Below are 56,393 nucleotides of genomic sequence, written 5' to 3' on the forward strand. Positions count from 1 at the left end.
CTCATCAGCGGCTGTCTCTTCTTCGCGCAAGCGCTCATCAGCGGCTGTCTCTTCTTCGCGCAAGCGCTCATCAGCGGCTGTCTCTTCTTCGCGCAAGCGCTCATCAGCGGTACTCACTCAGCCGGGGCCACAGTCCCAACGCCACCGCCAGCGCCGCGGCCACACTGAGCAGCGCGGCGCCCACCGTCGCACCGGACAGCACCCGGCGGGCATTGGCGATGTCATTGCGCAACTGGCTGCGGCTCTGTTCGATGCCCTTGGACAACACGTCGTCGAGCTTGTCGAAGGCCGACGTGGAATCGTCCTCGCCGGTGCCCAGCGCCACCTGCGTCGCCGCCTGGTAGTTGCCTACCGCGATGTATGCGTTGATCCGGTCATCGGCCGTGCGCCATTTGGTGAGCAGATCTTCGGCACCCGTCAGATCGCTCTTGTCGATGCGGGTGTCACGGGCCAGATATTGGGCGAGCTGCTGCTGCATTGCCTCGATGCGTTGGTAGTAGGACTGCTTACGCAGGTTTTCGTCGCCACGCCGGATCAGCGCCAGTGTCTCGTCGGCCCGGGCCTGCTGGGCGGTGATGGCCAGGTTGGTCACGGTCTTGAGGGATTCGGCGGCCGTGTCCTTGGCGCTGCGGCTGTCCGACGTGGAGATCACCAGCGCCGTCGTGACCCAGATCAGCATGATCAGCACCGCCATCCCGCCGGCCACGAAACCGATGTTGACCCGGCGCCGGGTGCGTCGCGCCAGCCAGCGGTTGGCGAACGCGCCGAACATCAACGTCGCCAGCACCACCAACATCACCGCGGCCGGGATTCGGGTGGAGGCGGTGGTCTCGGCGTCCACCCGGGCCGAGGTCTCCTCGTAAAGGCGTTGCGCGTCGGGCAGGATCTGCGACTGCATCAGCGCCGAGGCTTCCGACAGGTACGAGGAACCCACCGGGTTGCCGGCCCGGTTGTTGGTCCGCGCGGTCTCCACCAGGCCGGTGTAGACCGCCAGCCGGGCGTTGATCCGGCCGAGCAATTGCACCAGCGATTCGTCGGTCAGCCCGCTCGACGCACGGGTGACCGCCACGGACGCATCGGTGATGGCTTGCTCGTAGCGCTGCCGGACGTCGCGGGGCTCGGCGCCGGCGATGAAGGCCGTGGCCGCGGCGGCGTCGGCGACCGACAGTGTGGTGTAGAGCTGGCCCGCCGCGAACGCCAGGGGCTCGGTGTGATCGAGCACGGTGGTCAGCGCCTGCTGGCGGTCGTTGATCGTGGTGGAGGTGGCGAACGCACTGGCGATCACAAGTGCCGACAACACCAGCCCGATGGTCAGGATACGGCCCGGAGTGGTCCATAGAAACCACCACCGCGGGTGGGCAGGCGTGGTCGGCGACCGGGACGCGAGCGGTTCGGTCGAGGGATGTGCCAACTCCACAGTCACCTGCGCACGGACCTCATTTATTTCGGTGCTTACGGCTGTTCCCACACTATAAAAAAATTCTAAGAGCGCCCACTTAGGCTCGCGGAGAAATTGAGGTCCACCGAAACACACGACGTTCCCTAAGCTGTACGCGTGCGTGGCGACGGTGACGGCTGGGTGTTCTCCGACAACGGCGCCCGGTATTGGGGGCGTCACGGTGCCGCCGGGTTACTTTTGCGCGCGCCGTGGCCGGGTGGATCTGCCGCTGTACTGCTGCAACACCGCGCACCGTGGAGTCATCAGGGCGGAACCTGGGCCTTGCCCGGAGGTGCCCGTGACAGTCACGAGACCGCCGAGCAGGCCGCGGTGCGGGAAGCCAACGAGGAAGCCGGCGTGACGGCCGAGCAGCTCACCGTGCGGACCACAGTGGTGACGGCCGAGGTGGCCGGTATCGGTGGCACGCACTGGAGCTACACCACCGTGATCGCCGACGTGCCCGAACCGCTGGAGACCATCCCTAATCGGGAGAGCTCGGAATTGCGTTGGGTGGCCGAGGACGAAGTCGCGGCACTGCCGCTGCATCCCGGGTTCGCCGCCAGCTGGGAGCAGCTGCGGACGGTGACGGCCTCGCTACCGCTTGAGGTCAACCCGCCGCGCTGACAGCCGCTTTCAATTCCTCGGCTGCCGCACGCGGGTCTTCGGCTGCGGTGATCGCGCGGACCACCACGATGCGCCGGGCCCCGGCCGCGAGCACCTCGGGCAGCCGCTGCTGATCGATCCCGCCGATCGCGAACCATGGCTTGGCCGGATTGAGAGCCGCCGTCGAGCGCACCAGGTCCAGTCCCGGCGCGGTCCGGCCCGGCTTGGTGGGAGTCGGCCAGCACGGGCCGACGCAGAAGTAGTCCACCTGCTCATCGATGGCGGCCGCGGCTTGCGCGGCGTCATGGGTGGAGCGGCCGATCACCGGACGGTGCCCGATGATGCCCCGCGCGACGTCCAGCGGCAGATCGTCCTGGCCCAGGTGCAGCACGTCGGCCCCGGCCGCCAGCGCGATATCGGCGCGGTCGTTGACCGCCAGCAGTGCGCCGTGGCGGCGTGCCGCGTCGGCCAGGATCTCCAGCGCCTCGAGTTCGTGGCGGGCCTCCAGCGGGCCGAACTGTTTCTCGCCGGCCGAACCCTTGTCGCGCAGCTGGATCAGGTCCACCCCGCCGGCCAGCGCCGCATCGGCGAATTCGGCCAGGTCACCGCGCTCCCGGCGGGCGTCGGTGCACAGGTAGAGGGAGGCGCGCTGCAATCGGTCGGCGGGTGATTCCACACCGCGACGGTAGCCGGTAGCGCCCGAGTACCCTGGACTGGCAATCAATACGGGAGTCCCGGGGACGCGGGGCTGAGAGTGGGCACACGGACCGGCCCTGACCGTCACACCTGATCCGGGTCATGCCGGCGTAGGGAGCGGAGTATGGCAGCAGGAGGAGCCAGGACACTCGCCGTCATCGGCGGCGGTGTGATCGGTCTGTCGGTCGCACGCCGGGCTGCACTCGACGGTTGGACCGTCCGGCTGCACTGCAGCACCGAGCGCGGGGCCTCGTGGGTGGCCGGCGGCATGCTCGCCCCGCACAGCGAAGGCTGGCCGGGTGAAGAGCAGATGCTGCAGATCGGTCTGGAATCGCTGAAGCTGTGGCACTCGGGATTCCTCGACGGGCTGGCGCCCGAGGTGGTCACCGCGCGGGAGTCGCTGGTGGTCGCGGTCGACCGGGCCGATGTGTCCGATCTGCACACCGTGGCCGAATGGTTGTCGGCCCAGGGGCAGCCGGTCGAGGTGACGACGGCCGCGCGGGACGTGGAACCGCTACTGGCACAGGGCATCCGGCACGGGTTCCGGGCCACCACCGAACTTGCGGTGGACAATCGAGCCGTCGTCGACGGGCTGGCCGCACACTGCGAGCGGCTGGCGGTGCGGTGGGCCGGGCCCGTCGAGAACCTGGACGACGTCGAGGGGGACGTCCGGGTGATCGCCAATGGGATCGACTCCCCGAAGCTCCTGCCCGGGCTGCCGGTGCGGCCGGTGAAGGGGGAGGTGCTGCGGCTGCGGTGGCGCAAGGGCTGTATGCCGGTGCCGCAGCGGGTGATCCGGGCTCGCGTGCACGGCCGGCCCGTGTACCTGGTGCCGCGCCCCGACGGCGTGGTGGTCGGTGCGACCCAGTACGAGCATGGTCGCGACACCGCGCCGGTGGTCAGCGGCGTGCGCGACCTTCTCGAGGACGCCTGCGCGGTGGTGCCCGCGCTCGGCGAGTACGAGCTGGCCGAGACCGCGGCGGGGCTGCGGCCGATGACACCGGACGGGTTGCCGATCGTCGAACGGGTCGACGAGCGCACGCTGGTGGCCGTCGGGCACGGCCGGAACGGATTTCTGTTGGCGCCGTGGACCGCTGAGCGGATCGCGGCTGAACTCGAGATGAGTGTGGGAGCGAAATGATCACCATCACGGTCAACAACGAGACCCTTGAGGTGGACGAGCAGACCACCATCGAAGGGTTGCTGGAAACCCGGGGCTTCCCGGACAAGGGCATAGCTGTCGCGCTCGACTGGACGGTTTTGCCGCGGGCGGAATGGGACCGGACACTGGCCGACGGCGCCCGGGTGGAGGTTGTGACGGCGGTGCAGGGTGGCTGACTCCGCGCAGGCGGCGGGCAGGAGCGCAGCGACCGGGGAATCAAAACTCAGCATCGGCGGCCGGGAGTTCGGCTCCCGGCTGATCATGGGTACCGGCGGCGCGCCGAATCTGGCTGTGCTGGAAGAGGCCCTGGTCGCCTCGGGGACAGAGTTGACGACCGTGGCCATGCGACGGGTGGACGCCGCGGGGGGAACCGGTGTGCTGGACCTGCTCAACCGGCTGGGCATCGCGGCGCTGCCCAACACCGCGGGTTGTCGCGGCGCGGCCGAGGCGGTGCTCACGGCGCAGTTGGCCCGTGAGGCGCTTGGCACCGACCTGGTCAAGCTCGAAGTCATCGCCGACGAACGCACACTGCTTCCCGACGCCATCGAATTGGTCAAGGCCGCAGAACAATTGGTAGACGACGGGTTCATCGTCCTGCCCTACACCAACGACGACCCGGTGCTGGCCCGCCGGCTGGAGGACACCGGGTGTGCCGCGGTGATGCCGCTCGGCTCGCCGATCGGCACCGGCCTGGGCATCTCCAACCCGCACAACATCGAGATGATCGTCGAGCAGGCGGGGGTGCCGGTGGTGCTGGACGCGGGCATCGGCACGGCATCGGATGCGGCGCTGGCGATGGAATTGGGTTGTGACGCCGTGCTGTTGGCCACGGCCGTCACCCGGGCTTCCGATCCGCCGACCATGGCCGCGGCGATGTCGGCCGCCGTCACCGCCGGATATCTGGCGCGTCAGGCGGGCCGTATCCCGAAGCGTTTCTGGGCGCAGGCGTCGAGCCCCGCGTTGTAACTCGGCGTTGACTCTGCGGTGATGGCATTGTCTACTCGCACTTTTGCGCCGTGGACGCAGAGTCAACAGGAGGGATCGCTGTGAGCCGCTATGTGGCCCTGGGCAGTTCGATGGCTGCCGGGCCGGGGATCAAGCCATCGGCAGAAGGCGCGCCGTGGCAGGCGGGCCGCTCGGCACGCAATTACCCGCACCTGGTGGCGGCCGAACTCGGGCTCGACCTGGTGGACGTGACCTATTCGGGCGCCACCACCGCGCATGTGCTGCGCGATCGGCAGAACGGTGCGCCGCCGCAGATCGAGGCACTCGACGGATCCGAGGCGCTGGTCACGATCACCATCGGGGGCAACGACGCCGGCTATGTGCCCCAGCTGATGGCCGCTGCGTTGCCGCGTTTCACCCGGTCCCTGCCCCTGGTGGGGCCGCAGCTTCGCGGCCTGCTCGACCCCGACGCGCGGGAAACCGCGTTGACCGATGTGGCCGATCCTCTCGTGACGGTGGGGCGTGAGGTACGCCGGCGAGCGCCGCAGGCCCAGGTGTTGTTCGTGGACTACCTGACCATGCTGCCGCCGGAAGGTGTCGCTGCGCCGCCGTTGTCGCTGACCGATGCGGCGCTGGGGCGGCACGTCGCGGCCACGCTGGAACGGCTCACCGGAGAGGCTGCCGCCGAGACGGGCTGCGGGTGGGTGCGCGCCGCGCAGGCGAGCCTGACGCACCATGCCTGGTCGGCCCAGCCCTGGACCACCCGGCCGGGGCTGCCCTGGCCGTGCCGGCCCGCGCCGCTGCATCCCAACGCCGCAGGCATGCGCGCGGTTGCCGATCTGGTCGTGGCGCAGGCCGGATGTGACGCCTGAATTCGTGCCTTCGGGGCTGATGGCGGCGTGTAACAATCTTCTCGACGCTTCTCAATGGAGATGACCGCCGCTTCTGGCTTGGATAGAGGGAGGTGCCATGGCCCTCGGGTTGAATGGTGACGAGCTTCGGAAGAAGTCTGCCCAACTGTCGAAATTCGCAGCCGATCGCGCCCAGCACGAGCGCCGGGTGGCTGAGATCGCGGGTGAGCTCACCGCGACCTGGACGGGAACGTCGGGGTCGGCTGTCCAGACCGCACTCTCGAACTACCTCACCCAGGCGTCCGATGTCCGACGGGAAGAGGTCGACATGTCGCACCTCCTCAGCGAAGCGATTGCGGCGTATGAGGGGACCGACAGTGATGCTGCCGGCTCGCTGGCCCAGTCCATGAACATTTGAGACAGAAGGTTTGCGGATGAGCACCGATATCACCGTCCAGTTCGAGCGATCGCGGCAACTGGCCGCCGAGCTGGATGCCGAGGCCGCCAAGGTCAAGCAGATCCTGGAAGAAGAGACCGCGCTGATGGCCGACATCGGGGGGATGTGGAGCGGCACGGCGTCGGAACAGTTCAATCAGCAGTATCGCGAGTGGAACAAGGAAGCCGACGAAGAGGCGCAGGCGCTGGACCAGCTGTGTGCCGCGGTTCACGCCGGCATCGACACCCTCAACACCACCGAGTCCGATGTGGCGGGAATGTTCACCTGATCTGAACCTGAGCAGTCAGAACGACACCGCCTGCAATGATGGCGGTGATGATCGAACTGACCGGGCTGACAAAGCTCTACGGCACCCACCGCGCTGTCGACGATCTGACGTGCACCGTCGAACCAGGCGTCGTCACCGGCTTCCTCGGACCCAACGGCGCGGGCAAGACCACCACGATGCGGCTGATTCTCGGGCTGGACCATCCCAGTGCCGGGACCGCGACCATCGATGGCAAGCACTACCGGGAACTGCGTGACCCGCTGCGCACGGTCGGCGCCCTGCTCGACGCGCGGCAGGCCCATCCGAACCGCACGGCCCGCAACCACCTGCGCTGGATCGCCGCGGCCAACCGGATTCCGGCGACCCGGGTGGACGAGGTGCTCGAGACGGTCGGGCTGACGGCGGCAGGAGACCGCAACGCCGGGGCGCTGTCGTTGGGCATGAGCCAGCGGTTGGGGATCGCCGCCGCGCTGCTGGGCGACCCGCCGGTGCTGCTGTTCGACGAACCGGTCAACGGCCTGGATCCTGAGGGCATCCACTGGGTGCGCACCCTGATGCGCGAGCTGGCCGCCGAGGGGCGCACCGTGTTCGTGTCCAGCCACCTGCTGGCCGAGATGTCCAACACCGCAGACCGCTTGGTGGTGATCGGCCAGGGCAAGTTGATCGCCTCGACCACCGTGAGCGAGTTCGTCAGCGGCACATCCGCCGACACCGTGCGGGTTCGCAGCCCTCAGCTGGAGATGCTGCGCGAGGTTCTCACCGGCGCCGGGTTCGAGGTGGAGGCCGCCGCCGACGGTGATGCGCTGGCAGTGCACGGCGCGGCCATCGAGGTGATCGGCGACCTGGCCGCGCGCAACGCGATCGCCCTGCACGAGCTGAGCCAGCGGCAGGCCTCGCTGGAGGAGGCGTATCTGAAACTGACCGATGATGCCGTCGACTACCGGGCTGGTGTTGTGATGAGCGCTCGCGCGAAGAACCGAGAAGCACGATGAGCGCGCTGGCCGCGCTCGACGCCGAGCGCATCAAGCTGTCCACGACCCGCTCCCCACTGTGGTCGGTGGTCGGTGTCGCGGTGCTGAGTCTGGGGTTGGCCGCCATGCAGGGCATGACGGTGAACCACTACACCGGGCTGCCCCCGTCCAAGGCGGCACTGGGTGTCGCGGTGTTCGGGGTTCCGGTCCTGATGGTGCTGTCCTCGATGACGATGACCGGGGAGTACCGCAGCGGACTGATCCGCACCACGTTGCTGGCCACCCCGAACCGCACGCAGGTGCTCACCGCGAAAGCGGTGGTGTGCGCGGCGTTCTCCTCGGTGTGTGCGGTGATCATGGTGCTGGCCTCGGTACTGGTGGCCCGGATGGTCGCCGACCCGGTGGTGGGTACGCAGCTGTCCATGGCCAACCCGGCGACCTGGCGGGTGGCCGGCGGGTTCGCGTTGTACGCCGCGCTTGCCGCGGTGCTCGGGGTGGCAGTCGGGGCGCTGGTGCGATTCGCGGCCGGTGCGGTGGCGGTCCTGCTGCTGTGGCCGTTGGTGGCCGAGCCCCTGCTCGGCAACATGCCCAACACCGGCCCCAAAATCGGGCCGTGGCTGCCGTTCGCCAACATGTTTTCGTTCCTGCACGTGGAGTGGCTGTTCCCGACGTACTTCACGACGTGGGGCGAGCTGGGCTCGCTGTTCTACTTCATGGGGTGGGTGGCGGTGGCGTTTGTCGCCGCGGCGGTGGTACTGAACAGGCGGGACGCCTGACCCGGAATTACTCCGGGTCAGGCGCCTCACCGCGGGTAACCGCATCGGTGCTTCCCGTGTCGCTACCGAGGGCCAGCACCACCTTCGACCCGTACGGCACGCGCTGGACCAGCTGCAGCTGCGCCAGGGCCGGGTGAGCGTCCAGCAGCTTGCCGGCGTTGGCCAGCGCGCGCAGCGCTGCGGTCTCGGCACGGGCCGCTTCGAGCTTCGCCGCGCCGTTAGCCTTGGCCGTCACCAGCTGCATCGCCGCGGCACGGATCTCGGCCGGGATGATCACATCCTTGACGAACGCCTCGATCACCTCGACCCCGGTGCGGGCACCGGCCGCCCGCGCCGCCGCAGCGATCGCCCCGGCGTCGATGCGGTTGCCGCGCTGCATCACCTCGTCGGCGGTCACCGCGGCAACGAGGTCCCGCAGGGCGATCTGCGCGGCCAGGTACACCGCGGCCATCGGATCGGCCGCGGCCTCCACGTAGGCGACGGCGTCGCTCACCTTGAACTGCAGTGCGACGGTGATCCGCAGCGTCACCGCATCCGAGGTCAGCACCTCCTGCGGAGCCAGCGTGAGCACCTGCTCACGCATCTCGACACGCACCACCGAGGCCGCCACATCAATGCGGTGGCGCCCCGGTTGCAGGACACGACCCAGCGTGCCGTCGCGGTATTCCAGTGCGCACTGGCCTGCGGAAACGGTGATTCGGTTGAACGTGAAGATACCCATGTCGTGTCCTCCTTCCGGTGTATGTGTCTGCGCGGCAAAGGGATACCGCCGCCGGACGTGATCGGTGACGGGGCGTCGCACCCCCGTACCGGCGGGTGCGGGCCACAAGGTCGCTGATCGCGTGGGACCCGGCGGCGGTATCGGGGATTTGTAGGAGAGGATTCGAACCTCAGGCCCTTTACCTGTGCCATGACGCCGCCGGCAACACGCAGAAACGTTGCGGTACTCCGCTCGGCCTGCTTCCCTGTCGGCGTCGGGGAACACGATGCCACCACAGCAAATCGCCAGGCAACCGATTTATCGGTCTGGCAGTTCGGGACAGCAGCTACCGTGGGTGCAATGCGACGTACTTCGACGGGGGCAGTTCTCGGCGCGCTGGCGCTGACCATGGGGCTCGCCGGCTGTGATGCAAAGACCGAACTGCAGACCGACGGGCAGGCGTCCCGGGAGTCGTCATCGTCGGCGGTGGTGTTCGCCGACCAGTTGCGTGCGCAGGTGTCGTCCGACGCGATGATGGGGCATCTGGGCAAGCTTCAGGAGATTGCCAACGCGCACGATGGCAACCGCGCGCTGGGCACCGCGGGATACGACGCGAGCGTGGACTACGTCGCCGGCGCGCTGCGCGACAAGGGATTTGACGTGGAGACGCCGGAGTTCGAGGTGAAGCTCCCGTTCGCCGAGGACCCGCAGGTGACCGTCGGTGGCCAGCCCGTCACCGCCAAGCCGCTGGAGTTCACCATCGGCACGGCCCAGGAAGGGGTGTCCGCACCGCTGGTGCCTGCCAAGGTGGAGGACACGCCGGGATGCGAGGCCGCCGACTACGACGGTCTACCCGTTGCCGGTGCGGTCGTGCTGGTCGACCGTGGCTCGTGCCCGTTCGCCGACAAGCAGGCCGCGGCCGCCGAGCGCGGCGCCGTCGCGATGATCGTCGTCAACACCAACAACGAGGAGAAGATGGGCGGCACGCTGGGCCGCAACACCGACGTGAAGATCCCGGTCGTCAGCGTGACCAAGGACGAAGGCGCCCGGTTGCGCAACGCGCCCGGCCCCACCACGATCAAGCTCGTGGCCGGGGTGCGCGTCGAGCACACCCGCAACATCATCGCCCAGACCAAGACGGGATCGACCTCCGACGTGGTCATGGTCGGGGCGCATCTCGACAGCGTGCCGGAGGGCCCCGGGATCAACGACAACGGTTCCGGCGTGGCCGCCGTACTGGAAACCGCTCTGCAGTTGGGCGATTCGCCCGAGGTGGCCAATGCCGTGCGGTTCGGCTTCTGGGGAGCCGAGGAGGAAGGTTTGCTCGGCTCGACCAACTACGTCCAGTCCCTCGACACCGAAGCGCTCAAGGACATTGCCATGTACCTGAACTTCGACATGCTCGGCTCACCTAACGCGGGCTACTTCACCTACGACGGTGACCAGTCCGCACCGCTGGACGAGCAGGGCCGTCCGCGTGTTCCCGAGGGCTCGGCGGGTATCGAGCGCACGCTGTCGACTTACCTGAAAGAGGCGGGAAAGACGCCGCGCGACACCAGTTTTGACGGCCGGTCGGACTACGACGGGTTCACCATGGCCGGGGTTCCTGCAGGTGGGTTGTTCTCGGGTGCCGAGGACAAGATGAACGCCGAGGAGGCGAAACTGTGGGCCGGTGAGGCGGATAAACCGTTCGACCCGAACTATCACAAGAGCACCGATACCCTTGACCACGTGAACCGGGATGCTCTGCAGATACATGGTGAGGGAGTCGCATTTGCTGTCGGGCTGTATGCCCAAGATCAGCGGGGCCGCAACGGTTTACCGGTCCGCGCAGACCGCACGCGCCACCAGATCACCGCGCAGTGAGGGCGCGTCGACTCGCTGCTCTACTGCTCGGTGCCGCGCTTGCGGGTTGCTCGGCCCAGTCGGTGCCGACGCCGGTCGAGCCCCAGGACCTGGCGGGCAAGATCACCGTCGACGCCATGTTCACCCATCTGCGCAAGTTGCAGGAGATCGCCGACAGTCATGACGGCAACCGGGCGGTCGGCAGCTCCGGATACGACGCGAGCGTCGACTACGTGGCACAGCTGCTGCGGGACAAGGGTTTCGACGTGCAGACACCCGAGTTCGAGCGGATGGGTTCGATGCGCGGGGGTAAGCCGGAGCTGAGCGTGTCCGGGCGCAGCTACCCGGTGGACCAGGCGTCGATGCTGGTGATGACGGAACCGGGCGGGCTCACTGCGCCTACGTTGCACCCGGTCAAACCCTCGGGATGTACGGCAGCCGACTACGGCTCGGTCAACATCAAGGGCGCCATTGCGGTCGTGGACGACACCGGCTGTTCTGTTGTGGTCAAACAGAACACCGCGTTGGACAAGGGTGCGGTGGGATTGCTGGTGGTCAACCGTGGGCGCCAGCCCGCTCCGGGTGGGTTGTTCAGCACTGGCTACTACCGGCACCTCACCGTGCCGGTCGGCGTCATCGACGAAACCGCAGATGCGGCACTGCTGGGCACCAGCGCCCCGGTTCGACTGACCCTCGACGGCAAAGCCGACATGGTCAAGTCTCGCAACGTGACCGCGCAGACGAAGACCGGTTCGGCGTCGGACGTGGTGCTCGTCGGCGCACACCTGGACAGTGTGGGTGGCGGCCCCGGTATCAACGACAACGGGTCCGGCGTGGCAGCCGTGCTGGAAACCGCGCTGCAGCTGGGTAGTTCGCCGGCGGCGACCAATGCGGTGCGGTTCGCGTTCTGGGGTGCCGAGGAGATGGGGCTGGAAGGGTCGACGCAGTACGTGCGCAACCTGCCGCTGGACCAACTTGACGACCTCGCGCTATACCTGAACTTCGACATGGTCGGCTCGCCCAACGCGGGGTTCTTCACCTACGACGGCGACCAGTCCGGCCAGGCCACCGATCCCAAGCCGATTCCCGAGGGCTCGGCCGGGATCGAACGGACCATGGCGGGATATCTCAACCTTGCCGGGGTGCGGCCCGCGGACATGCCGATCGGCATCAACTCCGACTACCATCCGCTGCTGCAGGCCGGGGTGCCGATCGGTGGCACGACGACCGGATCGTCGCAGCGCAAGACCGAGGTGCAGGCCCGGTTGTGGGGTGGGCGAGCCGGGGTGGCCTTCGATCCGAACTATCACACGCGCCGAGACACCATCGACAACGTCGATGCACGCGCGCTGGGGATCATGGGATCGGCGATCGCATTCACCGTCGGCACGTACGCCCGGTCCATCGAGGGCCCCAATGGTGTACCCGCGCGTGACAAGCGTCATCGCGGTTGATCCGTGAGCTGATTCACAGGCAGGTCGTTTGAACCGCAGCGGGTAGGCCCCCGTTGTACGGGTATGGGAATTAACGTCGCGAGAATGCCCAGCCACAGCACCATTGCCGGTGTCCACGCTGTACTGCCCCCGCACCGATATACCCAGGACGAGGTCACCAGCGCGCTGCTGGACATTCCCGGATATGCCGAATCCGAGGACGTGGTGCGCGCGCTGCACAAGAGCGCGAAAGTGAACAGCAGGTATCTGGTCCTGCCACTCGAGGAATACGCCCGGCTCGATGATTTCGGTGAGAGCAACAGCTTGTTCATCGAACACGCAACCGAACTGGGCTGCGCCGCACTGTCCGGCGCGCTCGACGATGCGGGTTTGCGCCCGCAGGATGTGGACCTGATCGTCACCACCACTGTCACCGGCGCCGTGGTCCCTTCACTGGACGCCAGGATCGCCGGGCGCCTCGGCCTGCGGCCGGATGTGCGCCGCATCCCGATCTTCGGGCTGGGTTGTGTGGCCGGCGCCGCAGGCATCGCCCGGCTCAACGACTATCTGCGCGGTGCGCCCGACAAGGTGGCGGTCCTGGTGTCGGTGGAATTGTGTTCGCTGACGCGCAAACACAATCCCTCCATGCCGACGCTGGTGGCCGGCGCGCTGTTCGGTGACGGTGCTGCCGCGGTGGTCGCGGTCGGCGAGGAACGGGCCAGGAAGCTGAACCCGACCGGGCCCGATGTGCTGGATTCCCGTAGCCATCTCTACCCGGATTCGTTGCACGCCATGGGCTGGGACATCGGTTCCGACGGTTTCGAGATCGTGCTCAGTGCGGAGGTGCCGAGCTTCGTGGGCCGTTACCTCGGAGACGATGTCGCCGGGTTCCTCGGGGACCACGGCCTTTCCGTCGACGACGTATCCGCCTGGGTGAGTCATCCGGGTGGACCGAAGGTGATCGAGGCGATCATCGAAACCCTCGGATTACCTGAGGATGCACTGGATCTCACCTGGCAGTCTCTCGCCGACGTCGGCAATCTGTCGTCGTCCTCGGTGCTGCACGTCCTGCGCGACACCATCCGCAAACGGCCGGAGTCGGATACGCCCGGGGTGATGATGGCCATGGGCCCGGGTTTCTGCTCCGAACTCGTCCTGCTGCGCTGGCGCTGATGACGGCCAAGAGATTCACCGCGCTGATCGTCCTCGTCGCCGCCGAGCGGGTACTCGAGCTGGTCGTGTCGAAACGCAACCTGAAGTGGAGTATCGCCCAGGGTGGCAAGGAATTCGGGGCCGGGCACTATCCGGTGATGGTAGCGCTGCACAGCGCCCTGCTGGTGGGCGCGGTGGCGGAGGCCCGCAGGCGTAGGTCGTCGCCCATATTCGGCCGGATCATGGTGGGGGTCGTACTCGCCGCTCAGGCGCTGCGCTGGTGGTGTATCACCACGCTGGGCAGGCAGTGGAACACCAGGGTCGTGGTCGTACCCCGCGCCACGCGCGTCGTCGACGGTCCGTACCGGTTGATTCCGCACCCGAACTATGTCGCGGTCGTCACGGAAGGAGTCGCGTTGCCGTTGGCCGGCGGAGCGTGGCTCACCGCTCTGGTGTTCACCGTGGCCAACGCTGCGCTGTTGCGAACCCGCATCCGGGTGGAAAACGAAGCGTTGCAAGGCTTGACGTGATTGATCTGCTCGTCGCAGGTGGCGGCCCGGCCGGGCTGGCCACAGCGGTGCACGCGGCGCGCGCCGGGCTGGAGACCGTGGTGGTGGAACGCCGGCAGGGCCCGATCGACAAGGCCTGCGGCGAGGGACTGATGCCGCACTCGGTCCGGCAGTTGCAGCGCCTGGGCGCTGAGGTAGACGGACGGGCCTTTCGGGGCATCCGTTACCTGGACGGGCGGCGCACCGCCGAGGCCAGGTTCCGCGACGGATCCGGCTACGGCGTGCGTCGCACGGTGCTGCACGCCGCACTGTCGGACGCGGCGTCGACAGCTGGGGTCCGGGTGGTCCACGGTGAGGTGGGTGCGGTCACCCAGGACTCGAACTCGGTGAGCGCAGCCGGTTTTCGAGCCCGCTACCTGGCTGCCGCTGACGGTCTGCACTCGCCGATCCGCCGCTCGCTGGGGCTCAGCGGTGGGGAAGGCAGGCGGCGGCGCTGGGGGATTCGGCGTCACGTCCAGATTGCCCCGTGGTCGGATTGCGTCGAAGTGTACTGGGGACCCGACGCCGAGGCGTATGTGACCCCCGTCGGCGAGAACTGCGTCGGGATCGCGATCCTGACGTCCGAGCGCGGCGGCTTCGAGCAGCACCTGGCGGCGTTTCCGATGCTGGTCGAGCGGATCAACGGCCTTGAGCACGGCCAGGATCGGGCCGCCGGGCCATTGCGGCAGAAGGTTCGCAACCGCAGTGCGGGGCGGGTGTTGCTGGTCGGGGACGCGGCGGGCTACGTCGACGCGCTGACCGGGGAGGGGATGGGCCTGGCGTTCGGCGCCGCCGAACTCCTGGTGGGTTGTGTGCGGGCCGATCGGCCCGGTGACTACGACCGGCAGTGGCGCGTGCTGACCCGCCGCTACCGGTTGCTCACCGCAGCCCTGCTGCACGGCAGCGGTTTCGGTCCGGTGCGGGCCTGCATCACCCCGGCGTCGGCGGCGCTACCGTCGGTGTTCGCCCGGGTGGTCAACGCGCTCGGTGAGTAGGTTGTGCCAAGTTGCCGAGGTACTCCAGCAGTCGCATGCCGTGGAACACCAGCAGCGCGGCGATGGATCCCAGCGCGATCCCGGTGAAGGTCAGTGAGCCGAGTTGCCAAGTGAAGTCGGCGATCCCGATGATCAGTGGGATCGCCGCGGTCATCTGGTTGACCGGTTTGGAGAAGTCCACGTGATTGGTCAGCCAGATCCGCACGCCCAGGATGCCGACCAGACCGTAGAGCACGATCGTCGCCCCGCCCAGCACGCCCGGCGGGATGGCCGAGATCGCCGCTCCGACCTTGGGGCACAACGACAATGCGATCGCCACCGCCGCTGCGACCCAGTAGGCGGCGGTCGAGTAGACCCGGGTGGCCGCCATCACGCCGATGTTCTCGGCGTAGGTGGTGGTGGCCGAACCGCCGCCGGCGCCGGCCAGTACGGTGGCCACCCCGTCGGCGGCCAGCGCACGGCCGATCATCGGATCGAGGTCGGTGCCGGTCATCTGGCCCACCGATTTGACGTGCCCGATGTTCTCGGCGACCAATGCGATCACCGCGGGCAGGAACAGCGGCAGTACCGCCAGGCTGAACTCCGGCGTGTGGAACTCGGGCAACCCGATCCACGGCGCCGCCGCGATCGCCGCGGTGTCCACGTCGCCGAGGACCAGCGCCAGCAGGTACCCGATCACGACGGCGCCGAAGATCGCCAGCCTGCCGATCAGCCCCTTGAAGAAAGCCAGCGTGGCGACCAGCAACACCAACGTCACCAACCCGACCAGCGGGCCCTTCTCGAAATTCGCCTTGGCCGCCGGGGCCAGGTTGAAGCCGATCAGCGCGACGATCGCGCCGGTCACCACCGGCGGCAAGGTCAGGTCGATCCACCGGGTTCCGATCAGGTGCACCACTGCGCCGATGAGGATCAGCAGCACCCCGACGGCGATCAAACCGCCCAGCGCGCTGCCGGTTCCGTGCGCTGCCACGGCGGCGGTGACCGGGGCGATCACCGAGAAACTCGACCCCAGATAGCTCGGCAACCGGTTGCCGGTGATGAGCAGAAACAGGATGGTCCCGACCCCGGAGAACAGCAGGGTGGTGGCCGGCGGAAAGCCGGTGAGCACCGGCACCAGAAACGTGGCACCGAACATGGCCACCACATGCTGGGCACCGATACCGATGGTGCTGGCCCAATCGAGCCGTTCCCCGGGGTTGACGACGAAGTCGTCGTCGGTGCGGGTCTCGACGTATTTCCAACTCAGCGGAATCACGAGTGTTGACTGAACACCATGAGCGGTCGTCGCGCATCCCAAACGTGGCTCCCGGGACTGGAGCAGTTCACCGGCTACCAGCGGTCCTGGCTGCGTGGTGACGTCCTGGCCGGGGTGACGGTCGCGGCGTACCTGGTGCCGCAGGTGATGGCCTACGCGACGGTGGCCGGCCTGCCGCCGGTCGCGGGGTTGTGGGCCGCCCTGGTCCCCATGGCGGTCTATGCGCTGCTGGGTTCGTCACGGCAACTGTCGGTCGGGCCGGAATCCACCACGGCCCTGATGACGGCCACTGCACTGGCCCCGCTGGCCATCGGCGACCCGGCGCGCTACGCGGCGATGTCAGCGGTGCTGGCACTGCTGGTGGGAGCGATCTGCTTGACGGCCGGTCTGTGTCGGCTCGGGTTCCTGGCCGACCTGCTGTCGCGCCCGGTCCTGATCGGCTACATGACCGGGGTGGCGGTCATCATGATCAGCGGCCAGTTGGGGAAGGTCACCGGTGAGGATGTCACCGGTGACGAGTTCATCGACCAGGTCCGCTCTTTCATCAAGGAACTGCCGTCGCTGCATGTGCCGACGGTGATCTTGTCGGCCACGGTTCTGGCGCTGTTACTGGTGCTGTACCGGCTCTCGCCGCGGTTTCCCGGCCCGCTGGTGGCGGTACTGGCCGCCACGGCGGCGGTGTGGCTGTTCTCCCTGGACGACAAAGGAATCCGAGTGGTCGGTGGTATTCCGGCCGGGTTGCCGAGTCCGGCCCTTCCGCCGGTCCCGTTGACCGAACTGCTGGCCCTGGTGATCCCGGCGGTCGGTATTGCGGTTGTCGCGTTCTCCGACAACGCCCTGACTGCGCGCACCTTCGCCGCGCGCAAGGGTCAGACCATCGACGCCAACGCCGAACTGCGGGCGCTGGGAGTGTGCAACCTGACAGCCGGTGTCACACAGGGCTTTCCGGTCAGCTCCAGCGGTAGCCGTACCGCACTTGGAGACGCTGTGGGCAGCCGCACCCAGTTGTACTCGCTGGTGATGCTGGCCACGGTTCTTGTGGTCATGCTGGCTGGACGTGATCTGCTGGAACACTTCCCGATGGCCGCGCTGGGGGCACTTGTGGTCTACGCCGCGCTGCGCCTGATCGATGTGGCCGAGTTCCGGCGGCTCGCACGCTTCCGGCGCAGCGAGCTGGTCCTCGCCGTGGCCACCACGGTCGCGGTGCTGGGTCTCGGCGTCCTCTACGGGGTGCTGGTGGCTATCGCACTGTCCCTCATGGACGCGTTGCGTCGGATCGCTCGCCCACATGACAGCATCCTCGGCTATGTCCCGGGCATCGCGGGAATGCACGACGTCGATGACTATCCGGAGGCCGTGTCAGTTCCGGGATTGGTCGTCTACCGCTACGACGCCCCGCTGTTCTTCGCCAACGCCGAGGATTTCCGTGAGCGCGCATTGGCGGCAGTAGCGGAGGCCCACGACCCGGTGGAGTGGTTCGTGCTGAACGCGGAAGCGCAGGTGGATCCCGACCTGACCGCTGTCGATGCGTTGGAGCAGTTGCGGCGTGAGCTGACCGCGCAGGGCGTCGTGTTCGCGATGGCCCGGGTCAAGTCGGATCTGCGCGACGACCTGGTGGCGGCGGGCTTCCTCGACCGCGTAGGTGCCGACCGGATTTTCCCCACCCTGCCGACCGCGGTGGAGGCGTTCCGCAACCGTTAGGCGTCCTGCGGTTCGTAGCCGAGCGGCCACTTGTGTCACGCTGTTCGTGAAAGTCCGTGTCTTAACTGGCCACTCGGCGCCGGTCAGCGCCGGCGCACGCCATAAATCACCGCACCGAGCGCCACCACGGCCAGCCCGGTGAGCACCGACGTCAGAGGCAGAGAAAAGGCCAGCACCAGGCAGCCGGCCAGGCCGAGCGCCGGAATGACCCTCCGGCCCAGAGTCCAGGCGGCGGCATTCGCGATCGCGTAGTACAGCAGCACCGCGAACGACGAAAACCCTATCGCCCCACGCAGATCCACCACGGCGGCCATGATGGCCACGACAATGCCGACCAGCACCTCGGCCCGGTGGGGCACAGCGAACCGCGGGTGGACGGCGGCCAATGCGTGCGGCAGGTGATGGTCGCGAGCCATCGCCAGCGTCGTGCGCGACACCCCGAGGATCAGGGCCAGTAGCGAGCCCAGCGCCGCGACCGCAGCTCCGGCCCGCACCACGGGTTGCCACTGCGGGGCGCCTGCCGCGGCCACCGCATCGGCCAGCGGTGCGGGTGCGGATGCCAGGCCCGAACTGCCCAGGACCGACAGCGCCGCGACGGCCACCACCGCGTAGATCACCAGCGCGATACCGAGTGCGATCGGAATCGCGCGCGGGATGGTGCGCGCCGGGTCCCGGACTTCTTCACCCAGCGTGGCGATCCGGGCGTAACCGGCGAATGCGAAGAACAACAGGCCCGCGGCCTGGAGTGCACCGCGGGCGCCGACATCGTCACCGATATCCAGTCGGGAGAGGTCGGTGCTGCCGGAACCCGCGATGATCACCACGACCGCGGCCAGGACCGCCAGCACGCACGCGACGATGATCCGGGTGAGCAAGGCCGACTTCTGGATACCGGTGTAGTTCACGACCGTCAACGCCACGACGGCGGCCACCGCCACGGCATGCGCCCATTGGGGCCAGACGTAGAGTCCGACCGTCAAAGCCATCGCCGCACACGACGCGGTCTTGCCGACGATGAAACTCCACCCGGCCGTGTAACCCCAGAACTCGCCGAGACGTTCGCGCCCGTAGACGTAGGTGCCGCCGGACTGCGGGTAGAGCGCGGCCAACCTAGCCGAGGACGTCGCGTTGCAGTAGGCGACGACGGCGGCGACGGCGAGGCCGATGAGCAGTCCGCTGCCGGCCGCGGCTGCTGCCGGGGCCAGGGCGGCGAAAATGCCCGCACCCACCATGGAGCCCAGGCCGATCACGACAGCGTCGGTGGTCCCGAGCCTGCGCTGCAGCCCGCCGGGCGTGGTCACCCCGCGATAGTAGTGCCGTGACTGCTATCCGGCAGGTCGGCGTGGATGAAAGAAGACACCTTCAGCGCGGACCGTGATGCCGTCCGAGGTGGCGAGGTGGCCGACGGCAAAAGTCTTGACTCCCTCTACCCGGTCGATGTGCGCCTCGGCGCGAACAGGTCCGAGCCGGGTCCCGGCTTCGTAGCGGAGGGTGAGTGTGCCGGTCACCGCAGGCCGCCCCGGCTGGTGCGCGGTTGCGCCGAGGACGTGGTCGAGCAGCAGCGCGCAGATTCCCCCGTGCACGTGGCCGGCGGGCCCTTCGTAGGCTGCGCCGAGCGTCACCTCCGCCCACACTCGGCCGTCGGGTTCATGGTGGACCGCCAACGGTGGAGCCAAGGCATTGCGGAGCCCGATGACGGCGTTCCCCCACGCCAGTGACTGGCCGTCGACTGCCTGTTGGACGCCGAACGAACCAGGGATCAGCGACTGGCTGAGTTCGCCTGCTGCCGCATCGATCTTCGCTTTGGCGGACAGGAGGGTGTCGAGATCGGCTTGACTTCGGATGGTCGCATCGACGAGTCGGCGGACGGAATCGGTGATGGACGCGTAAAGCGCTTCTGGGACATCGGTTTCGCTGTGTATGGACAATCCCTCACTCCGTCGTGGAATCGAGTCGCCGGTCATCGAAGCCACCGTAATCGCCGCGGTAGAACAACAATGGCTGGCCGTCGTGGGCGCTCAACGAGGTGACGTGGGCGACGACGATGGTGTGGTCGCCCGCGCCGTGCTCGTACTCGAGGTCGGCTTCGATGGTGGCCAATGTGCCGTGTAGGCGCGGGGCGCCATTGTTGGCCGGGCTCCATCGGACTCCGGCGAACTTGTCCGCGCTGCTACGTGCGAACTGGGCGCATACCGCTTGCTGATGGTCGGCCAGGATGTTGATACACATCCGGCCGGAAGCTCGGATCAGCGGCCACGTCGAGGAGGATCGTGACGGGCAGAACGACACATAGGGCGGCTCCAGCGACACTGATGTAACCGATTGACAGGTGAAACCCAGCGGTCGCTGCCCGTCGTGGCCGGTGATGACAGCGATGCCGGTGCAGAAGTGGCCGAGCACCGCCCGCATGTCCTGAGGACCGGGTGGTTGGGGTGGGCTGCCCAGTGTCGCAGTGCTGTCGAGTCCCATCGCTGCGTCTCCCTCATCTCGTGTCGTCAACCAGATTCGTCGAGACATGGACCGTGGGCAACGGCGTCTCCCGGTCAGCGGTTCGGCCGGACAAGTGTCGTGACCTCGATTGTTACCCTTGCACCATGGAAGAATCCGAGCAGGCAGCCAAGCCGGCGCTCGCCGCCACCAGCTGGGCGCTGCTCGGGTTGCTGTCGTATGAGCAAGAACTCTCCGGCTACGACATCCGCAAATGGCTCCACTGGAGCATGCGCTATTACTACGGCAGTCCGGCTTACAGCCAGATCTACTCCGATCTGAAGAAGCTCGAAAAGATGGGTTACCTGACCTCGCGGGTGGACGGGACCGGCACGCGAAACCGCCGGCTCTACAAGATCACCGAATCCGGTCTGGATGCCGTCACGCAGTGGGCCAGGAAGACACCGCCGGATCCGCCGTCGTTGAAGCACCCGGCGCTCATGCGGGTGACGATGGGTCACCTGAGTGACCCCGCCACGCTGAAGCAGATGCTGCAGGAGCATCTTGCCTACGTGGATGGGATGCAACGAGATGCCGCCAAGGAGGCCCGTTGGTCCGGAGCCGACCCAGCGTGGGCATATGCCAAGATCGCGTTGGATTGGGCGGATCGCTACTACGCGTCCGAGCGGGAACTCACCCTGCAGCTGATCAAAGATCTCGACGAAGCCGAAGCCAAATTCCCGAAAGTCGGTGAAGGCGCGAAGATACCGTGGCCAGATCCCGCCTACTGGTACGAAATCGAACGGAAAGCCGACGCCGAAGACGCCGACTGACTCTGTCCTTTGGTATTTCGGGCCGGTTATCTTCCGGCAGCGTCGAGTGCGGCGATATAGCCATAGACCAATCCCTGTGCGATGGTCGCCCCGGCACCGGGATAGGTGTGGCCGAAGGCGTTGGCGGCGGTGTTGCCGATCGCATACAGCCCGTCGATGACGGTGCCGTCCTCGCGAAGCACGTGGGCGTGGGCGTCGGCTCGCAGACCGCCGCACGTACCCAGGTCGCTCAGCACCATCTTTACCGCGTAGAACGGGCCTTTGACCAGCGGGCGCAGGTTGGGGTTCGGTGTGACCGTGGGGTCGCCGTAGTAACGGTCGTAGGCGCTGCGGCCGCGTTCGAAGTCGGGATCCTCACCGGCGAACGAGTTCTCGTTGAATCGCCTGACGGTGGCCGAGAAGCTGTCCTGCGGCACCCGCATCTTGGCTGCCAGCTCGGTGAAATTGTCTGCCTTGACCGCGATTCCGGCGTCATACCAGGTCTGTGGGATCGGCATGCGTGGAAACAGTTCGGCGGCAAAGACGTAGCTGTTGCGGTACTGCTGGTCGAAGACGATCCACATGTCTTCGACCGGCGTACCGGCTTTTTCGAGCTCCAGGATGCGTTGCCCGAAGCTCATGTAGTCGGCCGATTCGTTGGCGAACCGATGACCGTCCTGGTCGACGATGAACGATCCGGGCAGCGATCGTTCGGCGAGCATCACCGCTGGGGCGGCGCCCGGCAGTGGGGCGACGGCGGGAAACCACCAGGATTGATCCATCAAAGTGATGTCGGCACCGACATCCTGGCCCAATCGGATGGCGTCGCCGGTGTTGGATTCTGCACCCAGGCTGAGATTGCTTCCCAGAGACTCGGATTGGAACTTGTGGCGCATGTCCATGTGGTGATCGAAGCCGCCGGCCGCGAGCACGACACCGCGCCGCGCGGTGACGGTGAACGTCTTGTCGCCATGCTCGACGACGGCGCCGGTGACTCGGCCTCCGTCGGTGACCAGCTCGGTCAGTGAGGTGTCGAGCCAGATCGGGATGCCGGCACGAATTGCTCCGGCGAACAGGCCCGCGGCCAGCGCCTGGCCGCCGGCGGCGTAGCGCCTGCCGAGCGCGAGCCCGCCGATGCCCTGGGCAAGTCGTTTGGCGATGGTGGGCAGCCCTTTTCGTGGCACCCGGCTCATCAGGTTCAGCCAGCGGTAGTCGGCACCTGTGGTCGGCATCGGAATCTTGACTTCCATGACACCGGGCCGCAGGTCGGCCAGGTATTCGCCGAGCACAGCCGTGTTGAACGGGCGACATTCACAAGTGCGCCCTGCCGCCGATCCACCGGGTGCCTCGGGGTGATAGTCGGAGTACTCCTTGGCCCAGAACAGCTTCATGGGCGTGGTTCGGCGCAACATTTCGACCGTTGCCGGCAGGTTGTCGAGGTATGCGGCGGAACGCTCCGGTGGCGCGGAATCCCCGACGACCGATTCCAGGTACGTGTGTGCCCGAGACACGGGGTCGTTGCCGCCGCAGTCCTCGATCACCGGGCTCGACGGCAACCAGAGCGCACCACCGGATCGGGCCGTCGAGCCGCCGACGTAGGACGACTTCTCGACGACGAGAACGGACAACCCCTGCTCGCGGGCTGCCAGGGCGGCGGCGAGGCCGGTACCGGATCCGACGACGAGAAGGTCTACGTCGGTGGCGGCAACGGGCAGCCCGGCGGGAATGGTCTTGTGGGTGGTGACGGTCACGACCGAAGACGATAGGGCGATAACCGGCAAAGTTGATTCTGGTCTCCTGTTGAGCGGAACACTGACCTTCCCGCCGGTGCGTCATCGCAGTTCAATGGGGCCATGACGACGCACGCAGATACCGACGAAATTCGGTTGATCGAGGCCGGTTCGGTACCCACCAGATTCGCCCGCGGCTGGCACTGCCTGGGGCTGGTCCGCGAATTCGGTGATGGAAAGCCTCACCAGATCAACGCCTTCGGGCAGAAGCTGGTGGTGTTCCGGGGGGAGGACGGCGCCATCAACGTGCTCGACGGGTACTGCCGGCATATGGGCGGGGACCTCTCGCAGGGGACGGTGAAGGGCAACGAGATCGCTTGCCCGTTCCACGATTGGCGCTGGGGCGGCGACGGCCGCTGCAAGATGGTGCCCTACAGCAAGCGCACCCCCCGATTGGCGAGGACCGCGGCCTGGCCCACGATGGAGCAGGACGGCATGCTGTTCGTCTGGAATGACCCCGAGCGCAAGCCGCCGCCGGCGGATATGACTATTCCGCGCATCGAGGGGGCCACCAGCGATGGGTGGACCGAATGGCACTGGTACACGACGGTCGTCAACACAAACTGCCGCGAGATCATCGACAACGTCGTCGACATGGCGCATTTCTTCTACATCCACGGTTCGCTTCCCACGCATTTCAAGAACATTTTCGAAGGCCAAGTCGCGACTCAGTACATGAAGAGTGCAGGCCGGCCGGATATCGGCGATCCCGAGGGGTCCAAGCTGCTCGGCACCACCTCGCTGGCCGCCTACCATGGCCCGTCGTTCATGATCGATGATCTGACCTATCACTACCAGGAGTTCGACCAGCGCACGGTCTTGATCAACTGCCACTACCCGATCGACGCCAATTCTTTTGTGCTGCAGTACGGCATCGTGGTGGAAAAGAATGCTGCCATGCCGGAGGAACTCGCCATGGAGACCGCCATCGCACTCGGCGACTTCGTCAAGATGGGATTCGAGCAGGACGTCGAGATCTGGCGCAACAAGACCCGGATCGACAATCCGCTGCTCGTGGAAGAGGACGGGCCGGTGTACCAGCTGCGGCGCTGGTATGAGCAGTTCTATGTCGATGCGGCGGACGTCGCGCCGGACATGGTGGACCGCTTCGAATTCGAGCTGGACACCACCCGGCCGTATGAGGCTTGGATGAGGGAAGTCGAAGCCAATCTCGCTGCCCGCGCCGCCACCTCCGGGTCCGTGGGGTGAAGATGGCTGTCCGCCCGGACAATCGTCTCGACGACGCGCCGATGACGCCGGTGACGTGCGCGCGCTGTGGCGCCGGTGTCGAGGTGCGCAAGAGCAGCTGGAACCAGACCAGCGTTCAGTGGACCGGTACTGCCCTGGCCCGCTGCGAAGAGCGTTGCACAGCGGCACAGTTGGTCGGCGACGGTGGGCACGGTTTGTTCCTTGCCTGCTCGGCTTTGGGTGTTTCCATAGTCGACGCAGTGAGTTCGGGAGCGTTGAGGGTCGTCGACGAGACGTCGTGAAGCCGGGAGACCGTCGGCTACCCCTTCAGGAGGCCGACGGTACGGGCGATCCGTTCTGACAGTTCCGCCACCGCGATGCGCTGCTGAGCGAATGCTGCGACATTGGACATCCAGACGTCGGAGAGGATTTCGGCAGCGCCGATCTCTCTCGTCGCCGAATTTTCGCCTCCGACGGCACGAACAAAGATCCGAACGGTCTGCCGTCGCACCAGGTCGGCCTGGGTCGCAGCAGCGCCGTCGGCATAGAGGTACGGGCGAATCATGGCTTCGGCAAATTGTGGTGACGAGCAGAGCCTGCCGGTGAGTGCCTGGGAGACCTGCAGCAGACGTTGAAACGGATCCGTGTCGCTGGTGCCGCAACGATACTCAGTTTCGAAATCCCACAGCCATTCGTAAAAACATGCGAGCAGCAGGTCGTCCTTCGATGGGAAGTATTGGTACACAGTGCTGGCCGACATGCCCGCCATCGCGGCGACTGTACGGATCTGGCATGCGTCGTAGCCCTGGAGAGCCAGTGACGTCGCGGCATTGACGATCCGCTCGCGACGCGCCATCCGGCGCGCAGTGAGTTCTGTTGTCCCCGAGTATGATTCGCGAGCCATCAGGCACGTCGTCTCCACATTCAACTCAGATGACCTCACGATGACAACACTAGGTTCGCCTCAGCTGTTTGAGCACCCGTGCTCTCGCTGACCGGGCACTAGCTACCAAAGATTTCCAGCGGACCCACATACGCACGGTTGGCCTTGATGCGCTCGGTGATACGCCAACGACCATCGCTGTCCAGCCGCCAGGTGTCGTGGTAGTCGCCCAGCGTGTAGAAGCGGGTCGACGGGTCGCCGGCCGCATTCAGGTGAACGTCGCGGATGTAGGCCTTGCTCGTGGCGGTGTCGTCGACGACATCGATGATGATGTTTCCCAACAGATGTTGGGTGGGGCCACAATTGTCGAGGAACCCGCGAATCATGTCGACGATCGCGGCAACGCCCACCAGGCGTCCGGTGCCGAAATCTCCTTCGACATCGTCGGCCAGGATCGCGGCCATCGCCGCCCAGTCACGGTTGTCCATGGCGCGGGCGAACAGATTCAGCGCCCGTTCGATGTCTCGCTCATCGCGCAGCACCCTCAGGGCGACTGAATCCATGCCCACATTCCCTCCACTGCTCAGGCGTGCGCGCCGCCGTCGACGCGAATCTCGGTGCCGGTGATGAACGCACCGTCATCAGAGGCGACCATGGCGATGACCGATGCTACTGCGCCTGGGTCCCCGAGGATTTCGCTTTCGGTGCCGTGCAACAGCGGGGTCTGCTTGGCCCAGAGGCCCAGGTCGTATCCGTCCGGCATCTTGTCCAGCGTGCTGTTGGCCAGGGCCGTGGAAACCCCACCCGGCTGGATGTTGACGGCGCGCAGGCCTTGCTTCGAGTACTCCAGTGCCAGTGAGTGGGTGAAGCTGAGGATCCCGCCCTTACTGGCTGCATACGCCGCCATGTAGGGGTGCGCGAACGTCGCAGCGGTGGACGTGAAGTTCACGACGACACCCCGTCCCGATTCCAGCAGCGCCGGGAGCGCCTGACGTGTCATCAGGAAGGTGCCGGTGAGGTTGACCGCCAAGGTGCGGTTCCACTCCTCCAGAGTGGTTTCGTGTGTGTGCGAACAGGTCTGCATCGCAGCCACATTGACCAGAACCTCAAGTCCGCCCAACTCGGCCACCGCCGCCGACACCGCGGCGATGACGTCCGCCTCGCGGGAGATGTCGAGGACGGCCGTGGTGAGCCGCTTGACGGTGCCGGCAGCTTCGGCGGCTGCTGTGGTCGTCGCCAGGCCGTCGGCCGAGATGTCGTAGGCGACGACCGTCGCACCTTCGTCGAGCAGGCGGGCCACCGTGGCCGCGCCGATACCCGACCCCGCGCCGGTGACGATGACACGACGATCTGAGAAACGGTCCATCAGATGTCCCTTCGAGATCAGGAGAGTTGAAAGGCGGAGATCGGAGCCTCGTCCGGGTAGCTGCTGGGGCCACCGAGGTCGTAGGCGGCGTTGAGCGCTCCGATGAACGCCGGGTCATGCAACGGCTCGCCGGGTACGTCGAGCTTGATGCCCTTGACCTTGAGATCGTCGACCATCATCCCGATGGCGCGTTCGGTCGTGATGTCGTCCGAACCGTCCATGTTCTTCTTGAGTTCTTCGTAGTCGGAGAACACCTCGGCAGACCAGTGGACGAGGAACCTCAGCTCGTCGGTGTGGTGGCGGGCAATGACATCTTCGCCGTTCTTCAGCAGCCACTGGTCGCGGTCTGCCGGGTCGCCGGTGAACACGGTGTCGAACGCCAGGCCGGCCGGAACCTGTTGCTCCAATGGGCCGTTGGCTTCCCCGCGGTGCACCATCATCTCGTTCTGCACGACGACGCCGCGGTTGTTGATCGGCGGCAGTACCCGGGCCGGCGGCTTGAGCGGACCCTCGGGCCAGTAGGTGAAGCCCGAACCTTCGTCGAGGGAGAACCAGGTGATCACCTGAGCCATCTTGATCAGGTAGTCGGTGAACAGGCCGGACTTGCCCATCACGCTGCACAACCAGGTGGGGGCGTTCTCGTGGCGCACGCCGCGGAAGCTGGGGGAGTCCAGGTGGCCGGGATCGCGGTTGGCGCACGGTCCGTTGATGTTGAACAGCATCATTTCCGGCTTGGCGTACTCGGCGTTCCAGTAACCCTTGGCCTCCTCGATGAAGCCGGCGTTGTAGAAGCAGTCGTGCAGCTCGGGGTACAGAACGGCGCCGTAGTTGGCCAGGTAACCGCGGAACGTCGGGGTGAGGAACAGGTCCAGCGACGGGGTGAAACCCTCGGGGAAGGCGCCGCTCATGGTGGCCATCAACTCGTCGGCCGAGGCGAAGTGCTGGGCGATGATCAGCTTCCATGGGCCTTGGGTGTGGGCGACGTCGAGCAGTCTGCGCTTCTGGTCTTCGGTGTAGATGTCGGTGAGCTCGCGCGGTGGGGCGGCGGGACGCAGGATGTCGGACAGCTCAAGGCGCCGTTCGTCGGTCAGCATTCTTGTCTCCTAAAGGCTTTCAGCGGTCTCGCTCGTTCGAGTCTGGAGGCACTGCGAAATTTCGAACGTGGAGGTGACCGCTGATCGGGACACGAATTCAAGACGCCACCAGGTACGTAGCGGTCGTTTGCTCAGCTGCGCGCAGGTGCCGTTGCGCGGCAGACCAGTGCCACGAGGGAGTCGATCTCCTCGTGTGTTAGCGCTCGCCCTTCGAAGAGAGAGACGGACACGGCCGGCGCCAGCATCATCTGGAGCACAACGGCGGGGTCCACATCAGGGTTCACTTCGCCGCGGCCGATGGCGCGTCCGATCATCGTGAACCAGTGTGGGAGGTCATTTCGGTACCAACCCATCATCGTGTCGTTCAATGACGGGTATCGATCCGAGATCATCGTGGCCATGATCCCGCGCTCGACGGGATCGGCTGCGAGCGAGGCGAGTTGGGTGATAAGAGCGCGAACGTCGCTCTCCCACGCGCCGGTGTCCGGGGTATCCGTGCGGTGACGGGCGTGGAATGCGAGGGCATCGTTCAACAGCTCTGTGCAGGAGGGCCACCACCGGTATACGGTGCCGCGGTTCACCCCTGAGCGTTCGGCAACCTCGGCGATCGGCAGCTCGACCTTCCCCTCGGTCAACAGTTCCAGGCAAGCGCGCAGCACAGATTCACGGACCCGCTCGCTGCGTCCTCCAGGCCGGACGCGTGGTTTCGCTACTGGATCCTGGACGCCCATGACACCGGTCTACTACGGCAGGTCGGTCGAGAATCATCGCCTCCCACTGAGCGGTCCAACTAGAGGGCCTTAACGCGACATTCTGTTCAAATAACCCCGTCGGTGGGTCGCCGGAACCCCCTCGGAAAGGGACGTACTCCCAAATGCACATCAGCATGGGTCTTCCGACCCTCTTCCCTCACGGGCGTGAGACCGAGCTTGCGTGGTATCGCAAGATCGACGAAGGGCCGTGGGACGGACTTGTCACCTACGAACGGGTGCTCTATCCGAACAGCTGGTCGGTCGTCCCGCAGCTCGCCGCCGCGGCAGCGATGACCGAGCGCGTGCGGCTCTGGACGGACGTCGTTGCGCTCCCGATGCGGGACCCGGTCCTGTTCGCGAAGGACCTGGCGACCATCGATGTCCTGTCTGGTGGGCGCCTGACGCTCGGGGTCGGTATCGGGGCCTGGGACGAGGACTACGTCGCAGTCGGCAGCGCGCTCGACCGGAAGCGTCAACGTATGGACGAGGCCGTAGCGGCGATGCGCAGGGTGTGGGCCCAAGAACCTCCCGTCGAAGGACATCTTCCCGTGGGTCCCGCGCCCGTCCAGGTTGGAGGCATCCCGCTCGTCGCCGGAGTGATCGGTCCCAAGGCGCTCGCCCGAGCCGCGCAGTGGGCTTACGGGGTGAGCGACCCGGCGCATTCACTTCACTTCGATGCCGAAGCGTTGGCTGTGCAGCGTGAACGCGTCATGGAGGCTTGGCGGGCGGCGGGAAGGACGGAACGGCCGCACTTCTCCGCGCCGGTGTGGTTCGCGCTCGGTCCGGACCCGGAGAACCAGCTCGGGGAGCATGTCCAAGATTTCTGGAACCAGGATGTCGACCTCACGGGAGCTGAGTCCTCTTTCCTCACTGCCCCGACCGCGGGGACGTTGAATTGCGGAGCAGCCGGGCTCCTCGCCGCCGTGAACGGCGCGCGCGAAGCGGGTCTCGATGAGCTGCGGCTCGTCCCGACGACCGCCGACCTCGACGAGATCGATCGAGCGCGTGAGGTACTCGGGATCTAGTCTGCCGCTGCCGGCTTGATGTCCGCGGCGGTGAAGTAGGACCTGACCGAGGTGATCTTGCCGTCGGCGTAAGGTCATGGTGTCGATCGGCTCGAGGTGCAACGGGCCGTCGCCGGCATCGAAGGCGATCCTGAACTGGAACGCGGCCTCGTGCCCGCAGACGCGCAGCGACTGAAGCGTGGTCGTCCGTTCGAGGGCGCCCAGAGCCGAAAAGAACTCTCGGATCTCGGTCGATCCCACGCGGGGTGTTGTGCCCACCGGATCTTCGACGCTGGCTCCGTCGGCGAAGAGCTCGAGGATCTGATCGGCGCTGCCCGTTGCTATCAGGTGCAGGTACCGGTGCACCGTCTCGGTGATGGTTGCGGTCAGGTCAGGGGTTTCGGTCATGGGTGAACGTTAGGAGCGGATGACGGGTACCGGAGACTCATGTTCCGTTGAGCGGCACAATGTCTCGACCTCGCGGGCGAACTCGACCACGCCGGCGCCGACCGCTTCGAGCTCCTGGCGGCTGAGCGTCCGGTACGGCTGCGCCGAGACGGTCATGACGACCGTGTCGGTGGCGTCGAAGATCGGAGCTGAGATGGTTGCAAGAGGTGTCGCATCCGGTTCGTCAGTCGGTAGCTGATCGACCACGGTCAGATCGGCCACGGCGGCGGCCAGACGCGTGGACAACGGCCCGGGCGATGAGCCGCTGTCGAGTGCCTTCAGGGCCGTGAACACTTGCAGGAGCGGATCGCTGAGACGCTCGATGCCGTAGCCCCGGACTCGAATCTCTTCTAGCACCTGACTGATTCGCCGGCGAAAGGCCGGGTTGACCGAGCCTGCTGCAGCGATCCAGTCCGCGCGTGCGGACGCCGGTGCCCAGGCGACGAATTCGCGGCCGAAGGGGGCGACGAAGGGAAGCCGCACACCGGCGGGCACGGGTATGCGGGTGCCGGGCGCAGCCGCGGACTCGACGACGACGATGGTGCGGTCGTCGAGTGCGGAGATGCACATCGGCATGCCGAGCGAGACGCACAGGCGCTGAAGTGGCTCACGCAGTGAACGGGACGCCAAGTTGTCGGGTCCGCCGAGTCCCGACAGCGTGGGCCCCAAGGAGAACCTCCCGCTCAGTGGGTCACGCGAGACCCACTGACGAGCGCACAACGTGTGCATGATCGCGTGGCCGGTCGACCGGCTCACGTCCAGCTCACGGCATATTTCGGCCAACGTGAGCGGGTCGGCGGGTCGCTGCAGCAGCAACTCGACGATGTCCACGACCCGGGTGGTCGGGGGTGACAGGTCTTGACCCGTGGGCGCAGACGGGCCTAACTTTCCGTTCATATATTCGGAAAGCATATATCGAATATTCGACATCGATCAACATGGAGGCGTATCGGCCATGCTGGAAACCACAGTCGACGATCTGGTCTCGCCGCGTCTGACGGCAACGCAGCAAGCAGTTCTGGAGCAGGTCGTCGATCTATCCGTTGACCTTTCCCCCGGCGCCTTGATCGATGAGGCGATCGAGCGGGCGGGCGTCAGCGACTTCGGGTCCGATGACTTCCGGCCCCGCCTCGACATGTATGCGGCGGCGATCGACGCAGACGGAGGAAACACGAACCTCAATCGAATCAACCTGCGGCAAAGAATTATTCGCTTGCTGACTCAGCGCCTGCTGCTGACAGATCTGCTGCGCCGGCATCCCGAGATCCACGACATCGAGATCGAGCGTCCCATCATCGTTGTGGGGCTTCCTCGTTCGGGGACGACTCACCTGGTCAATCTCATCGCCGCGGACCACCGCCGGCGAGCGCTGCCCTACTGGGAGTCTCAGGAACCTTTCCCGCTGAGGGGGGAAGGGCCCGGCGTCGACGGGACGGATCCCCGATTTGCCCGCTGCGCCGCGGAACACGAAGGGGCGCAGGTCATGGTCCCCCTGCTCCAGGCGATGCACGACAGGTTTCCCGCGGCCATCGAAGAAGAAGTCGAGCTGTTGGACCTGGACTTCGCCAGCTACGTCCTGGAGTGGCACGCGCGGGTCCCCTCGTGGCGGGACTTCTATTACGGCTTGGATCAGAACGAGCATTACGCGTACCTGCGCACAATCCTCAAGGCACTGACCTTCCTGCGTGGACCACGCACCTGGGTGCTGAAGTCGCCACAACACTGTGAGCAGTTGGGCCCGTTGATCAACACCTTTTCCGATGCCACGGTGGCCTTCACCCACCGAGATCCCGTCGCGGTCATCCAGTCGGCGGTGACCATGCTGGCCTACGGCGATCGCATCCGCCGCCACGACGTGGATCCAGAGTCTCTGGTCGACTACTGGACCGACCGGGTCGAGACGCTGCTGCGCGCCTGTGTGCGCGACCGCGACCTCATCCCCGCGAACCAGAGCCTCGACATCGCCTTCCACGACCTCAACGGAAAGGAGCTGACCATCCTCGAAAAACTCTATGGACACAACGGCACCGACATGACCGGTGAGGCCAAGGCGGCATTCGGCGCGTATCTCGCCGGCAATCCGCGCGGAAAGCATGGCCGAATGCGCTACGAACTCGAACGCCACTTCAGCCGCTCACCCGAGGACATCCGTTCCCGATTCGACTTCTACTTCGAGCGTTTCGACGTCAGGAAGGAACAACGATGAGCGATTTCGAGCCGATCTACCGCAGCCGCCCAGGGGCCGACTCGATTGTCGGTGCGAATGCTCCTGCAGCCCAGGAGGTTGTCCCCGGCATCTGGTGGTCTCCGGGACTGTCGAACTCCTTCCTCATCCCGACCAGTGAGGGCCGGATCGTCGTCAACACCGGCATGGGCTTCGAAGCGCAAGTGCACCGGTCGAATTACGACGCGGTCGATTCGACGCCGATCCGCTACGTCGTCCTGACCCAGGGGCACGTGGACCACGTGGGCGGAATCGACGTACTGAGCGACCCAGGCACGGATGTCATCGCGCATGCCGACTGGGTGACGTGGCGACGAGACAACGAACTGCTGGCACCCTTCCGGGCCGCGAACTCGTCGTTCGCGTGGGTCGAGAAGGTGATGTCTGCCATTGCCTACTCGACGGAGCGCTTCGGCGGTCCACCGCCTCCTCAAGGCGTGCCCACCCCGACGATCACCGTCGAGGACCGACTCGAGTTGACGCTGGGCGATCGGCGCCTGGAACTGCTCGCCACTCCCGGCGGAGAGACAACGGACAGCCTGGTGGTTTGGCTGCCCGACGAAAAGGTGTGCCTGTGTGGCAACGTCTTCGGGGCGCTCTTCGGTCATATTCCGAACCTGGTGACCTTGCGCGGCGACCGCTATCGCGACGCGCTGACGGTCATCGATTCGATCGAGCGTGTCCGGGCACTCGGAGCCGAGGTTCTGCTGACCGGTCACTTCGGCCCCATCACAGGCCGGGAACGGATCGACTGGGAATTGGGCAGGCTTCGTGACGCTGTGGCCTTCATCCACGACGAGACCGTGGCCGGCATGAACCAGGGCAAGGACGTCCGCACCCTGATGCGCGAAGTGCAGTTGCCGCCCGAGCTCGAAGTCGGACAGGGCTACGGCAAGGTGAGCTGGAACGTCCGCGCAATCTGGGAGAACTACGCCGGCTGGTTCCACCACCAATCCACCGCCGAGCTCTATCCCGATGCCGTGGAACCGGTGTCAGCACATCTGGTGGAACTCGCCGGCGCCGACGCGCTGGCTGACCGGGCCAGGGCGCTGCTGGAGGACGGTGACCCGGTCAACTCGATACGGCTCGCCGAGATGGTCACCGCGGTGCAGGACGACCACGCCGGGGCAATCGGCGTTCTGCGCGGCGCACACGAACTCCTGCTCGAAGAGAGCACCAACTTCTGGGAATCCGCCTGGTTGCGAGAAAGGATCAAGGAGCTGTCATGACGAACGACCTGACCTTCGACTTCACCGGGGCCACCGCGCTGATCACCGGTGGCACGAGCGGGATCGGGCATGTCACGGCGCTGCGGTTGCGCGACGCCGGCGCAGCGGTGACCGTCACGGGTACCAAACCCGATCCCTCCCACTATTCGGTAGAACTCGACGGCCTGTCCTATCGGCAGCTCGACGTGACGGATGTGGACGGAACCGGTGAGCTCGCAGCCGAATTCTCGACTCTGGACATCCTCGTCAACAACGCCGGCGCCAACTTCCCGGGTGGCCTGGACGAGTCGACGGCCCCGGGCTTCGAGGCCTCGGTAAACGTCAATCTCCTGGCCCCGTTTCGGCTGACGACAGCGCTGCGCGGCGCCCTCAAGTGCTCAACGGCTGCCGGCGGTGCCAGCGTGGTGATGATGGCGTCGATGGCGGCGATTCGTGCCGTGGCAATGGTGCCCGGTTATGGCGCGGCCAAGGCGGGTGTCCTGTCACTGACCCGCAACCTGGCAGCACAGTGGGCCCCTGACGGAATCCGGGTCAACGCGGTGGCGCCCGGGGTGATCGAGACACCGATGACCGCCCCGATGGACTTTGTCCCCGAGGTGAAGCAGGCACAGGTCGACCACATTCCCCTGGGCCGCTTCGGAATTCCTGCCGAGATCGCCGATGCCATCTTGTTTCTGTGCACCCGCAGTGCGTCGTACTGCACGGGTTCTGCCTTCGTCGTAGACGGCGGCTACAGCGTGCAGTAGCTGCGTGCAGCCTCGACCATTCGTCAACTGACCACCAAACCAGGAGTGCACATGAAGATTTCGATCGTTGACGGCCCAGACCACACCGATGTGGTCGAACGACCGGACCCGACTGTCGGTCCTCGGGACGTCTTGGTGAAGGTACGGGCCTGCGGGATCTGTGGAACCGACGCGTTCTACATCTCGATCGGCGGACTGCCACCGCATCAGGGCGCCATGCCGCTGGGACATGAGCCTGCGGGCGAGATCGTCGCGGTCGGCAGAGAGGTGACCGACCTCGCGGTCGGTGACCACGTCGTTGTCGATCCGATGGCGTCGCCTGACGACATCATCGGAAATGGCGGCGCCCGTGGTGCTCTCGCAGAGTTGCTGCTTGTGCACGACGCCGTCCGGGGCAAGAGCCTGGAAGTCATCCCGGACTACGTGCCGTTCGAGGTCGCTGCACTCAACGAACCCATGGCCGTCGCCCGGCATGCGGTAAACCAAGTTGCGCCTGGTCCGGCTGACAAGGTCGTGGTCTTCGGTGCCGGCCCCATCGGGCTGGGTGCGACGATCGCGTTGAAATCCCGCGGGGTGGGCCATGTCGTCGTGGTCGACGTGCTCCCCGCCCGTCTGGAGAAGGCCCTCAAAGTCGGTGCCGACGCGGTTGTCAACTCCGCTGAGGACGATCTTGCGGCCAGGCTGACCGAGCTTCATGGTTCTGGTGACTCGGTGTGGCCGGGTAAGGCCGGCACCGATGTGTACCTCGACGCCGCGGGTGTTCCGGCCGTGATCGACAGCGCCTTGGCACTGGCAAAGCGTGGCTCCAAGCTGGGAGTGGTTGCGGTACACAAGGAACCGGTAACAGTGGACCTGATCAATGTCATGAGCAACGAGATAACCATTGTCGGTTCGATGGGGTACCCGACCGAGATCTTCGAGGTCACCCGCGACATCGTCGCGGACTGGGAGAAGTACGCGGTGCTCGTCAGCCACACGTTCGGATTCGGCGATGTCGACGAGGCGCTGGGCCTGGCTGCCACTCCGGGCGCCGCCGACAAGATCGTTGTCACCTTCGACTGAGGAGCCGCTCTCAGAACGGCATGGGATGCGCGAACTTGGCCTGCAGCAAGGCACCTACTTCGGCCAGTGCCAACCGCCCGCGCGCGGTGGCGTCGGAGCGCATCAGAAAGCCGTGGTACATACCGGGATAACGCGTGACAGTGGTCTGCACGCCCGCATCGCGCAGGCGCCCGGCGTAGCGTTCACCCCAATCGCGGATCGGATCGCACGCCCCGGTGACGACGATCGCCGCCGGCAGCCCGCTCAGGTCGGTGGCATAGGCCGGAACCTGATACGGGTCCCGCGGAGCCCCGCCACGGTCGACCAATTCGTGCATGTAGACGATGTCTTCATGCCGAAGCAGTGGGGCGTCAGGCATCGAGGTGATGGATGCCGCACCCATGTCGCGATCCAGGCCGGGATACAGCAACACCTGGGCGAAGATTCGTGGACCGCCGTGGTCGCGGGCGGCCAAAGCCACTGCGGCAGCCAGCGATCCGCCGGCGCTGTCGCCGACAACCGCCAGTCGGCCGGCGTCGAGGTTCAGTTCGTCGGCATGAGCGGCAACCCATTCGGTGGCCGCGTAGGCGTCGTCGAATTGCGCTGGTGGCGGCGATTCCGGCGCCAGCCGGTAGTCGACAGCCGCGACAGCAGCGCCGCTGGCCTTCGCCAGTTCGCGGGCGAGCGGCTCGAACGAATGGTTCGAGCCCATCACCAGCCCGCCGCCGTGCAGATACACCAGCACCGGTAGCCCGGGCGCGGGGTTGGGCCGATAGAGGCGTAGCGGTATCGGACCGCCCGGGCCCGTGGCCGTCAGGTCTTCGATGCCCGCCATGGCCGGCATCTCCGGAAGAGGTGCGCCTTCAAGCCCCTCACGGACGGCAGCGAGGCCGCGGGCCCGCATCGGAGCTATCTCGCCGAACGAGGCAACCCGTTCAGCGGCGTCGGGATCAAGTGGTGGATAAGCCATTTCAGTTCTTTGCCGGGTCGAAGCGGCGCTCGGTCCGCAAACGGGGCGCTTCCTGGCCACTCAAGACACGAGCCCGTTCCGCCATGGCAGATCCGACGTAGTCCGGTTGCGTGAGCAGGAAGAACTTGCCCTCGGCAGCCTGGTCGAAGACCACCTCCGCCGCGGCCAGCGGATCCATCGCCTCGGCCTTGATGTCGAGCATCGCGGTGCGTTGTCCTTCGGCCGCACCCGTGTCCCCCGAGTCCACCCCGCCCGCGGATTCGAAGATGCTCGAGACCACGGCACCCGGTAGCACTGCCTGGACGTGTACATGATGGTCATGGCCGGCGGACTGCACTTCCAGATGCAGACATTCGGTCAGCGCGAGTACTGCGTGCTTGCTCATGATGTAGGGCGCCTGCAGCGGAACCACGGCGACACCGCCGATCGAGGACAGGTTCCATACCCAGGCCGGTTCGTCGGTGGCCATCATCTTCGGCAGGAACGCCCTGATTCCGTGGAACACGCCGCTGATGTTGATGTCGACGACGCGTTGCCAGTTGGAAACCGGGGTGTCCCACAGGTATCCGAACTGCTCGATGCCTGCGTTGTTGACCAGCAGCCGCACCGGCCCGATGTCGCGGTAGACCTGATCGGCCAGCGCCTGCACCGCGTCCGCATCCCGCACATCGCAGACCACGTCGGTCGCCGATCCGCCTGCGGCGTCGATTTCTTCGCGGAGGCCCGCGATGGCCTCGGCGTTGACGTCGACCAACACCACCGTCATACCCAACTGGCTGGCATACCGGGCCAGGCCGGCGCCGATTCCGGCGCCGGCTCCCGTGATGACGGCGATGCCGCCACCGAAGATTTCTCGGGCGCTCACGCGGATTGCGCAGCCGCGGCCTTGGCGGTGTGCTCGGCGAGCGGGACCGAGTCCTCGGCGTCGAGCACGACGTTCAGCGAGGTGAAGACCAGACCGTCTTCCGACTGCCGGATGCCGGCGTCGACGACGCCACTGGATACCGCGAACGGAACATTGTTGGTGATCTGGTTGACGAACAGATAGAACCGGACGTTGGTGACCTCGCCGTCGGTTCCCGTGCGGTACACGTTGGTGATGTGATGACGGCACGGGTACGGATTCACGTTGCGGTGCTCGATGAGCCAGGCCAAAGTTTCGGCCTTGCCGTGCAACTCGGCGGCGAGCAGGTCCTCGAACGGGCACGCCCCCGAGTCGGAACGGCTCAGGTACTCCATCTCGTCCCCGATGCGGGGGCCCAATTCTTCGAAGTGGCCCTGGTCGTAGTGGAACCAGAAGCCGGAGATGAATTCCTGGACCTCAGACAGGGTGATCTCGTTGCTCATGTCTGCAGTCAACCTGGGATATGGCGCCGGTAACAGCACCGGTGACCGGTCAGCGGAACGTCAAACAGCTAAGTGCCGGCAATCAACGCCCAGAGCTGTTGTCCGCCTGCCGCAACGGCCGCCGCCGCAACTTGATCGTCCCAGAAGCGCACAGACCCGTATTCCGAGCGCCAGGCCAGGGCGGCGCGGGTGTACTCATGGAGTCGATGCTCGTGCGTCGTGCCGATCGCACCGTGTACCTGGTGCGTGTTGCGGGTCACGACCGAGGCGGCATGCCCGGCGCACGATCGCGCGGTCGCGATCTGGAAATCCAGTTGAGCTGACTGCCAGCCCGTCCCGACGGCAGTGTGCAGCGCAGCCTCGGTGGCGGCCCGCGCCAGCGCCGACTCCGCTGCCGCATCCGAGATCAGGTTCTGAACCGCCTGGAACTTCGCCAGCGGGCGCCCGAACTGCACCCGTGACGCCACGTGTTCGATGGACAGCGCCACCGCACGATCGAGCGCCGCGCACACCTGGATCGCCCGTACCATCGCCGATTTGCGGCCGAGCTCGTCCACCAGGCCGGTGGGCACCGAATGGCCGGTGATTCCGGTGGTGTCGACGGTGATGGTGTCGCGCGGTTCGCCGATCAGGTTGATGCCGACGGCGAGCGACAGTTCCTCGGTGTCGAACTCGGTGAGCCGGTATTCGTCGCCGGCCGGCCAGACTACGACGATCCGTTGCGCGTCAGCCGCCCACGGCACAGGTGTGGTGGATTCGCCGCTGCGCGGCACCGCATACACCGTTCGCACGGCGTCGTCGACGGGTCGGCCTAGGGTCTCCAACAGCCAACAGGCCAGCAAGTCGTGTTCGGCCAGCGGGATGCGGACACCGTGACGGACTGCGGCACTGAGCAACTCGGCAGCCTCGAGCCAACCTGCGCCGCTGCCACCGGATTCCTCGGCGCCGGTCAGGCGGACCAGTCCGAGGGAGTCGAGCCGCTGCCACAGTGCGCGGTCGTACTCGACGCGTTCGCCCGGGCGCCCGGTGGGCGCGGTCTGGCGGTAATCGGAGAAGACACCGTCCATCATGGCCGCCAGGTCGGGGTCCACCGCGGTCAGCGTGCCCAGGGCGAGTTCGGTGGTGCTCATCGCATACCCAATCCCCGCGCGATGACACCGCGCAGTACTTCGTTGGTTCCGCCGCGCAACGTGAAGCCGGGGCGCTGGTCCACTGCGGTGGCGACCAGGTGCGCCCACTCGGCGTCCGTGGCGGCGTCATCTCCGGTCTGCCGGTCTGCGTAGTCGGCGATGTCGCCTTCGACCGTGGTGCCAAGGACCTTGACGACCGCTGCCGGGACATCGGGATTCTCACCGCGCTCCAGGGCGCCGGCCACTGCGGTTGACATGTGATGCAGTCCGGCGACCCGCGCCACCAGGCGGCCCACCTGTCCATCAGGTGATTCGCCGTGCGCGACAAGGTGTTCGACATGCTGCGTGAGCAGTGGGAAGGTCGACAGGAATCGTTCCGGCCCGCTCCGCTCGAAGCTCAGCTCGGAGGTGACCTGGGTCCAGCCGTGGCCGATCTCGCCGAAGACCATGGCATCGGGCACGAACACCTCGTCGAGCACGACCTCGTTGAAGTGATGTCCGCCGTTCATCGAGATGATCGGGCGGACCTGCACGCCCGGGGTGCGCAGGTCGACGATGAACTGGCTCAACCCGGCATGCCGATGCGACGGATCGACCGGTTCTGTGCGGGCCAGCACGATGAAGGCATGAGCGCGGTGCGCTCCCGAGGTCCACACCTTGGTACCGGTTATCGACCACCCGCCGTCGACTCGTGCTGCACGGGTGCGGACGCTCGCCAGATCGGAGCCGGAATCCGGTTCGCTCATCCCGATGCCGAAGAAACATTCACCGCGCACGATGCGAGGTAGGAACTCTGACTTCTGCTCTTCCGTCCCGTATTTCAGGAGCGACGGCACGATCTGGCGGTCGGCGATCCAGTGGGCGGCAACCGGCGCGCCCGCGGCCAGCAGTTCTTCGGTCACCACGAACCGTTCCTGAAACGAGCGGCCGTGACCGCCGTAGCGCAGCGGAACGGTCATGCCCAACCAACCCTGCTTCGCCAGGGTTGCGGTGAAGTTCTCGTCCCACCCACACAACCAGGCATCAACCGAAGGTGTGAATGCCCCGACGGCCAACTGTTCGGCCAGGAAGCCACGGACCTCCCGGCGTAACCGGGCCAGGTGCGCGCCCGTCACGATGTCCGCCACTTCGCGATGCGCTGTTGGTGCTCGGCGTCGTGGTGGGCCAGCGGCTGCATTGCCGCCGCCATGGAGAGCGTCGATTCCAGGGAGCCGGTGATCGATTCCTGCAGCAGGCGCTTGGCCATCCGAAGCGCGCGCGGCGGGTTGACCGCGATCTTGTCGGCGAGTGTGCGAGCCTCGGACAGCAGTTCGTCGTGCGCTACCACTCGGCTGACGAGTCCCCACTCCAACGCCGTTGCGGCGTCGATCCGTTCGCCGGTGAACGTCAGTTCGGCGGCGCGGGCGTAGCCGATGGCGCGAGGGAGGAACCAGGTGCCGCCATCGCCCGGGATGAGGCCGAGCTGCACGAAGCTCTCGGCGAAGGATGCGCGCTCGGAGGCGATCCTGATGTCGCACATCATCGCCAGATCGCACCCGGCGCCGATCGCTGCGCCGTTGACCGCAGCGATGAGAGGGACTTCGAGGCGACCCAGAGCACGTGGGATCCGTTGGATCCCATCGATGTAGGCCCGTCGCTGGTCGATGGCATCCAGACCGAACATGCCCTGACGGTCGGCCATCTCCTTGACGTTGCCGCCGGCCGAGAAGATCTTGCCCGCACCGGTGAGGATGACGGCACCCACGGTGTTGTCGGCGTTGACCGCATCCACCTTGTCCTCGAATGCGGCGATGACGTCCTTGCCGGTGATGGCATTGCCGACCTCAGGCAGGCTGATCGTCCAGATTTGTACCGGTCCGTCGGTGTGGACGTCGAGCGGTGAGGTCACGCATGCTCCTTGAGCTGAAGGGATTTGGTCTGGAGATACTCCTCGAAGCCGAACCGGCCCAGTTCACGGCCGATCCCGGACTTCTTGTACCCGCCGAATGGGGCGGTCGGGTTGTAGGCGCCGCCGTTGATGTCGAGCTGGCCGGTCTGCACCTGGCGGGCGAAGGCGATGGCGTCGTCGTCGGTGGCGGCCCACACTGCACCCGACAATCCATAGGGGGTGCCGTTGGCGATGCGCAGTGCATCGTCGGAGTCGGTGAAGGGCGTCACCGCGAGCACGGGACCGAACACTTCTTCCTGACCGAGTTCGGACTCGGGATCCACGTCGGCGAAAACTGTTGGTGCCACGAAGTACCCGACGTCGCGGATCGGATCCGCGCCTCCGATCAGCAACCGGGCACCGTCGCGCTGGGCGCGCTCGATGAAGCCACGAACGGTGTCGAACTGCGACCGCGACGCCGATGGTCCGATCCGGGTCGCCGGGTCGCGCGGATCACCCACCGTGTATCGGCTCACAGCGGATTCGATCAGGTCCAGGGCCTCGCCATACCGATTCTGCGGCACCAGCATCCTGGTCCAGGCCATGCACGTCTGCCCGCCGTTGAGGAAGGCATTGCCCACGCCGACCTTGACGGCGGTGGCCAGGTCGGCGCCGTCCAGGATCACATTGGCCGACTTGCCGCCGAGCTCGAGGGCGACCTTCTTGATCGACTGGCCTGCCAGTTCTCCGACGCGTGCACCCACACCGGTGGACCCGGTGAACGAGATGAAGTCGACGTCGGGATGCGAGGCGAGACGTTCGCCGATCACCCGACCGGGGCCCGAGACGAGATTGATGGTCCCCGGGGGCAGGCCCGCCTCTTCGCAAGCTTCGACGAAGGCGAACACCGAAAGAGGGGCTTCGTTACTGGGTTTGAGGATTACTGGACACCCCGCGGCGATGGCCGGGAGCACCTTGGCGACCACCTGGTAGAGCGGGTAATTCCACGGCGTGATGGCCCCGACGACGCCGTAGGGCTCTCTCAAAACCAGCGAATTGCCGATGCACTCTTCGAACTCGAAGGTTTCCAGCACATCGGCGAAGCCCTTGGCCACCGCCAGTGGCACCTGCGTCTGCACCGTCTGCGAGATGCGTACGGGGGCACCCATCTCGGCGGTGATGAGATCGGCGAACTCGGGCAATCGCTTCTCCATGGCGGTGATGACCCGCTGCACCCGGTCCCGGCGTTCGGCAACGGTGACGAGCGGGTCGAACGCCTGCCGGGCCGCAGCCACGGCGGTGTCGACATCGGCGGCATCGCCATTGGGCACATGGCCGATGACGGCTTCGGTCGCGGGATCGACGACGTCGATGAACCCGTTCCCGGAGGGGGTGGTCCAGCGACCGTCGATGAACAGTCTGTCGTGTTCGAAAGTGGGCACTGTCATCCTTTTGCTTATGGTGCGATGCTGGCGCGGACGTCGCGCTTGCCGTCAGCTGCGCTGAACGCTTCGTTGATGTCGTCGAGTGAGTACGAGGCCGCGGCGAGTCGCTCGAACGGCAGATGATGTTGATGGTGGTCGAGGAAGGTCAAGGCGCGGGACAAGACTGCCGGGTCATACAGGGAGACCCCGACCATTGTCTTGTTGGTGAAGACGAACCGTGACGGGTCGAACGCGAAGGTCTGGCCGATGTTGATGTTGCCGATCTCGACGTAGCGGCCGAACTGGGCGAGCATCTGGAGTCCCTCGTCGATGGCGGACGGGTGTCCGACAACCTCGACCACCACGTCGGCGCCCTGGCCGTCGGTCAACTTGCGTACTGCTTTGGCACGGTCCTTGGGCGTGGCGACCTCGTTGAGGTCGATCACCGAGTCGGCTCCGAATGCGGTTGCCAGCTCGAGTCTTTCGGACACGCCGTCGATCGCGATGACGTTGGCTGCGCCGCGCGCTTTGGCGACGGCCACCGCGTAGAGACCGAGTGCACCGGCTCCCTGAACCACGACGTGCTCACCGAGCTGCAGGTCGACGCGTTCAAGTCCGTACATGACCTGTGACAGCGCGCAGTTCGCGCCCGCGGCGATGTCGTCGCTAAGGGTATCGGGAACCGTGTAAATCACTGCGCCGGCAGGCAACAGGTAGTAGTCGCCGTATCCGCCGACGAAATAGGGCGGTTCGTCGGCGCGGCCCAACATCGCCATTTTCAGGTTCAGGCAGGCGTTACGGCGCCCCGCCAGGCAGTTACGGCACGTGTGGCAGCAGTAGAAGTACGGGAACACCACTCGCGTGCCTTCGGCCAAGGGTTTGCCGTTGGAGTCGGCGGATACTCCGTCGCCCAGCACTTCGATGGCGCCCACCATCTCGTGACCCAACACGGTCGGTAGCTGTCCACCCAAGCCGCGCGTGGCGAAGGTGCCATGCCAGGCATGTACATCTGAACCACAGATGTTCGTCCGCAGGACCCGGACCAGAATTTCCCCGGGCCCGACGTCAGGCAGGGTGACGGTTTCGATCTGGAATGGCTTGCCGGGCTCGTCGAATCGCGCGATCCGTCCCTTGTACATCTTGTATCCCTTCAGTTGCTTGTGAATTCGAGACCGAAACGCTGCCGCAGATCACGTTTGAGCAGTTTGCCGCTGGGGTTCTTCGGCAGAGAATCGACGAAGAACACCTGTTTGGGAGTCTTGAAACCGGCCAGATGCTCGCGGCAGTGCCGCAGGATGTCTTCTTCGGTCAGGGTGGTGCCGACACGAGTCACCACCGCCGCGACGACCGCTTCGACCCAGACCGGGTGTGCCACGCCGAATACCGCGACCTCTTCGATGCCGTTGTGCCGGTAGAGAATCTCTTCGACCTCGCGGCTGGCGACATTCTCGCCGCCGGTTTTGATCATGTCCTTCTTGCGGTCGACGACGTGTAGCAGGCCGTGCTCGTCGTAGTAGCCCAGGTCGCCGGAATGGAACCAGCCGCCGGCGAAGGCCTGGGCTGTCTTATCTTCGTCGTCGAGGTAGCCCAGCATCAGATGCGGGCTGCGGTGAGCGATTTCGCCGACGGTGCCGGGCGTGACCGGCACGTCGTTGTCATCGAGGATGATCGTTTCGACGTTGACGACAGGTCGGCCGGCCGCCCCCGCGTGGGCGTCCTGCTCGGCTGGCCCCAGGGCTGAGGCCAGTGGGGCCATCTCGGTCTGGCCGTAGAAGTTCCACAGACGCAGATTGGGTAGACGCCTGCGCATCTCGTGCAGGATCTCGGTAGGCATCGGTGAGGCGCCGTAGTAGCCCTTGCGTAGGCTGGACAGGTCGACCTCGTCGAACACGGGACAGCGCAGCAGGCTGATCCACACCGTCGGTGGCGCAAAGTAATTGGTGACGCCGTGGCGCTCGATCGTCCGCAGTACCAGCTCCGGATCCGGCCGAGGCAGGATGATGCTGGTGGCACCCAGGTAGATGTCGGTAGCCAGGAAGTTGTCCAACTGCGCGCAGTGATACAGAGGCAGGGAGTGGATCTCGACGTCGTCGCCGGACATCGAGCCGGCCACGATGGTGCTGATGTACTGCCACATCAAGCTGCGGCTACTGTGCATCACGCCCTTGGGTCGGGATTCGGTGCCGCTGGTGTACATGACCCGCAGCAGCTGATCGTCGTCGATTCGGCAATCGGGAACGTTCGCGGTGGTGGTGAGCCATTCGGCGAAATCAGGCCAGTCGCCCGGACCTGACTGGCCGGAGGTGACGAGTGCTGCCTTCGTGCGAACTGCTGTCCCCACGGCCATGGCCTGTTCGGCCACCGGGATCAGGTCGGCCTCGACGATGAATCCGGCGGCCCGGCTGTGGCCGAGGATGTACGAGATCTCCTCCGGCATCAGCATGAAATTGATCGGAACCAGCACCACGCCGGCGCGGGCGGTGGCGAAGGCCAGCACCGCGTACTGCCAGCAGTTGCGCGACAGCAATGCGAGTCGGTCGCCGGGGAGTAACCCGTTCTCGTGCAATGCGGCGGCGGCGCGATCCACCAGGTGATCGAACTCGGCAAAACTCAGGGCGACGTCGCCGTCGATGATGGCTGTCTTCTCAGGTTGTTTACGCGCCGACCGGCGGGGGATATCTGCGAGGCTGTGGCTACGGGCCCGGGCGATGACGGCGGCAAGGTCGTCGGAATGCATGGTCGGCAGCGTAGGCAGGCCGCCTGCGGCTGCGGTGGTTCGTCTCCCGCTCAGTAGACAGGGAGGGCGCGGCGGGGGCGTCGACCCTTCGATACTCGAAACCATGACCGCTACCACTGAATCCTCGTCACTCGCGGATCGCGCCCCAGACCCTGACGTCCTGCGCGCCCATCTCCTGGAGGCGGACCCTGGTGTCCTGGTCGCGGTGCTGGCGCAGATGACGGGTGATCCGGCGGTCATCGATCGATACGCATCCAAGATCGATCACGTTCCCGATCCGCCCGAGCGGGCCGGAACGACCGATACCCAGACCGCCGCGCTGCTGGCCGACGAAATCGTCGCCGCGCTCGGCCGGCCGCGTCCGGTCGACGCGTTGGCTGTCGATGACCGTGATTTCTTCGTTCGGTTGCTGCCGGTCGCGCTGGGCGGTCCCGTCGACGACGAACACGTGGATCTGCTGCTTGAGCAAGGCGGCTTCCGGCCGTCGCATCCGACGCTGCCGCGCACCACGCCGATTCCCTCGTCCACCACCGTGGCGATCATCGGCGCCGGCATCGCCGGTATCGCGGTCGCGCTGGCCGCTGCCGAAGAGGGCGTGCATTTCGAGATCTTCGACCGAAACGATGAGGTGGGTGGCACCTGGCTGACCACAAGGTATCCGGGCATCGGGGTGGATACGCCTTCGGCGTATTACTCCCTGTCGCGCGAGGTGAACCCGGACTGGTCGAATTACTATCCGCAGGGCGCGGAATATCAGGCCTACCTGGTCTCGTTGGCCGACAAGCACGATCTGCGTCGCCACATCCGCTTCGGCACCGAGGTGGAGGCACTGTGGTGGGACGAGCAGCGTCAGCAGTGGGAGATCCACTCCCGTCGCGCTGACGGAACCCGGAGCATCGACTACGCGACCGTCGTCGTCACCGCGGCCGGCTATCTCAACCGACCACGATTCCCCGACATCGAGGAACGAGACACCTTCGCCGGCACCAGCATTCACTCCGCGCAGTGGGACCCTTCACTGGAGCTGGCAGGCAAGAAGGTAGCCATCATCGGCGCCGGTTGCACAGCCGTGCAGATCGTCGACGCCTGTGTCGACGAGGTCGAACACCTGACGGTGTTCCAGCGGCAGCCGCACTGGGTCGCCCCTCGCCGGCGCCTGTCGGATGAAGTCCCCGAACATCGGCGCTATCTGGGCAAGACGTTGCCCTACTACGCGATGTGGCACCGACTCAAGTCGTACTGGGGAACGGCGGACAACAACTATCCGGTCATTCTGCGGGACTCCGAGTGGTCCGAGACGCACCTGTCGATCTCTCCGGCCAACGATGTGCTGCTCAAGATGTGTCAGGAGTACATCGACCGGACTTTTGGTGCCGGAACCGAATTGGCGCAGAAGGTGACGCCGGATTTCGCTCCTTACGGCAAGCGGATCATCCGCGACCCAGGGGGCTACTACGCCGCGTTGACCCGCGACCACGTCGACGTCGAAGCCAGTGAACCCGCTCGGGTCAATGAAAGCGGCATCGTCACCGCCGACGGCCGTCAGATTGACCTCGACGTCATCATCTACGCCACCGGTTACCACCTGGATTTCCTGTCCACCATCGATATTCGCGGCCGCGACGGCAAGACTCTGGTCCAGGAATGGGGCGACAGCCCGCGTGCCTATCGAGGGGGCGCGGTCGCAGGGTTCCCGAATCTGTTCATCACCTCGGCGCCGAACTACAGCCCCGGTCACGGGGCAGGCGCCAACTTTTCGATGGAAGTGCTGGCGCACTACATCGTGGAGTGCCTGCAACTGATGGCTTTGCGCGGGGCGTCGACGATGGAGGTCACCCAACGTGCATACGACGAGTACGTCGCAGGGATAGACGAGGCGATGCAGCGCACGGTCTGGTGCCATACGCCCAACGCTCACACCTACTACCGCTCAGGGTCGGGCCGGGTTGTGGTGGCCACACCGTTCCGACTGGTGGATATCTGGCAGCAACACCGAGCCCCGATCGAAGAGGATTTCGTCCTCCGATGAGTCAGATGCTTTCCGGAAGAACAGCGTTGGTGACCGGCAGTAGTCGCGGCATCGGGCGTGCAATCGCTCAGAGGTTGGCGGCGGAAGGCGCCACGGTCGCGGTGACCGCACGTGCCTACACCCCCACACCGTCCACGCGGGCTGGGATCACCGAGGCGATCCCGGGAACGATCGAGGAGACCATCGCTCTCATCGAAGACGCTGGAGGTGCGGCCTTCGGAGTGGCTGCCGATCTCGAAGACAGCGCTGCCCGCGACGGCCTGATCCAGGCTGTGGTCGAGCACACCGGAAGGCTCGACATCCTGGTCAACAACGCCGGCTATGCCGACTATTCGGTGATCGAGGACATGCCGGTCGAGACCTTCGACCGCACCGTGGAGCATTATCTGAAGACACCGTTCGCGTTGACGAAAGCCGCTGTGCCGCACATGCGTACCCAGGGCGCCGGGTGGATCGTCAACATCGGTTCGGTGACGGGAGTGGCCCCGGTGCGGCCGTACCGGGACTACAACAAGACGGCGGGTGACGTGATCTATGCGTCGTGCAAGGCCGCACTGCATCGGTTCACCCAGGGGGTGGCCGCCGAACTGCTGGATGCCGACATCGCAGTGAACTGCGTCGGACCGTCGACGGCCGTGCGTACGCCTGGTGCGGCGTCGCTTATTCCGGACAGCTTTCCGACCGAACCAGTCGAGTATCTGGCCGAAACGGTACTGGCGATGTGTCACCTGCCCGCCGCGGAGCGGACCGGTCTGGTGGCGTTCAGCCTGCACTACCCGTGGTCGCAACAACTTCCGGTGCATTCGCTGGACGGTGTCACGGTGTTGCCGCCGCTGCAGCCGCCTGCGACGACGAATCCGAACATCCTGCCGGCAGGGGTGTAGCAGCGGTTCGTTCGGCGCCGATTTTTGTCGGTGGTCGTTGCGATGATGGGGGCATGTCCTCGGTGACAGCTTCTTTGGACGGCTCCCCGGTGTTGCCGGGTGACCGTTTGGAGGTGCTGTTCGAGGAGTTGTCGCAGCTCTGTGGGCAGCGCAACGCCATCGACGGGCGCATCGTCGACATCGTGGCCGAGATCGACCGCGACGAACTGTGCGGGATCACCGGCGCTCGCTCGGTACCGGCCATGGTGGCCTGGAAAACTGGTGTCTCACCGGCCAACGCCGAAACCCTGGTGGCTGTGGCGCGGCGCCGCGAGGAATTCCCCCGCTGCACCGATGCTTTGCGCGAGGGCCGGCTGTCCCTGGATCAGGTCGGGGTGCTGGCCAAGCGTGCCGCGCCCGGTTCGGATACGCACTACATCCAGTTGGCCGAGAACGCCACCGTGCAACAGCTCCGTACCGCGGTCAAACTCGAACCATGCCCCGGACCCGAAGCCAAACCTGAACCGCAGCGGTTCTTCAACAAGGCTGAGGACGACGGGTACACCACGTGGCGGATCCGGCTGCCTCGGGTGGGAGCAGCGAAATTCGACGCCGCGATGCGATCGCACCGCGATGGGTTGATCGCCGACTGGAGACGTGACCACGGCGAGGATGACCGGGACACCGACGGGGATCGCGGCGAGGGTGTTCAGGCGCGGCCGTTCCCTGACAATGTCGACGCGTTCATGAGCCTGGTCGAGGCCGGCTGGGACTCCGACGTGGCCCGCCGCCCGCACGGGCAGCACACCAACGTCATCGTGCATGTGAATGCCGACAAGCCAGTCGCCTCACTGCATCTGGGTCCGCTGCTGACCGATGAGGAGCGCCAATACCTGCTCTGCGATGCAACATGCGAGGTGTGGTTAGAACACCATGGCCAGCCGATAGGCGTGGGCCGTACGACGCGGACAATCAGTCGACGCCTGCGTCGGGCTTTGGAGCACCGCGATCGCCGCTGCGTCGTCCCCGGCTGTGGGGCCACCCGCGGATTACATGCCCATCACGTCCGGCACTGGGAAGACGGCGGCCCCACCGAACTCGACAACCTGGTGCTGGTGTGCCCTTATCATCACCGCCTGCATCACCGGGGCGGCATCACCATCAGCGGTACCGCTCACAAGCTCGTCGTGACCGATGACCGCGGCCGCACACTGCGCGGCGGATCACTGGCCCGCCCGCCAACTTCGCGGCCACCCGACGTCCCGCCCTACCGCGGACCGACCGGGGAACGCGCAGACTGGTGGTGGTACCAACCTTTCCAACCGCAACCGCCACCCACCCTGAACTAGGCAAGTGGCTCAGGAGAGCACGGGGCTGGGAAGGTCGCAGAAGCTGTGGCAGACGCGATCACGGACGATGATGTCGGTGGTCTCGGGATCGAACCAGCGGTCGACCACCGCCCAGTGGATCGGATGCATGAGGTATGGCCCCATCAGTCCGTCGACGTCGGTGAATTCCTGTTCGAAGACGTGGGTCCATTCGCTGGTGCCGATGGCCTGCTCGACCCGGCTGAGTTGCCATGCGGCGATGGTCGGCACATATCGCGGCATCATCAACAGTTCGCTCTCAAAAGCCGCGACGGTCTCGGCATCCACCTCCGCGGGTACCCGCAGTAGGAGTGCGCGGTACACGGTGCCACTGCCGCGGCGGAGCGGTGCTCCCTGGTAGGTCACTCCATTCACGCGCGTGATCGCCGGGTCCGCCAGTGAATCGTCGAAATCGCTCTTCTGCCAGTCATCTTCGTTTGCAAACCGGAGATGGACCAGGATATCGCCACCATTGCGTGAACCCGGCAGTGTCGGCTCTACCAACGCTCTCGACGCTCCGCTGTGTTCGGCTGCATCGCGTAGGGCGCCCAGGATGCGGTCGCGGCCGGACTCGTCGACGTCGAGCAAGCGGGTGACCCCGAGTGTGGCAGCGCCGGCTGATGTGACGGGCAGGGCGGGTGAGACATCGGTGATGGCATCGGCAGCGGATGCCACTTCGCGGCTGCGTTCCACCACCAGATCGGTGATGCTGTCCCACCACCGCGCAACGGCAGGGTCGGGCCGGCCCTGCCAGGTCATCTGCCACCAGGCCTGGGGGCTGGGCAGCGTCCAGGTGGCGGTGACCACGTTGGATCGGTCTTCAAACCAGATGGGCGGGCTGACCACGACGTCGCGCAGCGTCATGCCGCGATCGCGGGCACCCGGGGCATACCCGGCCAAGTAGGCGTCGATGAACTTCTGGGCGCAGCCCGGCCTGGTGACTATCCGATCGATGACGAAAACCTCAGCCATGAACCGAGATTACGATCGGCCGCCTTGACGGCGGCACAGCGTTCCCGGCCATCGGGAAACCACCGTTGACGACAGGGTGTGTCGGCGCGATGGTGTGGCGATGACCGATCCGTTCAGCCCGGCCCAGCTCGGGCCCGTGACGCTGCGCAACCGAGTGATCAAGGCCGCCACGTCGGAAGGCCGCTCACCCAATCGGCTGGTCACCGACGACCTCATCGATTTCCATCGCAGCTTCGCCGAGGGCGGCGTCGGAATGACCACCGTGGCTTACTGCTGTGTGTCTCCCCAGGGTGCGAGCGCACCTGGTCAGATCGTCATGGACACCAAGGCTCTGCCGGGACTGCGCCGGCTCGCCGACGCGGTACACGGTGCGGGGGCGGCTATTTCGGCGCAGCTGGGCCATGCCGGGGTGGTGGCGCAGAAAAAGCTGACCGGTGTCACCGCCGTGGCGCCGAGTAGATTCATCAACCCGACGTCATTTGCCTATTGCCGTGAGATCACCCGCGCCGAGATCGCTCAGGTGATCGACCAGTTCGGCGACGCCGCGCAGGTGGCTGTCGACGCCGGATTCGATGCCGTCGAACTGCATTTCGGGCATCTCTATCTACCCAGCTCGTTTCTGAGTCCGCTGATCAATCGTCGTAAGGACGAGTACGGGGGTGACATCGACAACCGATCGCGGTTGGTGCGCGAGATTGCGGCGCGGGTACGCGAGGTGGTCGGTGATCGGATCGCGGTGATCGCCAAACTCGACATGGACGACGGGCTCCCGGGCAGCATCTGGATCGACGAGGCGTTGCGGACAGCCCAACTTCTCGACACCGATGCCACCCTCGACGCCATCGAACTGACCCAGGGTTCGTCGGTGTACAAGCCGATGTACCTGTTCCGAGGCGACGTCCCGGTCAAGGAGTTCGCGAAGGTGATGCCGCCGGCATTGCGGCCGGCGGTCCGCCTGGTGGGCAAGCAGACGATGGGTGTCTATCCGTATCGAGACCTCTACATGTTGGAGGCCGCCCGGCAGTTCGTGCCGCTCATGCGCAACACCAAACTGATTCTGCTGGGCGGCATCAACGATCGCGAACACCTTGAGACAGGCATGCGGGAAGGATTCGATTTCTTTGCCATGGGCCGGGCGTTGCTGCGTGAACCGGACCGGGTCAACACGATGATCGCCGATCCCGAGTCACGCAGCCGCTGCAACCACAACAACAAGTGCATGGTGACGGTGTTCAGCCGCACCCATTGTGTGCTCGACCCAGACCAACGCTACGGCGCGGTGCTAGGGGTCGAGCAGATCACTTAGCGCCCGGCCGGCCTCTCGCCGGGCCCGGTGGGCGATGTCGAGCATCGGCATCGTCATGAAACCGTGGATGCCCCCGTCGAAGGGGCGCCGGGTCACTGGCACCCCGGCCTCCTCCAACGCGTTGGCATAGGCGATGCCTTCGTCCCGAAGGGGATCATGGCCGGCGAGAACCACGACGGCCGGCGGTAGACCACTGAGGTCACCGGCCAGCGGTGAGGCGTACGGATGGCGTCGATCGGCGACCTGGGGAACATACTGATCCCAGTACCACTGCAGTGCCGGGCGCGGGTTGTAGAAGCCCCGGCCAAACAGCCGGTAGGAGTCGGTATCGAAATCTGCGGCGATCACCGGGTACAGCAGGAGTTGTGCCGCCAGGTCCGGCCCACCACGGTCGCGGGCCATCAGGGTGGTCACCGCGGCGAGGTTGCCTCCGGCGCTGTCGCCGCCCACCACGACGCGTGACGGGTCGGCGCCGAAATCGGCTGCATGATCGACTGCCCATCGGGTGGCGGCGTAGAGGTCCTCGGCGGCGGTCGGCCAGCGGTGCTCGGGGGCCAGCCGGTAGGCGACCGAAACCACCACAGCTGGAATGAGATTGGCAAGGTTGCGGCACAGCCCGTCGTGGCTGTCGAGATCGCAGAACACGAACCCGCCGCCATGCGCGTACACCAGCAGGGGCAGCGGTTCGGAGGCCTCGGGACGGTAGACCCTCACATCGATACGACCGTTGTCGACAGGTACCTGGCGGTCGGTAACGGAAGCCACCTGCTCGGGCTGGGGGTTGGCGACGAACCGGCTGCGGATCGCGGCGCGGGCCTGCGCGCCGGTCATCGTGTGTACCGGGGGGAAGCCTGAATCCAGTGTCTCGATCAATTCCGCGATCTGTGGATCGAGTGTCATGCCGGGACCAGCGTGGCAGAGGTCCGCGGCCCGATGGGGCTACCCACGCGGAGCGGCCGGACAGGTTGCAGGGTGGGGACCACTCGATGAGGCCCATCTTCGGCATTGCGCCAGATACCCATGGCCGTCATCCGCACCGGAGCGGCCAGCCGCTGATCGAATGTCATCCGGCTCATCGGACCACACACCGACACCGCCGCGACGGCGGCGCCGGCCGGACCGATCGGTGCTGCCACACAACCGAATCCGGTGAGCGATTCCTCCCGCTCGAATGCGACGCCGTGGGCGCGGACCTTTGCCAACTCGGCCTCCAGCTGCCGATCCGTGCTGATCGAAAACCGCGTCAACCGCGAGGCCAGATTGACCTCGACCGATGAATTGTCGGCCAGGATGGCCTTGCCCACCGCCGTACAGTGCGCGGGCTGCCGCCCCCCGATACGGGTCGGAATGGCTGCCACCATCTGACCGCCGATCTTCTCCAGGTATACGACGTCGGATCCGTCGAGTACCGCCAGGTGGACGACCAGTCCGGTGGCCCGGTGCAGATCGCGCAGCAACGGAATCGCGGCACGGTGGATGCGGTCTTGGTGCAGCGCGAGTGATCCCAGTTCGACGAGTCGCATGCCCAACTCATAGTCGCGGCCATCACGGCGGAGCCAACGAAGGTGCACCAGGCGCTCGAGGAGTCGGTGGGCCGACGATCGTGGCAGACCGGTCCGGCGCACGATCTCGGCCAACGTCAGTCGGGCAGATCCCTCGAAGGCATCGAGAACCAGGGAAACCCGGTCGATGACAGCACTGGGCGTCTCACCCGGCTTCTCGGCAGCCATTGTCTTCTCAGCAGCCAATGTCTTCTCGACGGCCATTGTCATGAGGACCTCCCATATCGAGCCGCATGCCTGGACGGCATATGACTATTAGTCATATGACTGTTTGTAGCATATCGATGTGGGTGCTGTCACATGAACGACTGAATGCGAGCGGGGTCATGCCAAAACCCCCGCCGCAATGCGGCGGGGGTGAGGCGATATCAAGTTGTAGAAGCGGCAATGACCAGCGGCTATGCCTCTGCCGCGGCCCGGCCGGCGCGCCGACCGTAGAAACTCCCGTCGCCCAGTGACACACCGCTGGCATATCCCCAGGCGGCCAGACCTGCGGTGCAGCGCCCGGCAGCGAACAGACCGGGAATGGGGTCGCCACTGACGTGCAGCACCTCGGCGTCGAGGGTGGTGTGCAGCCCACCGAGGGTGAAACCGCCGGTGCTCTCGCGGAGGTCGATGGCGCCCACCGGGGACTTGATCGGCTTGAGCCACTGCGGCTTCTTGTGCAGCAACGGATCCTCGCCGCGCGACGCGCCCTCGTTGTAGGCATCCACAGTGGCTTGCAGCGAGTTCGGTGGTAGCCCGATCTCGGCCTCCAGGTCGGCGACGGTGTCGGCCACCCAAGTCGGCGGCCGCATCATCAGCTGGGGAGTGAGCGAGGCCATCGCCTCCTCCTGGGCGTCGCCGTCGATGATCAGATAGGCCGTGTTGTTCTGGTGATACAGCGTCAACTGGCCGGCGCGACCGGGATAGGTGTCCTCGGCGACATAACGCTGACCACGTTCGTTCACCAGAATCCCGCGCACCAACTGCTGGGGATCGATGAACAGGGCGACCTCGGTGGCGTCCATGTGCGCCAGATCGGCACCGAGCGCCTGAGCCATCCGGATGGCCTGCCCGTCGTGCTGCTCAATCGAGGCGGCCGGGCGCCCGGCGATGCGCGGGGCATACCTGGCGACCATGGCGTCGTTGTAGGCGAAACTGCCGGTGGCCAGCACAACTCCACGCCGTGCCCGGATGTCCATCACAGTGCCGTAACGCCGGGTCCGAATGCCGACGACGCGGCCGTCGGACTCGACGATCAGCGACTGCACCCGCACGTCATACAGCGACCGTGCCCCGACTGCGGTCGCAGTGTCGACGAGGCCCTTCATCAGCATGAAACCCGCGCTCGACTCGCCCTGCTTCTTGTTCTGCATCTGCGGGACGTGCCCGCGCGGGGCCGGCGTTGCGACGGTGTTGAACGGATACGAGTTCTCCCCACCGCTGTACATGAGCCCCTGGTCGCCCATGGGCTCCCAACCGGGCTCGCCGAAGAACTCTGCTTTGAACGGCACCCCGCAGCCCACGAGCCAGTCGAAGTGCGCGACGCTGCCCTCGCAGTAATCCGCGATGCGCGCGGCATCAGCGCCGGGCCCCATCGCCGCGTTGAGGAATGCTGCCATGTTGTCGACGGAATCTTCGAACCCGCAGGCCTTTTGGATCTCGGTCCCACCGCCGAGGTAGATGAAGCCACCTGCCATCGAGGCGGCTCCGCCCCATGAGCCAGTGCGTTCGAGTACCAGTACGTCCGCGCCCGCGCGTGCCGCCTCGACCGCTGCGGCGGCGCCGGCCACGCCATAACCGGCGATCACCACGTCGGCCTCGTCGGCCCACTCGGTGACCGCGTTGACCGGGATCGGCAGGATGTCGTCGGTTCGTGTCACGGTTGCATGGCCTTCGGTAGATCGGTGACCCACTGGTGTCCCCAGTAGCTGTCAGCGGTGATTTCCTCTGCCGTGTAGTAGGTTTCGTCGACCCGCATGCCCTCGGTGCCGAATTCGATGTCCCAGTCGCCCGGAGCGCGCACGTAGAACGACACCATCTTGTCGTTGGTGTGCCGACCCAGTGTCGACGACAGCTGGAAACCTTCGGCATTGACCCGGTCGAGAGCCTGGCCCACGGCATCGAGGGTGTCGACCTCGACCATGAGGTGGATCAGCCCCGGATCGCGCAGCGTCTGCGCGGGACAGATCGCCAGGCTGTGATGGCGCTCGTTGACGCCCATGAATCGGACCCGCACCGGTCCGAACTCCGGCGGCACCGGAACGCGGAACGCTCCACGAGACCTGAAACCCAGTACCTCGGTGTAGAACTCGAACAAGCCGTTGACATCGAGCGCGGGCAACACCACATGCCCGAGCCCCTGATCGCCGGTGACGAACTTCGCGCCGAACGGCGTGATCACCGGGGAGTGGTCGAGGACCGGGCCGTGAAAAACCTCCAGCGCCGTGCCGGCGGGATCCTCGAACGCAATGGCCTCCTCGACCCGCCGGGCATCTGTCTCTTCGAGTGAGAGCTGCTTGAACGGCACACCGGCGGCATCGAGCGCTGCCTTCACCCGCTCCAGATCGGCGTGGTCGCGCACCTCCCACCCGACGGTGAGGATCTTGTCGACGTCTCTGGGCACGACGATGATGCGGGCGGCGCGCTCATCCATCCGCAGGTACAACGCGGACTCGTCGGGTCCGGCACCGGTGGCGAAGCCGAGCACGTTGAAGGCGAAGTGCCGCCAGCGCTCGATATCGGAGGCGGCGACGGTGACGTAGCCGAGGCTCTTGATCAGTCCCATATGTGCTGTCCTCTCAGATCATCGCTCGCAGGGGACCCTGCGGGTCCACGCCCAACGAACTCAGGGCCGACGCGTGATAGACCGTGCTCGGAACGTGAATCGCGTGGGCCTGGCCGACATGCACATCACGCCAATACCGTTGCAGCGGTTTATCCATCCGCGCGGCATTGCCGCCGCAGCGGGCGAAGATCTCGTCGACCGCCGACACCGCGCGCCACACCGCCCGCACCTGGGTGCGCCGGCCCGCGGCCCGGTCCTCGAACGACACTTCCTTGCCCGAGTCGACGATGTCGTAGATGCGGTCGGCGTTGGCCAGCAGCTCCTGGCGGGCCGCGTTGATGTCGGCGGCCGCCTCACCGATCGCATACATGACGTAGGGGTCGTCCTTGATCGCCACACCGCTGGAGTTGACCCGCTCACGCTGGTAATCGAGCGCGGCGGCCAGGGCGCCCTCGGCGATGCCGATGGTCGCCGAGCTGATGCCGAGAGGGAACATCGTCGACCACGGCATCAGGTACAGCGTTTCGGTCATCCCGGCCTCGCGCTGGGCGGTGCCGTCCATGACCTTCATCGCGTCCATCGTCCGGTACGTCGGTACGAAAGCATCCTTGACGATGACGTCCTTGGAGCCGGTTCCGCGCAGCCCCACGACATTCCACGAGTCCTCCACGATCTCGTAGTCCTTGCGCGGCAGGATCATGTGCAGCATCTGCGGCGGCATCAGGGGTTTGCCTTCAGGGTCGCCGAGCATCGCGCCCAGGAAGATCCAGTCGCAGTGATCGGTGCCCGAGCTGAACTGCCAGCGGCCGTTGAAGATGTAGCCCCCGTCGACGGGCGTGGCCACACCCTGTGGCGCGTAGGGAGACGCGACCCAGGTGTCGACGTCCTCGGCCCAGATCTCGGCAGCGACCTTAGGGTCGGCGTACGCGAGCTGGTACGGGTGCACGCCCACCACGCCGTTGATCCATCCGGCCGAAGGGTCCAGTGCCGCGGTGGCCATCACGGTCTCGGCGAACTCGCGCGGATGGACTTCCAAGCCGCCGTGAGCCTTGGGCTGCAACAGGCGGATGTTTCCCGCCGCCTTCATCATCTTGACGGTCTCGTCGGTGAGCTTGCCGATCTTCTCGGCTTCGGCGCCCTGGTGGCGCAACTGGTCGGCGAGGTCGCGCACCCGGTCGATTACGCGCTCAGTCATGGTTCGGTCCTATCGTCGAGGGCTGTACTGATGGTGTACCGCTTTGACCCGGGCG

General features: G+C 66.0%; 56 protein-coding genes, 1 pseudogene and 1 riboswitch. Of the genes and pseudogenes, 27 read left to right on the forward strand and 30 right to left on the reverse strand.

Translation table 11 applies throughout. The annotated features are described in order from the left end of the window. Window positions 1-103: 103 nt before the first annotated feature. Window positions 104-1,423 (reverse strand): protein kinase G-activating protein GlnX, encoded by a 1,320-nt coding sequence (gene glnX, locus A5779_RS01405; protein ID WP_064878210.1) that lies wholly within the window; start codon window positions 1,421-1,423, stop codon window positions 104-106. A gap of 132 nt (window positions 1,424-1,555) precedes the next feature. On the opposite strand from glnX, the gene A5779_RS01410 reads away from it, so the two are divergent. Next, window positions 1,556-2,062, forward strand: a complete 507-nt coding sequence (locus tag A5779_RS01410) for an NUDIX hydrolase (protein WP_055110634.1) — start codon at window positions 1,556-1,558, stop codon at window positions 2,060-2,062. On the opposite strand, the gene thiE is transcribed toward A5779_RS01410, so the two are convergent. Beyond that, window positions 2,046-2,717: a thiamine phosphate synthase gene (thiE, locus tag A5779_RS01415; protein WP_064878213.1), complete on the reverse strand. Its 672-nt coding sequence runs from the start codon at window positions 2,715-2,717 to the stop codon at window positions 2,046-2,048. The genes A5779_RS01410 and thiE overlap by 17 nt on opposite strands. Before the next feature lie 39 nt (window positions 2,718-2,756). After that, a riboswitch (TPP riboswitch) is annotated at window positions 2,757-2,871 on the forward strand. On the opposite strand from thiE, the gene thiO reads away from it, so the two are divergent. From thiO to A5779_RS01455, 8 genes are all read left to right on the forward strand, one after another. After that, complete coding sequence (gene thiO / locus A5779_RS01420; RefSeq protein ID WP_064878215.1) at window positions 2,862-3,878, forward strand: glycine oxidase ThiO; 1,017 nt, start codon at window positions 2,862-2,864, stop codon at window positions 3,876-3,878. It overlaps the preceding riboswitch by 10 nt. After that, entirely contained in the window at window positions 3,875-4,075 is a 201-nt protein-coding gene (gene thiS, locus A5779_RS01425) for a sulfur carrier protein ThiS (protein ID WP_055110632.1), read from the forward strand. Before thiO ends, thiS begins: the two co-directional genes overlap by 4 nt. Then, window positions 4,068-4,865, forward strand: a complete 798-nt coding sequence (gene thiG / locus A5779_RS01430) for a thiazole synthase (RefSeq protein ID WP_082941474.1) — start codon at window positions 4,068-4,070, stop codon at window positions 4,863-4,865. The genes thiS and thiG overlap by 8 nt, the downstream gene beginning before the upstream one ends. Window positions 4,866-4,945: 80 nt before the next feature. Then, window positions 4,946-5,716 carry an SGNH/GDSL hydrolase family protein gene (locus A5779_RS01435; protein WP_207549010.1) on the forward strand — a complete coding sequence of 257 codons (771 nt, stop codon included), beginning with the start codon at window positions 4,946-4,948 and terminating at the stop codon, window positions 5,714-5,716. 97 nt (window positions 5,717-5,813) lie between these two features. Further along, window positions 5,814-6,113 (forward strand): WXG100 family type VII secretion target, encoded by a 300-nt coding sequence (locus A5779_RS01440; RefSeq protein ID WP_064878217.1) that lies wholly within the window; start codon window positions 5,814-5,816, stop codon window positions 6,111-6,113. A 16-nt stretch (window positions 6,114-6,129) separates the two neighbouring features. Next, on the forward strand, window positions 6,130-6,420 hold the full coding sequence (locus A5779_RS01445; protein WP_064878219.1) for a WXG100 family type VII secretion target: 291 nt from the start codon (window positions 6,130-6,132) through the stop codon (window positions 6,418-6,420). A gap of 47 nt (window positions 6,421-6,467) precedes the next feature. Continuing rightward, window positions 6,468-7,412 carry an ABC transporter ATP-binding protein gene (locus tag A5779_RS01450; protein WP_064878313.1) on the forward strand — a complete coding sequence of 315 codons (945 nt, stop codon included), beginning with the start codon at window positions 6,468-6,470 and terminating at the stop codon, window positions 7,410-7,412. Next, window positions 7,409-8,167, forward strand: coding sequence for an ABC transporter permease (locus A5779_RS01455; protein ID WP_064878221.1), 759 nt, complete (start codon window positions 7,409-7,411; stop codon window positions 8,165-8,167). The genes A5779_RS01450 and A5779_RS01455 overlap by 4 nt, the downstream gene beginning before the upstream one ends. A gap of 7 nt (window positions 8,168-8,174) precedes the next feature. Here A5779_RS01455 and A5779_RS01460 read toward each other — a convergent pair whose 3' ends face one another. Continuing rightward, complete coding sequence (locus A5779_RS01460; protein WP_064878223.1) at window positions 8,175-8,888, reverse strand: slipin family protein; 714 nt, start codon at window positions 8,886-8,888, stop codon at window positions 8,175-8,177. A gap of 339 nt (window positions 8,889-9,227) precedes the next feature. Between A5779_RS01460 and A5779_RS01465 the strand changes: the two genes are divergently transcribed. The 5 genes from A5779_RS01465 (at window position 9,228) to A5779_RS01485 (ending at window position 14,840) form a co-directional block, all read left to right on the forward strand. After that, window positions 9,228-10,733, forward strand: a complete 1,506-nt coding sequence (locus A5779_RS01465) for a M28 family metallopeptidase (protein ID WP_064878225.1) — start codon at window positions 9,228-9,230, stop codon at window positions 10,731-10,733. Then, a complete protein-coding gene (locus tag A5779_RS01470; protein ID WP_064878227.1) occupies window positions 10,730-12,166 on the forward strand; it encodes a M28 family metallopeptidase in 1,437 nt (478 codons plus the stop codon). The genes A5779_RS01465 and A5779_RS01470 overlap by 4 nt, the downstream gene beginning before the upstream one ends. An 84-nt stretch (window positions 12,167-12,250) precedes the next feature. Further along, on the forward strand, window positions 12,251-13,318 hold the full coding sequence (locus A5779_RS01475) for a type III polyketide synthase (RefSeq protein WP_236734614.1): 1,068 nt from the start codon (window positions 12,251-12,253) through the stop codon (window positions 13,316-13,318). Continuing rightward, window positions 13,318-13,827: an isoprenylcysteine carboxyl methyltransferase family protein gene (locus A5779_RS01480; protein WP_064878231.1), complete on the forward strand. Its 510-nt coding sequence runs from the start codon at window positions 13,318-13,320 to the stop codon at window positions 13,825-13,827. The genes A5779_RS01475 and A5779_RS01480 overlap by 1 nt, the downstream gene beginning before the upstream one ends. Beyond that, the gene (locus tag A5779_RS01485; RefSeq protein ID WP_064878233.1) at window positions 13,824-14,840 is read left to right on the forward strand and encodes an NAD(P)/FAD-dependent oxidoreductase; all 1,017 of its coding nucleotides are present in this window, start codon (window positions 13,824-13,826) and stop codon (window positions 14,838-14,840) included. Before A5779_RS01480 ends, A5779_RS01485 begins: the two co-directional genes overlap by 4 nt. On the opposite strand, the gene A5779_RS01490 is transcribed toward A5779_RS01485, so the two are convergent. Further along, on the reverse strand, window positions 14,821-16,095 hold the full coding sequence (locus tag A5779_RS01490) for a uracil-xanthine permease family protein (protein ID WP_064878235.1): 1,275 nt from the start codon (window positions 16,093-16,095) through the stop codon (window positions 14,821-14,823). The two genes, A5779_RS01485 and A5779_RS01490, sit on opposite strands and share 20 nt — an antisense overlap. An 18-nt stretch (window positions 16,096-16,113) precedes the next feature. On the opposite strand from A5779_RS01490, the gene A5779_RS01495 reads away from it, so the two are divergent. Further along, window positions 16,114-17,796 carry a SulP family inorganic anion transporter gene (locus A5779_RS01495; protein ID WP_064878237.1) on the forward strand — a complete coding sequence of 561 codons (1,683 nt, stop codon included), beginning with the start codon at window positions 16,114-16,116 and terminating at the stop codon, window positions 17,794-17,796. A gap of 83 nt (window positions 17,797-17,879) precedes the next feature. Here the strand turns inward: A5779_RS01495 and A5779_RS01500 are convergent, their stop codons facing one another. The 3 genes from A5779_RS01500 to A5779_RS01510 are packed head-to-tail and all read right to left on the reverse strand — an operon-like array spanning window position 17,880 to window position 20,265. Then, window positions 17,880-19,097 (reverse strand): APC family permease, encoded by a 1,218-nt coding sequence (locus A5779_RS01500; RefSeq protein ID WP_064878239.1) that lies wholly within the window; start codon window positions 19,095-19,097, stop codon window positions 17,880-17,882. A gap of 24 nt (window positions 19,098-19,121) precedes the next feature. Continuing rightward, window positions 19,122-19,760 (reverse strand): PaaI family thioesterase, encoded by a 639-nt coding sequence (locus tag A5779_RS01505; protein WP_082941475.1) that lies wholly within the window; start codon window positions 19,758-19,760, stop codon window positions 19,122-19,124. Then, complete coding sequence (locus A5779_RS01510; protein WP_207549011.1) at window positions 19,729-20,265, reverse strand: flavin reductase family protein; 537 nt, start codon at window positions 20,263-20,265, stop codon at window positions 19,729-19,731. Before A5779_RS01510 ends, A5779_RS01505 begins: the two co-directional genes overlap by 32 nt. Before the next feature lie 125 nt (window positions 20,266-20,390). Here A5779_RS01510 and A5779_RS01515 point away from each other — a divergent pair, with 125 nt between their 5' ends. Then, window positions 20,391-21,056 carry a PadR family transcriptional regulator gene (locus A5779_RS01515; RefSeq protein ID WP_064878240.1) on the forward strand — a complete coding sequence of 222 codons (666 nt, stop codon included), beginning with the start codon at window positions 20,391-20,393 and terminating at the stop codon, window positions 21,054-21,056. 26 nt (window positions 21,057-21,082) lie between these two features. On the opposite strand, the gene A5779_RS01520 is transcribed toward A5779_RS01515, so the two are convergent. Continuing rightward, entirely contained in the window at window positions 21,083-22,786 is a 1,704-nt protein-coding gene (locus tag A5779_RS01520) for a 3-ketosteroid-delta-1-dehydrogenase (protein WP_064878242.1), read from the reverse strand. 102 nt (window positions 22,787-22,888) lie between these two features. Between A5779_RS01520 and A5779_RS01525 the strand changes: the two genes are divergently transcribed. Together A5779_RS01525 and A5779_RS01530 are read left to right on the forward strand one after the other, a co-directional pair. Further along, window positions 22,889-24,034: a 3-ketosteroid-9-alpha-monooxygenase, oxygenase component gene (locus A5779_RS01525; RefSeq protein ID WP_064878244.1), complete on the forward strand. Its 1,146-nt coding sequence runs from the start codon at window positions 22,889-22,891 to the stop codon at window positions 24,032-24,034. Between the two features lie 2 nt (window positions 24,035-24,036). Beyond that, entirely contained in the window at window positions 24,037-24,315 is a 279-nt protein-coding gene (locus tag A5779_RS01530) for a hypothetical protein (protein ID WP_064878246.1), read from the forward strand. Between the two features lie 17 nt (window positions 24,316-24,332). On the opposite strand, the gene A5779_RS01535 is transcribed toward A5779_RS01530, so the two are convergent. The 5 genes from A5779_RS01535 to A5779_RS01555 all read right to left on the reverse strand — a co-directional run bounded on the left by A5779_RS01535 (window position 24,333) and on the right by A5779_RS01555 (window position 27,991). Next, entirely contained in the window at window positions 24,333-24,956 is a 624-nt protein-coding gene (locus tag A5779_RS01535) for a TetR/AcrR family transcriptional regulator (protein ID WP_131811547.1), read from the reverse strand. Window positions 24,957-25,015: 59 nt separating this feature from the next. After that, window positions 25,016-25,459 (reverse strand): nuclear transport factor 2 family protein, encoded by a 444-nt coding sequence (locus A5779_RS01540; protein WP_064878319.1) that lies wholly within the window; start codon window positions 25,457-25,459, stop codon window positions 25,016-25,018. Window positions 25,460-25,479: 20 nt separating this feature from the next. After that, window positions 25,480-26,262 (reverse strand): SDR family NAD(P)-dependent oxidoreductase, encoded by a 783-nt coding sequence (locus tag A5779_RS01545; protein WP_064878250.1) that lies wholly within the window; start codon window positions 26,260-26,262, stop codon window positions 25,480-25,482. 17 nt (window positions 26,263-26,279) lie between these two features. Next, complete coding sequence (locus A5779_RS01550; protein WP_064878252.1) at window positions 26,280-27,356, reverse strand: hypothetical protein; 1,077 nt, start codon at window positions 27,354-27,356, stop codon at window positions 26,280-26,282. Window positions 27,357-27,487: 131 nt separating this feature from the next. Next, the gene (locus A5779_RS01555) at window positions 27,488-27,991 is read right to left on the reverse strand and encodes a TetR/AcrR family transcriptional regulator (protein WP_165609729.1); all 504 of its coding nucleotides are present in this window, start codon (window positions 27,989-27,991) and stop codon (window positions 27,488-27,490) included. A 251-nt stretch (window positions 27,992-28,242) separates the two neighbouring features. Between A5779_RS01555 and A5779_RS01560 the strand changes: the two genes are divergently transcribed. Next, entirely contained in the window at window positions 28,243-29,133 is an 891-nt protein-coding gene (locus tag A5779_RS01560) for an LLM class flavin-dependent oxidoreductase (protein ID WP_064878321.1), read from the forward strand. Window positions 29,134-29,259: 126 nt separating this feature from the next. Here the strand turns inward: A5779_RS01560 and A5779_RS32705 are convergent. Next, window positions 29,260-29,520, reverse strand: a pseudogene (locus tag A5779_RS32705) (nuclear transport factor 2 family protein); the annotation flags it as partial. A gap of 9 nt (window positions 29,521-29,529) precedes the next feature. Beyond that, window positions 29,530-30,456: a helix-turn-helix domain-containing protein gene (locus A5779_RS01570; RefSeq protein ID WP_064878258.1), complete on the reverse strand. Its 927-nt coding sequence runs from the start codon at window positions 30,454-30,456 to the stop codon at window positions 29,530-29,532. A 58-nt stretch (window positions 30,457-30,514) separates the two neighbouring features. Here A5779_RS01570 and A5779_RS01575 point away from each other — a divergent pair, with 58 nt between their 5' ends. Genes A5779_RS01575 through A5779_RS01590 form a run of 4 tightly spaced genes read left to right on the forward strand, consistent with a single transcriptional unit; the run spans window position 30,515 to window position 34,820 of the window. Then, entirely contained in the window at window positions 30,515-31,765 is a 1,251-nt protein-coding gene (locus tag A5779_RS01575; RefSeq protein ID WP_064878260.1) for a sulfotransferase family protein, read from the forward strand. Then, complete coding sequence (locus A5779_RS01580; protein ID WP_064878262.1) at window positions 31,762-33,012, forward strand: MBL fold metallo-hydrolase; 1,251 nt, start codon at window positions 31,762-31,764, stop codon at window positions 33,010-33,012. Before A5779_RS01575 ends, A5779_RS01580 begins: the two co-directional genes overlap by 4 nt. After that, window positions 33,009-33,758, forward strand: a complete 750-nt coding sequence (locus tag A5779_RS01585) for an SDR family NAD(P)-dependent oxidoreductase (RefSeq protein WP_064878264.1) — start codon at window positions 33,009-33,011, stop codon at window positions 33,756-33,758. The genes A5779_RS01580 and A5779_RS01585 overlap by 4 nt, the downstream gene beginning before the upstream one ends. A 51-nt stretch (window positions 33,759-33,809) precedes the next feature. Further along, the gene (locus tag A5779_RS01590) at window positions 33,810-34,820 is read left to right on the forward strand and encodes a zinc-dependent alcohol dehydrogenase (RefSeq protein WP_064878266.1); all 1,011 of its coding nucleotides are present in this window, start codon (window positions 33,810-33,812) and stop codon (window positions 34,818-34,820) included. A gap of 10 nt (window positions 34,821-34,830) precedes the next feature. Here the strand turns inward: A5779_RS01590 and A5779_RS01595 are convergent, their stop codons facing one another. The 9 genes from A5779_RS01595 to A5779_RS01635 all read right to left on the reverse strand — a co-directional run bounded on the left by A5779_RS01595 (window position 34,831) and on the right by A5779_RS01635 (window position 44,274). Then, complete coding sequence (locus tag A5779_RS01595; RefSeq protein ID WP_064878268.1) at window positions 34,831-35,769, reverse strand: alpha/beta hydrolase; 939 nt, start codon at window positions 35,767-35,769, stop codon at window positions 34,831-34,833. Between the two features lies 1 nt (window position 35,770). Then, window positions 35,771-36,634, reverse strand: coding sequence for an SDR family oxidoreductase (locus tag A5779_RS01600; protein ID WP_064878270.1), 864 nt, complete (start codon window positions 36,632-36,634; stop codon window positions 35,771-35,773). Beyond that, window positions 36,631-37,116, reverse strand: coding sequence for a hypothetical protein (locus A5779_RS01605; RefSeq protein ID WP_064878272.1), 486 nt, complete (start codon window positions 37,114-37,116; stop codon window positions 36,631-36,633). The genes A5779_RS01600 and A5779_RS01605 overlap by 4 nt, the downstream gene beginning before the upstream one ends. A gap of 68 nt (window positions 37,117-37,184) precedes the next feature. Next, a complete protein-coding gene (locus A5779_RS01610; protein ID WP_236734615.1) occupies window positions 37,185-38,246 on the reverse strand; it encodes an acyl-CoA dehydrogenase family protein in 1,062 nt (353 codons plus the stop codon). Further along, window positions 38,243-39,361 (reverse strand): acyl-CoA dehydrogenase family protein, encoded by a 1,119-nt coding sequence (locus tag A5779_RS01615; protein ID WP_236734616.1) that lies wholly within the window; start codon window positions 39,359-39,361, stop codon window positions 38,243-38,245. The genes A5779_RS01610 and A5779_RS01615 overlap by 4 nt, the downstream gene beginning before the upstream one ends. Next, window positions 39,358-40,134, reverse strand: coding sequence for a crotonase/enoyl-CoA hydratase family protein (locus A5779_RS01620; RefSeq protein ID WP_064878276.1), 777 nt, complete (start codon window positions 40,132-40,134; stop codon window positions 39,358-39,360). Before A5779_RS01620 ends, A5779_RS01615 begins: the two co-directional genes overlap by 4 nt. Further along, entirely contained in the window at window positions 40,131-41,555 is a 1,425-nt protein-coding gene (locus A5779_RS01625) for an aldehyde dehydrogenase family protein (RefSeq protein WP_413784884.1), read from the reverse strand. Before A5779_RS01625 ends, A5779_RS01620 begins: the two co-directional genes overlap by 4 nt. Window positions 41,556-41,569: 14 nt before the next feature. Next, window positions 41,570-42,676: a zinc-binding dehydrogenase gene (locus A5779_RS01630; RefSeq protein WP_064878280.1), complete on the reverse strand. Its 1,107-nt coding sequence runs from the start codon at window positions 42,674-42,676 to the stop codon at window positions 41,570-41,572. A gap of 11 nt (window positions 42,677-42,687) precedes the next feature. After that, complete coding sequence (locus A5779_RS01635; protein ID WP_064878281.1) at window positions 42,688-44,274, reverse strand: acyl-CoA synthetase; 1,587 nt, start codon at window positions 44,272-44,274, stop codon at window positions 42,688-42,690. A gap of 103 nt (window positions 44,275-44,377) precedes the next feature. Here A5779_RS01635 and A5779_RS01640 point away from each other — a divergent pair, with 103 nt between their 5' ends. Genes A5779_RS01640 through A5779_RS01650 form a run of 3 tightly spaced genes read left to right on the forward strand, consistent with a single transcriptional unit; the run spans window position 44,378 to window position 48,515 of the window. Next, window positions 44,378-46,303: a flavin-containing monooxygenase gene (locus A5779_RS01640; RefSeq protein WP_064878282.1), complete on the forward strand. Its 1,926-nt coding sequence runs from the start codon at window positions 44,378-44,380 to the stop codon at window positions 46,301-46,303. Next, complete coding sequence (locus A5779_RS01645) at window positions 46,300-47,187, forward strand: SDR family NAD(P)-dependent oxidoreductase (protein WP_064878283.1); 888 nt, start codon at window positions 46,300-46,302, stop codon at window positions 47,185-47,187. The genes A5779_RS01640 and A5779_RS01645 overlap by 4 nt, the downstream gene beginning before the upstream one ends. Window positions 47,188-47,240: 53 nt before the next feature. Continuing rightward, entirely contained in the window at window positions 47,241-48,515 is a 1,275-nt protein-coding gene (locus tag A5779_RS01650; RefSeq protein ID WP_064878284.1) for an HNH endonuclease signature motif containing protein, read from the forward strand. Window positions 48,516-48,524: 9 nt separating this feature from the next. Here A5779_RS01650 and A5779_RS01655 read toward each other — a convergent pair whose 3' ends face one another. Beyond that, complete coding sequence (locus A5779_RS01655; RefSeq protein WP_082941479.1) at window positions 48,525-49,505, reverse strand: Dabb family protein; 981 nt, start codon at window positions 49,503-49,505, stop codon at window positions 48,525-48,527. Between the two features lie 100 nt (window positions 49,506-49,605). Between A5779_RS01655 and A5779_RS01660 the strand changes: the two genes are divergently transcribed. Continuing rightward, complete coding sequence (locus tag A5779_RS01660) at window positions 49,606-50,811, forward strand: NADH:flavin oxidoreductase (protein ID WP_064878285.1); 1,206 nt, start codon at window positions 49,606-49,608, stop codon at window positions 50,809-50,811. Here the strand turns inward: A5779_RS01660 and A5779_RS01665 are convergent. The 5 genes from A5779_RS01665 to A5779_RS01685 form a co-directional block, all read right to left on the reverse strand. After that, entirely contained in the window at window positions 50,788-51,711 is a 924-nt protein-coding gene (locus tag A5779_RS01665; RefSeq protein ID WP_064878286.1) for a LipP1 family hormone-sensitive lipase, read from the reverse strand. The genes A5779_RS01660 and A5779_RS01665 overlap by 24 nt on opposite strands. After that, window positions 51,708-52,577: an IclR family transcriptional regulator gene (locus tag A5779_RS01670; RefSeq protein ID WP_236734617.1), complete on the reverse strand. Its 870-nt coding sequence runs from the start codon at window positions 52,575-52,577 to the stop codon at window positions 51,708-51,710. Before A5779_RS01670 ends, A5779_RS01665 begins: the two co-directional genes overlap by 4 nt. A 194-nt stretch (window positions 52,578-52,771) precedes the next feature. Then, on the reverse strand, window positions 52,772-54,238 hold the full coding sequence (locus A5779_RS01675) for an FAD-dependent oxidoreductase (protein ID WP_064878288.1): 1,467 nt from the start codon (window positions 54,236-54,238) through the stop codon (window positions 52,772-52,774). Beyond that, on the reverse strand, window positions 54,235-55,143 hold the full coding sequence (gene bphC, locus A5779_RS01680) for a biphenyl-2,3-diol 1,2-dioxygenase (RefSeq protein ID WP_064878290.1): 909 nt from the start codon (window positions 55,141-55,143) through the stop codon (window positions 54,235-54,237). The genes A5779_RS01675 and bphC overlap by 4 nt, the downstream gene beginning before the upstream one ends. A gap of 13 nt (window positions 55,144-55,156) precedes the next feature. Next, window positions 55,157-56,338 carry an acyl-CoA dehydrogenase family protein gene (locus A5779_RS01685; RefSeq protein WP_064878292.1) on the reverse strand — a complete coding sequence of 394 codons (1,182 nt, stop codon included), beginning with the start codon at window positions 56,336-56,338 and terminating at the stop codon, window positions 55,157-55,159. Between the last annotated feature and the right edge of the window lie 55 nt (window positions 56,339-56,393).

It is taken from the genome of Mycolicibacterium peregrinum (genome assembly GCF_001665625.1).
Lineage (GTDB): Bacteria > Actinomycetota > Actinomycetes > Mycobacteriales > Mycobacteriaceae > Mycobacterium > Mycobacterium peregrinum_B.

Bases quoted from the DNA above. Each gene is read 5' to 3' on its own strand.
- thiO (WP_064878215.1), top strand. From the start codon at position 2,862: ATGGCAGCAGGAGGAGCCAGGACACTCGCCGTCATCGGCGGCGGTGTG.
- thiS (WP_055110632.1), top strand. From the start codon at position 3,875: ATGATCACCATCACGGTCAACAACGAGACCCTTGAGGTGGACGAGCAG.
- A5779_RS01440 (WP_064878217.1), top strand. From the start codon at position 5,814: ATGGCCCTCGGGTTGAATGGTGACGAGCTTCGGAAGAAGTCTGCCCAA.
- A5779_RS01445 (WP_064878219.1), top strand. From the start codon at position 6,130: ATGAGCACCGATATCACCGTCCAGTTCGAGCGATCGCGGCAACTGGCC.
- A5779_RS01450 (WP_064878313.1), top strand. From the start codon at position 6,468: ATGATCGAACTGACCGGGCTGACAAAGCTCTACGGCACCCACCGCGCT.
- A5779_RS01455 (WP_064878221.1), top strand. From the start codon at position 7,409: ATGAGCGCGCTGGCCGCGCTCGACGCCGAGCGCATCAAGCTGTCCACG.
- A5779_RS01460 (WP_064878223.1), bottom strand. From the start codon at position 8,888: ATGGGTATCTTCACGTTCAACCGAATCACCGTTTCCGCAGGCCAGTGC.
- A5779_RS01465 (WP_064878225.1), top strand. From the start codon at position 9,228: ATGCGACGTACTTCGACGGGGGCAGTTCTCGGCGCGCTGGCGCTGACC.
- A5779_RS01475 (WP_236734614.1), top strand. From the start codon at position 12,251: ATGCCCAGCCACAGCACCATTGCCGGTGTCCACGCTGTACTGCCCCCG.
- A5779_RS01480 (WP_064878231.1), top strand. From the start codon at position 13,318: ATGACGGCCAAGAGATTCACCGCGCTGATCGTCCTCGTCGCCGCCGAG.
- A5779_RS01495 (WP_064878237.1), top strand. From the start codon at position 16,114: ATGAGCGGTCGTCGCGCATCCCAAACGTGGCTCCCGGGACTGGAGCAG.
- A5779_RS01505 (WP_082941475.1), bottom strand. From the start codon at position 19,760: ATGACCGGCGACTCGATTCCACGACGGAGTGAGGGATTGTCCATACAC.
- A5779_RS01510 (WP_207549011.1), bottom strand. From the start codon at position 20,265: ATGGGACTCGACAGCACTGCGACACTGGGCAGCCCACCCCAACCACCC.
- A5779_RS01515 (WP_064878240.1), top strand. From the start codon at position 20,391: ATGGAAGAATCCGAGCAGGCAGCCAAGCCGGCGCTCGCCGCCACCAGC.
- A5779_RS01525 (WP_064878244.1), top strand. From the start codon at position 22,889: ATGACGACGCACGCAGATACCGACGAAATTCGGTTGATCGAGGCCGGT.
- A5779_RS01530 (WP_064878246.1), top strand. From the start codon at position 24,037: ATGGCTGTCCGCCCGGACAATCGTCTCGACGACGCGCCGATGACGCCG.
- A5779_RS01540 (WP_064878319.1), bottom strand. From the start codon at position 25,459: ATGGATTCAGTCGCCCTGAGGGTGCTGCGCGATGAGCGAGACATCGAA.
- A5779_RS01545 (WP_064878250.1), bottom strand. From the start codon at position 26,262: ATGGACCGTTTCTCAGATCGTCGTGTCATCGTCACCGGCGCGGGGTCG.
- A5779_RS01550 (WP_064878252.1), bottom strand. From the start codon at position 27,356: ATGCTGACCGACGAACGGCGCCTTGAGCTGTCCGACATCCTGCGTCCC.
- A5779_RS01560 (WP_064878321.1), top strand. From the start codon at position 28,243: ATGGGTCTTCCGACCCTCTTCCCTCACGGGCGTGAGACCGAGCTTGCG.
- A5779_RS01570 (WP_064878258.1), bottom strand. From the start codon at position 30,456: ATGAACGGAAAGTTAGGCCCGTCTGCGCCCACGGGTCAAGACCTGTCA.
- A5779_RS01575 (WP_064878260.1), top strand. From the start codon at position 30,515: ATGCTGGAAACCACAGTCGACGATCTGGTCTCGCCGCGTCTGACGGCA.
- A5779_RS01580 (WP_064878262.1), top strand. From the start codon at position 31,762: ATGAGCGATTTCGAGCCGATCTACCGCAGCCGCCCAGGGGCCGACTCG.
- A5779_RS01585 (WP_064878264.1), top strand. From the start codon at position 33,009: ATGACGAACGACCTGACCTTCGACTTCACCGGGGCCACCGCGCTGATC.
- A5779_RS01590 (WP_064878266.1), top strand. From the start codon at position 33,810: ATGAAGATTTCGATCGTTGACGGCCCAGACCACACCGATGTGGTCGAA.
- A5779_RS01595 (WP_064878268.1), bottom strand. From the start codon at position 35,769: ATGGCTTATCCACCACTTGATCCCGACGCCGCTGAACGGGTTGCCTCG.
- A5779_RS01605 (WP_064878272.1), bottom strand. From the start codon at position 37,116: ATGAGCAACGAGATCACCCTGTCTGAGGTCCAGGAATTCATCTCCGGC.
- A5779_RS01610 (WP_236734615.1), bottom strand. From the start codon at position 38,246: ATGAGCACCACCGAACTCGCCCTGGGCACGCTGACCGCGGTGGACCCC.
- A5779_RS01630 (WP_064878280.1), bottom strand. From the start codon at position 42,676: ATGTACAAGGGACGGATCGCGCGATTCGACGAGCCCGGCAAGCCATTC.
- A5779_RS01635 (WP_064878281.1), bottom strand. From the start codon at position 44,274: ATGCATTCCGACGACCTTGCCGCCGTCATCGCCCGGGCCCGTAGCCAC.
- A5779_RS01640 (WP_064878282.1), top strand. From the start codon at position 44,378: ATGACCGCTACCACTGAATCCTCGTCACTCGCGGATCGCGCCCCAGAC.
- A5779_RS01645 (WP_064878283.1), top strand. From the start codon at position 46,300: ATGAGTCAGATGCTTTCCGGAAGAACAGCGTTGGTGACCGGCAGTAGT.
- A5779_RS01650 (WP_064878284.1), top strand. From the start codon at position 47,241: ATGTCCTCGGTGACAGCTTCTTTGGACGGCTCCCCGGTGTTGCCGGGT.
- A5779_RS01655 (WP_082941479.1), bottom strand. From the start codon at position 49,505: ATGGCTGAGGTTTTCGTCATCGATCGGATAGTCACCAGGCCGGGCTGC.
- A5779_RS01660 (WP_064878285.1), top strand. From the start codon at position 49,606: ATGACCGATCCGTTCAGCCCGGCCCAGCTCGGGCCCGTGACGCTGCGC.
- A5779_RS01665 (WP_064878286.1), bottom strand. From the start codon at position 51,711: ATGACACTCGATCCACAGATCGCGGAATTGATCGAGACACTGGATTCA.
- A5779_RS01670 (WP_236734617.1), bottom strand. From the start codon at position 52,577: ATGGCCGTCGAGAAGACATTGGCTGCTGAGAAGACAATGGCTGCCGAG.
- bphC (WP_064878290.1), bottom strand. From the start codon at position 55,143: ATGGGACTGATCAAGAGCCTCGGCTACGTCACCGTCGCCGCCTCCGAT.
- A5779_RS01685 (WP_064878292.1), bottom strand. From the start codon at position 56,338: ATGACTGAGCGCGTAATCGACCGGGTGCGCGACCTCGCCGACCAGTTG.